General features: G+C 56.9%; 45 protein-coding genes and 1 other RNA gene (1 of these 46 only partly in view). 17 read left to right on the top strand and 29 right to left on the bottom strand.

Going from position 1 to position 49710, the window contains the following annotated elements; translation table 11 throughout:
• Positions 1-21 precede the first annotated feature (21 nt).
• Together V1603_RS23830 and V1603_RS23825 are read right to left on the bottom strand one after the other, a co-directional pair.
• The gene (locus V1603_RS23830; protein WP_028014533.1) at positions 22-417 is read right to left on the bottom strand and encodes a YraN family protein; all 396 of its coding nucleotides are present in this window, start codon (positions 415-417) and stop codon (positions 22-24) included.
• Positions 375-2522 (bottom strand): penicillin-binding protein activator, encoded by a 2148-nt coding sequence (locus V1603_RS23825; RefSeq protein ID WP_163329741.1) that lies wholly within the window; start codon positions 2520-2522, stop codon positions 375-377. Before V1603_RS23825 ends, V1603_RS23830 begins: the two co-directional genes overlap by 43 nt.
• Positions 2523-2584: 62 nt before the next feature.
• Here V1603_RS23825 and rsmI point away from each other — a divergent pair, with 62 nt between their 5' ends.
• Positions 2585-3448 (top strand): 16S rRNA (cytidine(1402)-2'-O)-methyltransferase, encoded by an 864-nt coding sequence (gene rsmI / locus V1603_RS23820; RefSeq protein WP_395313360.1) that lies wholly within the window; start codon positions 2585-2587, stop codon positions 3446-3448.
• 132 nt (positions 3449-3580) lie between these two features.
• Here rsmI and V1603_RS23815 read toward each other — a convergent pair whose 3' ends face one another.
• The 8 genes from V1603_RS23815 to garD form a co-directional block, all read right to left on the bottom strand.
• Complete coding sequence (locus V1603_RS23815) at positions 3581-4354, bottom strand: DeoR/GlpR family DNA-binding transcription regulator (RefSeq protein ID WP_395313359.1); 774 nt, start codon at positions 4352-4354, stop codon at positions 3581-3583.
• A gap of 110 nt (positions 4355-4464) precedes the next feature.
• Positions 4465-5508 carry a galactitol-1-phosphate 5-dehydrogenase gene (gene gatD / locus V1603_RS23810; protein WP_163329739.1) on the bottom strand — a complete coding sequence of 348 codons (1044 nt, stop codon included), beginning with the start codon at positions 5506-5508 and terminating at the stop codon, positions 4465-4467.
• Positions 5509-5549: 41 nt separating this feature from the next.
• Entirely contained in the window at positions 5550-6923 is a 1374-nt protein-coding gene (locus tag V1603_RS23805; RefSeq protein ID WP_395313358.1) for a galactitol-specific PTS transporter subunit IIC, read from the bottom strand.
• Positions 6924-6927: 4 nt separating this feature from the next.
• Positions 6928-7212, bottom strand: a complete 285-nt coding sequence (gatB, locus tag V1603_RS23800) for a PTS galactitol transporter subunit IIB (protein WP_163329737.1) — start codon at positions 7210-7212, stop codon at positions 6928-6930.
• Between the two features lie 27 nt (positions 7213-7239).
• A complete protein-coding gene (gene gatA, locus V1603_RS23795) occupies positions 7240-7707 on the bottom strand; it encodes a PTS galactitol transporter subunit IIA (RefSeq protein ID WP_116342229.1) in 468 nt (155 codons plus the stop codon).
• Positions 7708-7720: 13 nt separating this feature from the next.
• Positions 7721-8992 carry a tagatose-bisphosphate aldolase subunit GatZ gene (gatZ, locus tag V1603_RS23790; RefSeq protein ID WP_116342226.1) on the bottom strand — a complete coding sequence of 424 codons (1272 nt, stop codon included), beginning with the start codon at positions 8990-8992 and terminating at the stop codon, positions 7721-7723.
• Positions 8993-9012: 20 nt separating this feature from the next.
• Entirely contained in the window at positions 9013-9867 is an 855-nt protein-coding gene (locus V1603_RS23785; RefSeq protein WP_395313357.1) for a tagatose bisphosphate family class II aldolase, read from the bottom strand.
• A gap of 176 nt (positions 9868-10043) precedes the next feature.
• Complete coding sequence (garD, locus tag V1603_RS23780) at positions 10044-11615, bottom strand: galactarate dehydratase (protein ID WP_116342220.1); 1572 nt, start codon at positions 11613-11615, stop codon at positions 10044-10046.
• A gap of 358 nt (positions 11616-11973) precedes the next feature.
• On the opposite strand from garD, the gene garL reads away from it, so the two are divergent.
• The 10 genes from garL (at position 11974) to V1603_RS23730 (ending at position 24602) form a co-directional block, all read left to right on the top strand.
• Positions 11974-12744, top strand: a complete 771-nt coding sequence (gene garL / locus V1603_RS23775) for a 2-dehydro-3-deoxyglucarate aldolase (protein ID WP_116342217.1) — start codon at positions 11974-11976, stop codon at positions 12742-12744.
• A gap of 21 nt (positions 12745-12765) precedes the next feature.
• Entirely contained in the window at positions 12766-13656 is an 891-nt protein-coding gene (gene garR, locus V1603_RS23770) for a 2-hydroxy-3-oxopropionate reductase (protein ID WP_116342215.1), read from the top strand.
• Positions 13657-13715: 59 nt separating this feature from the next.
• Positions 13716-14092, top strand: an RNA gene (rnpB, locus tag V1603_RS23765) — RNase P RNA component class A.
• A gap of 686 nt (positions 14093-14778) precedes the next feature.
• The gene (gene tdcA / locus V1603_RS23760; protein ID WP_163329732.1) at positions 14779-15699 is read left to right on the top strand and encodes a transcriptional regulator TdcA; all 921 of its coding nucleotides are present in this window, start codon (positions 14779-14781) and stop codon (positions 15697-15699) included.
• Positions 15700-15795: 96 nt separating this feature from the next.
• Positions 15796-16785, top strand: a complete 990-nt coding sequence (gene tdcB / locus V1603_RS23755) for a bifunctional threonine ammonia-lyase/L-serine ammonia-lyase TdcB (RefSeq protein WP_096217841.1) — start codon at positions 15796-15798, stop codon at positions 16783-16785.
• A 9-nt stretch (positions 16786-16794) separates the two neighbouring features.
• Positions 16795-18126, top strand: coding sequence for a threonine/serine transporter TdcC (gene tdcC, locus V1603_RS23750; RefSeq protein ID WP_395313356.1), 1332 nt, complete (start codon positions 16795-16797; stop codon positions 18124-18126).
• Positions 18127-18156: 30 nt separating this feature from the next.
• Entirely contained in the window at positions 18157-19365 is a 1209-nt protein-coding gene (gene tdcD / locus V1603_RS23745; protein WP_395314011.1) for a propionate kinase, read from the top strand.
• 15 nt (positions 19366-19380) lie between these two features.
• Positions 19381-21675 (top strand): formate C-acetyltransferase, encoded by a 2295-nt coding sequence (pflB, locus tag V1603_RS23740; protein WP_395313355.1) that lies wholly within the window; start codon positions 19381-19383, stop codon positions 21673-21675.
• A 273-nt stretch (positions 21676-21948) separates the two neighbouring features.
• Positions 21949-23280, top strand: coding sequence for a hypothetical protein (locus V1603_RS23735; protein ID WP_395313354.1), 1332 nt, complete (start codon positions 21949-21951; stop codon positions 23278-23280).
• 20 nt (positions 23281-23300) lie between these two features.
• On the top strand, positions 23301-24602 hold the full coding sequence (locus V1603_RS23730; protein WP_192983887.1) for a serine dehydratase subunit alpha family protein: 1302 nt from the start codon (positions 23301-23303) through the stop codon (positions 24600-24602).
• A gap of 61 nt (positions 24603-24663) precedes the next feature.
• Here V1603_RS23730 and V1603_RS23725 read toward each other — a convergent pair whose 3' ends face one another.
• Positions 24664-25365, bottom strand: coding sequence for a pirin family protein (locus tag V1603_RS23725; protein ID WP_006812078.1), 702 nt, complete (start codon positions 25363-25365; stop codon positions 24664-24666).
• 104 nt (positions 25366-25469) lie between these two features.
• Between V1603_RS23725 and yhaJ the strand changes: the two genes are divergently transcribed.
• The gene (gene yhaJ / locus V1603_RS23720; protein ID WP_003862655.1) at positions 25470-26372 is read left to right on the top strand and encodes a DNA-binding transcriptional regulator YhaJ; all 903 of its coding nucleotides are present in this window, start codon (positions 25470-25472) and stop codon (positions 26370-26372) included.
• 41 nt (positions 26373-26413) lie between these two features.
• Here the strand turns inward: yhaJ and V1603_RS23715 are convergent, their stop codons facing one another.
• The 11 genes from V1603_RS23715 to V1603_RS23665 form a co-directional block, all read right to left on the bottom strand.
• The gene (locus V1603_RS23715; protein ID WP_061096989.1) at positions 26414-26779 is read right to left on the bottom strand and encodes a DUF805 domain-containing protein; all 366 of its coding nucleotides are present in this window, start codon (positions 26777-26779) and stop codon (positions 26414-26416) included.
• A gap of 108 nt (positions 26780-26887) precedes the next feature.
• Complete coding sequence (locus V1603_RS23710; protein ID WP_395313353.1) at positions 26888-27874, bottom strand: glutathione S-transferase family protein; 987 nt, start codon at positions 27872-27874, stop codon at positions 26888-26890.
• A gap of 71 nt (positions 27875-27945) precedes the next feature.
• A complete protein-coding gene (locus V1603_RS23705) occupies positions 27946-28338 on the bottom strand; it encodes a DoxX family protein (protein WP_116342196.1) in 393 nt (130 codons plus the stop codon).
• Positions 28339-28585: 247 nt separating this feature from the next.
• Positions 28586-28882 (bottom strand): YqjK-like family protein, encoded by a 297-nt coding sequence (locus tag V1603_RS23700; RefSeq protein WP_014885330.1) that lies wholly within the window; start codon positions 28880-28882, stop codon positions 28586-28588.
• The gene (locus V1603_RS23695; protein WP_014885329.1) at positions 28879-29277 is read right to left on the bottom strand and encodes a phage holin family protein; all 399 of its coding nucleotides are present in this window, start codon (positions 29275-29277) and stop codon (positions 28879-28881) included. Before V1603_RS23695 ends, V1603_RS23700 begins: the two co-directional genes overlap by 4 nt.
• A gap of 1 nt (position 29278) precedes the next feature.
• Positions 29279-29584, bottom strand: a complete 306-nt coding sequence (locus V1603_RS23690) for a YqjD family protein (protein ID WP_008503141.1) — start codon at positions 29582-29584, stop codon at positions 29279-29281.
• Positions 29585-29613: 29 nt separating this feature from the next.
• Positions 29614-29982: a DUF1090 domain-containing protein gene (locus tag V1603_RS23685; protein WP_116342194.1), complete on the bottom strand. Its 369-nt coding sequence runs from the start codon at positions 29980-29982 to the stop codon at positions 29614-29616.
• 143 nt (positions 29983-30125) lie between these two features.
• Positions 30126-30509, bottom strand: coding sequence for an EnvZ/OmpR regulon moderator MzrA (gene mzrA / locus V1603_RS23680; protein ID WP_116342191.1), 384 nt, complete (start codon positions 30507-30509; stop codon positions 30126-30128).
• A 2-nt stretch (positions 30510-30511) separates the two neighbouring features.
• Positions 30512-31174, bottom strand: a complete 663-nt coding sequence (gene yqjA / locus V1603_RS23675) for a DedA family general envelope maintenance protein YqjA (RefSeq protein ID WP_008503144.1) — start codon at positions 31172-31174, stop codon at positions 30512-30514.
• 343 nt (positions 31175-31517) lie between these two features.
• Positions 31518-32294 carry a transcriptional regulator ExuR gene (gene exuR, locus V1603_RS23670; RefSeq protein ID WP_028014506.1) on the bottom strand — a complete coding sequence of 259 codons (777 nt, stop codon included), beginning with the start codon at positions 32292-32294 and terminating at the stop codon, positions 31518-31520.
• Positions 32295-32409: 115 nt separating this feature from the next.
• Positions 32410-33708 (bottom strand): MFS transporter, encoded by a 1299-nt coding sequence (locus V1603_RS23665; RefSeq protein WP_116342188.1) that lies wholly within the window; start codon positions 33706-33708, stop codon positions 32410-32412.
• A 476-nt stretch (positions 33709-34184) separates the two neighbouring features.
• On the opposite strand from V1603_RS23665, the gene uxaC reads away from it, so the two are divergent.
• The gene (gene uxaC / locus V1603_RS23660; RefSeq protein WP_233002744.1) at positions 34185-35597 is read left to right on the top strand and encodes a glucuronate isomerase; all 1413 of its coding nucleotides are present in this window, start codon (positions 34185-34187) and stop codon (positions 35595-35597) included.
• A 17-nt stretch (positions 35598-35614) separates the two neighbouring features.
• Positions 35615-37102 carry an altronate dehydratase family protein gene (locus V1603_RS23655; RefSeq protein WP_233002745.1) on the top strand — a complete coding sequence of 496 codons (1488 nt, stop codon included), beginning with the start codon at positions 35615-35617 and terminating at the stop codon, positions 37100-37102.
• A gap of 80 nt (positions 37103-37182) precedes the next feature.
• Here the strand turns inward: V1603_RS23655 and sstT are convergent, their stop codons facing one another.
• The 4 genes from sstT to V1603_RS23635 form a co-directional block, all read right to left on the bottom strand.
• The gene (sstT, locus tag V1603_RS23650) at positions 37183-38424 is read right to left on the bottom strand and encodes a serine/threonine transporter SstT (protein ID WP_116342182.1); all 1242 of its coding nucleotides are present in this window, start codon (positions 38422-38424) and stop codon (positions 37183-37185) included.
• A 238-nt stretch (positions 38425-38662) separates the two neighbouring features.
• Complete coding sequence (locus V1603_RS23645; protein WP_116342180.1) at positions 38663-39631, bottom strand: TerC family protein; 969 nt, start codon at positions 39629-39631, stop codon at positions 38663-38665.
• 251 nt (positions 39632-39882) lie between these two features.
• Positions 39883-40881: a Gfo/Idh/MocA family protein gene (locus tag V1603_RS23640; protein ID WP_395313352.1), complete on the bottom strand. Its 999-nt coding sequence runs from the start codon at positions 40879-40881 to the stop codon at positions 39883-39885.
• 70 nt (positions 40882-40951) lie between these two features.
• The gene (locus tag V1603_RS23635; protein WP_302220140.1) at positions 40952-41455 is read right to left on the bottom strand and encodes a YgjP-like metallopeptidase domain-containing protein; all 504 of its coding nucleotides are present in this window, start codon (positions 41453-41455) and stop codon (positions 40952-40954) included.
• A gap of 83 nt (positions 41456-41538) precedes the next feature.
• On the opposite strand from V1603_RS23635, the gene rlmG reads away from it, so the two are divergent.
• Positions 41539-42675, top strand: a complete 1137-nt coding sequence (gene rlmG, locus V1603_RS23630) for a 23S rRNA (guanine(1835)-N(2))-methyltransferase RlmG (RefSeq protein WP_163329724.1) — start codon at positions 41539-41541, stop codon at positions 42673-42675.
• A 120-nt stretch (positions 42676-42795) separates the two neighbouring features.
• On the opposite strand, the gene V1603_RS23625 is transcribed toward rlmG, so the two are convergent.
• The 3 genes from V1603_RS23625 to lsrR form a co-directional block, all read right to left on the bottom strand.
• Positions 42796-44817: an FAD-dependent oxidoreductase gene (locus V1603_RS23625; protein ID WP_395313351.1), complete on the bottom strand. Its 2022-nt coding sequence runs from the start codon at positions 44815-44817 to the stop codon at positions 42796-42798.
• A gap of 178 nt (positions 44818-44995) precedes the next feature.
• Positions 44996-46591: an autoinducer-2 kinase gene (gene lsrK / locus V1603_RS23620; protein ID WP_395313350.1), complete on the bottom strand. Its 1596-nt coding sequence runs from the start codon at positions 46589-46591 to the stop codon at positions 44996-44998.
• 34 nt (positions 46592-46625) lie between these two features.
• Positions 46626-47594, bottom strand: coding sequence for a transcriptional regulator LsrR (lsrR, locus tag V1603_RS23615; RefSeq protein WP_395313349.1), 969 nt, complete (start codon positions 47592-47594; stop codon positions 46626-46628).
• A 215-nt stretch (positions 47595-47809) separates the two neighbouring features.
• Here lsrR and lsrA point away from each other — a divergent pair, with 215 nt between their 5' ends.
• Both lsrA and lsrC read left to right on the top strand, forming a co-directional pair.
• A complete protein-coding gene (lsrA, locus tag V1603_RS23610; protein WP_395314010.1) occupies positions 47810-49297 on the top strand; it encodes an autoinducer 2 ABC transporter ATP-binding protein LsrA in 1488 nt (495 codons plus the stop codon).
• Positions 49294-49710, top strand: the 5' end (the start) of a protein-coding gene (gene lsrC, locus V1603_RS23605) for an autoinducer 2 ABC transporter permease LsrC (RefSeq protein ID WP_395313348.1). Its footprint extends 615 nt past the window's final position; the window shows 417 of its 1032 coding nt (coding positions 1-417); its start codon is at positions 49294-49296; its stop codon lies beyond the right edge, outside the window. The genes lsrA and lsrC overlap by 4 nt, the downstream gene beginning before the upstream one ends.

Raw genomic sequence — 49710 nt, 5'->3', positions numbered from 1 at the left:
GTTATCCCTTTTAAATCTTAATTATGCGTCTTCGCCAAAAGCGTTTTTAAGCCATTCGATCTCATTTCCGGTGAAGGCTATCACATCGAAACGGCAATCCACAGTATCAAAGCTCCCATTATGGCGGGCAAGCCACAAGTGGGCAGTCTGTAATAATTTATGTTGTTTGGCGAGCGTCACGCTGGCGGCAGCACCGCCAAAACGGGAAGACTGTCGAAAGCGGACTTCTACAAACACAATCACCTGACCGTCTTTCATGATCAGATCAATTTCGCCGCCGCGCCCGCGGACGTTAGCGGCGATAAAGCGCAGTCCTTTGCCTTCAAGCCAGCGACGCGCTTTTAACTCCCACGCATCGCCGGTCTCTTTACGGCTTAACTGGCCGGGACGATTTGCCCCTGCTGGTATTTGAGCCATGATAACTTCCTGTTAATCACGCAGTCCTGCGTCGCGGTCAGATCGCCGGTGTTGCCGTTAAGCTCAAAGCCCGGCACCTGACGCATCTGGGTGAAGTGGTTCGCCAGCGCCCACGCATCGACGCCCATCGCATACAGACGCGCCAGAGAGTAGTCGTTACGTACGGAGCTTAGCGCTTGCTGCATCAGCGCCGGGTTGCTGCCCGCCAGCATTGGAATTTCACTGTACTGCAGGCCGTCCATTTCCAGACGGAAATCCGGGCCCGCAGTACCTTGCGCGCTGCGGGAGCTGGCGTAGAGCGTTGCGCCGCTCTGGCTGCCGTTACGCATCGCAATCATCGGTTTGATAAAGGCGATCTCCTGCGGCGTGGCAACGATATAGGCCGCATCCACTTTACCGCCACCGCTAATCTGCGCGTCAGTAGGTGGGGCAGGGATGGTCAGCCCGCCAATGGTCACGCTCTGCTGCTGAGGCAGGCTGGCGGAAACCGGGCTGCCGTTAAGCGCAATACCCGCCCCGCCGTTGACGCCCGCACGCAGTTCAGAGACGGAACCGAATTTCTGCTGCAGCACGATGCCGCCGCCCAGCTTCTGCCACTCGTCGGCAAAGGCATTAGCCACGCGATCGCCAAGCGTACTGCGCGGGATCAGCAGCAGCGGAGCTTGTTTACCCTGCTCGTGGATATGACGCGCCGCATCGCGGGCTTCATCTTCCGGAGAAAGCGCGAAGTAGCAAATATTGGCCCGGTTCTGAACCTGTTCCGGCTGGTTGAGCGCCAGCACGTTCAGCGTGGTGTTGCTCTTCATCAGCTCTTCCACGTTATTTTTCAGCAGCGGGCCGACAACGATGCTCGCCCCGTCCTGCTGAACCTGCGCCAGCACCTGATCGAGCGGTTTCGAACTGGTGTCGTAGATTTTCAGCTCAGCGCCAGGGTTCGCGCTGGTGGTCGCCACGGCCTGCGGCTGAGCGGCAGGTTGGGATGCAGGTTGTACAGGCTGCTGTTGAGGCTGTTCTGCTGTTGCCTCAGGTGCAGGCGTCGCTTGTGTCTCAGCCGGAGGCTGTGCCGCAGGTGCTGCTGTAGCTGGTGGGGTAGTCGGTGCGGTAACCGGGTTTTGCATTGTGCCCTGCGCCGGCGTTTGCGCCGTGGTCAGGTCACTGGTCTCTGCGGCGGAGGGGCTGACAACGTCGTTTACGTTGGCCGCCTGGGCCGCTTGTACCGGTACCGCACTGCCCGTCACCGGCGAGGTGCCGTTTTTCGCCGCTTCAAAGCCCTGTTGAATCGTACGGCCAAACACGGCCGCCTGGCCATTTAGCGGCAGAAGCAGCGCGATTTTGCTGGTCGATGCTGGCTTAAAGTTCTGCACGTTTACCAGCTGGGTTGGCAGCATTTTCGCCCCCGGGTTCTGCGGGTAACGGGTCTGCCAGTCGGTAATACCGGCTTTCAGCATTTTTGGATCGCTGCGGTTGTTAAACCACATCTGCTGCAGATCCAGCCAGCCCTGCAGCACGTTTTCGTCCGCGTTGATGACCAGCGCCTTTGCCTGATCCTGGGTCATCGAGGCAAGTGCCTGCCAGGTGGCATCAATGTTTTTCTGCTTGTCGGCCCCGGCGAGCAGCGGCTCCTGGGCAATCAAGGCGCGCAGCAGGGTCAGGGAAGGACGCCCCTGTTCTGCGGTGATGCCCGCCTGCCAGAAGCGCGCCTGCTGGTTTTTATCCAGCGCGCTCAGGTCGATGCTCCCCAGGATCTTTTTCGCGCTCTCATAGTCTTTCTGCGCGACCTTCAGCTCGGCAGAGAGCAGGCTCTGCTCAAGACGCTGGGTATCGTTAAGCTCTTTCGGCAGTTGGCCGAACAGCTCGGCAGCCTGCTGGGTTTTGCCCTCTTTCAGCAGTGCACGAATGGCGAGTAATTGCCAGTTGATCCTGGTATCATTTGTACTCTGCGACATTTGTTGCAGATAAAAGCCAGAATCAGCCTGAGCGGAGCCCTGAAGATGGGCGGTGCTCTGGTCAGGTGCCTGGGTGCCACAGCCTGCAAATATCAGTGCTGCGAGCAGAAGCGGCACGCTGCGCGTGGCTTTTTTTCGAAGAAACGTTAACGGTACCATACTGTATCCAGTGATTTTTTTTACGCAATGCTCAATATTAAATCGGCAATACGGACGAAACAATGAAACAACACGAAACGGCAGATAATTCTCAAGGCCAGCTTTATATTGTACCTACTCCTATCGGGAATTTGTCTGATATTACCCAACGTGCCCTCACTGTATTGCAAGCTGTTGATTTAATTGCGGCTGAAGACACCCGACACACCGGTTTACTGCTGCAACATTTCGCGATTAACGCCCGATTGTTTGCCCTTCACGATCACAATGAGCAACAAAAAGCCGAAACGCTGGTGGCGAAGCTGAAAGAGGGCCAGAACATTGCGCTGGTCTCCGATGCCGGTACGCCGCTGATTAACGACCCTGGCTATCACCTGGTGCGTACCTGCCGTGAAGCCGGTATTCGCGTTGTGCCACTGCCGGGGCCGTGCGCCGCCATTGCTGCTTTGAGCGCGGCGGGTCTGCCGTCCGATCGCTTCTGCTATGAAGGTTTCCTGCCCGCCAAATCCAAAGGCCGCCGCGATGTGTTAAAGGAACTGGAGGCCGAGCCGCGTACCCTGATTTTCTACGAATCCACTCACCGTCTGCTGGAAAGCCTGGAAGATATGGTCACCGTCTGGGGCGAGAGTCGCTACGTGGTGCTGGCGCGCGAGCTGACCAAAACCTGGGAAACCATTCACGGTGCGCCGGTGGGTGAACTGCTGGCGTGGGTGAAGGAAGACGAAAACCGCCGCAAGGGTGAAATGGTGCTGATTGTCGAAGGGCATAAGGCGCAGGAAGACGCGCTGCCAGCCGACGCGCTGCGCACGCTGGCGCTGCTGCAGGCGGAACTGCCGCTGAAGAAAGCGGCGGCATTAGCGGCGGAGATCCACGGCGTGAAGAAAAATGCGCTGTATAAGCATGCGCTGGAGCAGCAGGGGGAGTGATCCATACTCCGCCTTTTTTGCCGGGCGGCGCTGCGCTTGCCCGGCCTACAAAATCTAGAGTGTCGGAATAAATGTCGTAATAAATGTCGGAAAAGAAAATTGCGCAGGTCATCCGCCGATCTGCGTCTTTCGCTAAACCGTAATGATCTCGGTGCCCGTTTTACCCAACAGTTCTTTTTCGTGCTTTCCGATCCCATCATCCGTTATCACACAGTCGATTTTTTCCATCGGCAACACCTGGTTGAACCCGCGGCGGTTGAACTTGCTGGCGTCCAGCACGGCAATCACCTTATGCGCTGCGGCAGCCATCACGCTGCTAATCGAATAGCCTTCATTGAACGTTGTAATGCCGTTGGTGGCATCAATACCGTCCGCGCCGACAAACATCAGATCCGCGCTTATCCCGGTCAGAGAGCGCTCGGCGATGGTGCCATGCATAGAGTGGGTTTTATGGCGCACGGTACCGCCACAGACCACGAGCGTAATATCTTTATTTTCCGAGAGGGCAAACGCGGCAGGCAGGCTGTTGGTGATGACGGTGATGTTGGCTTTTTTGGTGAGTGCTTCGGCGATGAGCATGGTGGTGCTACCGCTATCGAGAATGATCGTCATCCCTTCTTCAATCATGGATGCTGCAGTCTGTGCGATCCGCTTTTTCGGGTCGCTCGCCAGCTGATAACGATCCTCCAGTACCACTTCCTGATTTTCGCTTTCCGCCAGGCTGCTGCCGGGTCTTGCTGCGCCACCGTGAAAACGCGTGACCAATCCTTTTTCTTCCAGCAGGCGGAGATCTGTTCGAATCGTTACTTCTGAAATGCCAAACATATTTGACAGATCCAGCACCATGACACTGCCCTGAGCGTTGACGAGGTCAACGATTTTATTGCGTCGCTCAAATGAGTTCATATTGAATTGCCTGATAATTAACTGCCTCTATTCTAATCGAAGGGATGCGAAAGGTGTATGACAATATTCGAAAGCAAATGTGAGCCAGCTCAGGTTGCTGGCTCGAAGCACTACGCGAAGCGCAGCATGATTTTGCCCTGCATAGGCGCACCGTTTAGTCCTTGCACGGCCTGAGCAAAGCTGTCGCTATCGCCGGTATGAGCAATAAGGGGCTTTAGCTGCAGTTTTTTCTCTGTGAGCAGGCGGGCTGCGGTTTCCCATTCTTCACCCGGCCACGGGGCCGAATAATTCATCCAACTTCCCAGAAGCGTCAACTCCTTACGCAGTATCTTCCCAAATGTCGCCGCAGGTAAGTTCAGGTCGTGATGCAGCGTACCCACCAGAGCGACCTGGGCGCGCGGCCCGGCGATATCAATGGCGAGCGTGACGGTTTGCGGTGTGCCAGCAGTCTCCAGAACCAACTGATCAAACGGGTTGTCGCTCAAGGCGTTGAGGATGTCGTCTGCGCCCAGAGCTCGGCTATTAAACACCTGAGTTGCCCCCAGCGCTGTTGCCTGCGCGAGCTTATCGTCGTTGATATCGATCGCGCTTACGCTGTTGGCGCCCAATGCCAGCGCACACTGCATCGCCAGCAGGCCAATCGTCCCTGCGCCGACAATTATGACGTTCTTACCCTCGCAGCCGGAAGCGAGATGAAACGCGTGTAGCCCTACGGTTATGGGTTCAATAAAAGCGCCATCCTCAATTGCCATCTCTGCTGGTAGGCGGAACAGGTTTGCGCGCTTCACCACGATATATTCCGCGTTGCCGCCTTCGCTACGAGATCCGACAAACTGATACTGCTTGCAGAGCGAGTAATAGCCTTTTTCACATGCCGGACAGGAAAAGCAGGGCAGTAATGGCACGCAGGCAACCGGATCGCCTGCTTTGAGATCGTGCACTTCGGTACCACAGGCTTCGACATAACCGCTAAATTCATGTCCCAGGGTGATGGGATAATAATGCGCCCCTCCGGCAAAAATTCGCGGGATATCGGAGCCACATAATCCTGAGCAGGCAATGCGCACCTGCACATCATCCGCAGCCTGAATCTGAGGGATTGGACGTTCTTCAACACGCACGTTGCCCTCAGCGTGAATTACCACTGATTTCATATTCACTCCAGAAAAAGAGGGGGAGCTTGGCTCCCCGGATATCAAGACATCGTCTGGCTTTGCGGGTTAGCGACGTTCTTTTCTGCCGCGTTAAATACGCGGGCGCGTCGCCAGGTGAGCAGGACGCCGGTGAAGTAAATCGCGCCAATCACGATGAACCCCACCACGTTTTGCCAGGTGAACAATTGGATGAGCAGCCAGGTGACGGGTGAACCGCCTTGGTCCATGGAGGCCACCAGTCCGCCTGCTTTCAACGCGCCAGCATTTTGCGCAAGCTGGGTATGCAGGCCGATGGTCTGGGTCGCAATCCACAGCGTAATGCCCATGATGATGACGCCAGAGATAAGCGTGCGGAACAAGTTGCCCTGATGCACCGCGACCGCCATCGCCACAAAGAAGCCGATGGTGGCAAGGTCACCGAACGGCAGCACCTGGTTGCCCGGCACCAGAACCGCAATCAAAATGGTTAGTGGGATGAAAATCAGGCTGGCGGAGACGACGGACGTATGGCCCAGCAGCAGCGCCGGATCGAGACCGATCAAGAACTCCTGCCCACCAAACTTCGCCTGCAGACGTTTACGGGCATGTTTAGCAATCGGCGTCAGGCCATCCATGATGGGTTTGATGACGCGCGGCATCAGCAGCATCACGGCGGCGGTTTTAACGGCCAGCTGGAGAACCGATTTAGCGTCGTAGCCAGCCAGCATGCCAATAGCCAGTCCCATCACAAACCCAACCGTGACCGGTTCGCCAAACGGGCCAAAACGTTTTTGCACGTCGTCTGCGCTAAAATGAATACGCTTCACGCCTGGGATTTTGTCGATAATCGTATCGACCAGAACGGCGATCGGGCCAAGGTAAGCTGACGAGCCGTGAGGGATGGCGATCCCTTCCAGACCGAAAAAGTCCCGGGTGTCCTTAGCAAACCAGTCTCCAAGCTTGTAAACAAAGGCTGCGTGCACCACAACGCCCAGGATCCCCAGCCAGTAAGAGCCGGTTGCCAGGTGCAGCATCGCACCGGTGAAGGTCATGTGCCAGATGTTCCAGATATCGACGTTTACTACCCGGGTCATCCGCGTCACCAGCATGACAACGTTAACGCCAATGGCAACAGGGATAGCAATAAGTGCAATCTGTGATGCCCAGGTCATTGGGGATGAACCCGGCCAGCCGACGTCCACCACGTGCAGGTTAATCTGGAACTGCTCAGCCATCGCTTTGGCCGCCGGGCCGATGGAGTCAAGCATCAGGCCGATAACCAGCCCGATCCCGACGAAGCCGATGCCAATATGCAGGCCGGATTTAAAGCAATCGCCCAGCTTCATCCCCAGAAGCTTCGAGAAGATGATGATGACTATGGGCAGCATGACGGTGGGACCGAGGTCGAGAATATACCGCATGATTTCGGTAAACATGATCTTACCCCTCGAGGATGGTCAGAATTTTTTGCTGCAGGGCTTCGACGCCGACGCCGGATACAAACGGCATGCCGTGCACCACCGGGATGTCGCCAAAGGCTCTGTCAACTTTCGCCGTGGTACAAATTAGATCTGCGCCGTCCATATAGGTTTCGATTTCAGTCACCCGGCACTGGACCAGATCCAGTTCAATGTGGTGGGCTTCACACAGCTCTTTGATCTCTTCTGCTGCCATGGTTGAGGTGGCGACAGCACCGCCGCAAGCAACAATAACTTTGCGTTTCATAGGGTACTCCTTTTTATTATCAGTATGTTATGAAGCCTGGGCACAGGCGACAGGCTCAAGGATCGTCTCCCGGAAACGATCGGCCAGGCGCTCTGCGGGCACCGCCAGCAGCATGTCCAGCGTGTCCGGGTTTTGTAGCTCACTGAAAAGGCGGCGCAGCAATTTCATTTGCGCCGCAGGGTTTTCAACGATTAACGCGATGATGAGTGAGACGGCGACCTCGCCATCATCGTCAGCCTGCTGAAAATGCACCGGTTTGTCCGGGCGAATCAGGTAAATCGCGGGGCGTTTCGCATGTATGGCTTCGCAGTGCGGAATAGCGACCGCATGGCGTTCAAGAGCAATGCCGGTGGGGTAGTTCATCTCCCTTTCCATAAGGGCGGCAGGGTAGGTGGCGTGTACAACACCGTTAGCCAGCATCTCCTCGCCAATATGCGCCAGCGCCTGCTGGCAGGTTTCAAACTCAATTCCGGTACGGACAAAAACGTGACTCATACATTCTCCGGCATCAGACGGGTTCAGGGGTGCAGCCAAATCGATAGGCGCGTAATACATCCTGTATTTTGTCGATGATGAGATTTTGCGGTGTTGCGGCGATCTCATTCATCGACAATCGTTCGAACTGGACGGGCATAAACTGGCTGATCAGCCCCAGAGGCAAGGAGGTTGCGTTCAGATTAGCAATTAACTTCTCAACGCTCTGGCGAATGCGCGGGTGCGGCCAGTAGTAGCGAATGCGATCGGACAGGCTAAAGTGAATATCCACCATTGCCTGGCTCCAGGTGGGGCGGTAATACTTCTTCCAGTAATCCGGCTCGTTCAGCATGACTTCGTCGATCACGTCAAGCACATGGCTGCGTTGCTCAGGGGCGATGAGGGCCTTCTCCATTTGCGCGAGGGCAAAAATGGCTTCTCGCAGGGCAAAGGTAAGCGCCGGACCGACTTTCAGGATCGCGAAGTGATCGCGAACCAAAGCGCGATAGGCCTGACGAGTCTGGTAGTCGGTGGAGTGCGCCTCATAGACCATGGGGGTCTGGCGGATCCAGCCGGAAAGCGCCTCTGCCGCGTGCGGCTGGTAGTGAATAATTTGCGTATGGTCGAACTCCACGCCGGGTTGCACGACTATCGCAATCACGCGCGTCATCGCCTCGTCCAGACCGAGCGCGGCAAAGGCCTCACGATGCGTTTCCAGCGTCTGCGCGGCATCTTCCACACGGGTAACATGCACGCTGCTAATACTGCTGGCCTCACCGCCTGGAACGGGAACCTCAGTACCAATCACGTAGGTCAGCGCCGCTTTTTGTTCTTCAGTGGCCGTCTCTTCTGCCGCTTTACACAGTCGGGCAGCACGCTGTGCCACCACCCCTGGCGGGAGTGGAACAGGATCGTCGGCGCAGGACATGGAGGCGTCCAGGTGGATCTTGCTAAACCCTGCCGCGACATAGGCTTTGATCAATGCGATGGATTTCTCCATCGCCGCGTCTGCCGGTTCGTTTTGCCAACAGTTTGGCCCCAGATGATCGCCACCCAGGATCAAACGTTCATGCGGAAAGCCCACCTCTTTAGCAATCTTCAGAACGAAATTACGGAAATCAGCGGGTTTCATACCGGTGTACCCGCCGAACTGGTTCACCTGATTTGAGGTGGCCTCAATCAGTACCTTGTTGTCGGTATGCAGATCGAACCGCAGTGCGGCTTCGATAACCAGCGGGTGCGCTGAACAGACAGAACAAATACCGAGATGCTCTCCCGCCTTATGGCGGGCAATAATATCTTTCACATTTCCTCCGGGTCAGGACTTTAGAGTTTTCCTTCACAACCACAATCGTTAATGACTTTGCGCACCACCTCTTTCATGGCACGTTTGGCGGGCACCATGTAATGTCGCGGGTCACTGGTTTCGGGATGTGAAGCGAGATAGGTTTTCAGCGCATTCGAGAAGGCGATTTTGAGTTCTGTGGCAACGTTGACCTTGCAGATACCGAGGCGAATGGCCTGACGGATACCGGCCGTAGATAAACCTGAAGCGCCGTGCAGCACCAGCGGGATATCGACCTGATTGCGGATCTCTGCCAGACGTTCAAAATCAAGTTTCGGCGTGGCAGTGTAGAGGCCGTGCGCGGTACCGATGGCGACGGCCAATGAGTCGATACCCGTTAATTCAACAAATTCGCGTGCCTGTTGCGGGTTGGTGTAAAGCGCGTCTTTGCTGTCGACGACCAGGTCATCCTCCTGACCGCCAAGACGGCCAAGTTCAGCCTCCACGCTAACGTCGTAGCGGTGGCAGTAGTCTGTCACTCTCTTCACCAGCGCCACGTTTTCAGTGAACGGATGATGAGAGCCGTCGATCATTGCAGAGCGGACCCCTCTCTGTACTTTCTGCGCGATATCGTCGAAATCTTCGTGATGATCGAGGTGGATCGCCAGTGGCTGGTTATACGTTTTGGCCAGATCGCTGGCGATGGCGACCACGTTCCCGGTTCCGGCATAGCTAAACGTACCTGGCGTACCCGCGACGATCAGAGGGGAGCGCATCTCAGAGGCCGTTTCAACGACCACCTGCAGCGTTTCGAGATTATGAATATTGAATGCCGGTACGGCGTACCCTTCGCGCTGTGCTTTTAACAGCATCGCTTTCGACGAGATGATGAACATCTTTCCTCCGAAACCTTTCGTTTTGTTTATGCGAAAGAGAGTATAGGGTTTCGGAATGTTATTTTGTGATTGGTATCTTAAAAATGAAAGAATCGAAACGAAAGATAAGAATGCGAAAGAAATGAAAGAAAAAAAAAGCATGGCCGAAGCCATGCTAAGCGAGGTTTACAGCAAACTCACGTCACCGGCGCCGGGTTAAACACCGCCAGCTGATTATGCAGCCCCCACTGGTCCGAGAACGTTTTCTTCCGCCCGCTTGCCACGTCCAGAATAAAGTGGAACAGTTTCCAGCCCACGTCTTCAATACTCTCTTCCCCGGTGGCAATGGTGCCCGCGTTGATGTCCATTAAGTCATACCAGCGGTTTGCCAGCTCGGTGCGGGTCGCCATCTTGATCACCGGGACCGCCATCAGGCCGTACGGCGTACCGCGCCCGGTGGTAAAGACCTGTACCGTAATGCCGGACGCCACCTGCTGGGTGCCGCAAACAAAATCGCTGGCAGGCGTAGCCGCATAGATCAGACCGCGCCTGGTTGGCCGCTGGCCCGGAGAGAGCACTTCCACAATCGCGCTCTGGCCGGATTTAGCTATCGAACCGAGGGCTTTTTCCACCACGTTTGCCAGGCCGCCTTTCTTGTTGCCCGGAGAGGGGTTGGCGCTGCGGTCCGTTTTGCCCATATCGAGATAGCTATCGTACCAGGCCATCTCCTCGAGCAGGCGTTTCCCCACCTCTTCATTAACGGCGCGCGGCGTAAGGAGATGGATGGCGTCACGCACTTCGGTGACTTCGGAGAACATCACCGTGGCGCCGCAGCGCACCAGCAGATCGGACGCATAGCCCACCGCCGGGTTAGCCGTCACGCCAGAGAAGGCATCGCTGCCGCCGCACTGAGTGCCCACCACCAGTTCCGACGCCGGGCACGTTTCGCGCTGGCGACGGTTGAGTTTGTCCAGATGACGCTCCGCCACCTGCAGAATATCGTCGACCATCGAACGGAAACCAACGTGGCGTTCGTCCTGCAGGCGCACGATGCTGGCCTCGTCAGCCGGGATGGCTTTGACATCTTCGGTGCCCTGCAGCAGGCGCTCTGGCTGCAATTTTTCACACCCGAGACCAATCACCATCACCTCGCCGCCAAAGTTCGGGTTAAGGGCGATATTGTGAATGGTACGGATCGGCACGACCGCCGCTGGCGCGTTGATCGCCACACCGCAGCCGTACAGGTGGTTAAGACCCACCACGCCGTCGACGTTCGGATACTTCGGCAGCAGATCGCGCTCAATGATTTTCACTACGTAATCCACCACGCCCGCCACGCAGTGCACGCTGGTGGTAATGCCGAGCAGGTTTTTGGTTCCCACGCTGCCGTCCGCGTTGCGGTAGCCTTCGAAGGTATACCCCTCCAGCGGAGGAAGCGGTTCAGGAACGCGGGTAGCCAGCGGCAAGGTATTCAGCGGCGGTGCTTTGGGCAGTTCAACCAGCGATTCCTCAATCCAGCTACCCTGCGGGATAGCGCGTACCGCATAGCCTATGACTTCACCGTAACGGACGATTGCACCGTGGGCAGGAATATCGACCAGCGCGACCTTGTGTCCCTGCGGAATGTGCTCAATCAGCTCAAGCCCGTCCGGGAAGCGGGTGCCTGCTTTTAAGCCACTGTCGTTGACAATAATCGCCACGTTATCCGTATCGTGAACCTTAATATAAAACGCCGTCGGCGATGCCTCTCTAATTGCAATATCGGCCATTATTCACTTTTCTCCGGCAAAGTTTCAGCTATGAAATATAGCTCCTGGATAATCGTTTTCTTATCGAAGGAATAAAGCATGTCAGGACGGGAAAAGTGAAAATGTGATCGCGATCGTTTCAGGCGGACTAATCCTTGATTCTGTGCATTAGCGCCCACTGCTTTGTGCGTATGCTCAAAATAGCGTTGAGATGCAGCGTGATACTTGAGCATTAAGACAATGTGATGTCACACAGAGCCGATTATACTGAATGACGATTTTATTGCGCCAACATTCAGTCAGAGAAATAAATATAAAAAGAATCTGTTTCGAAATGAATAATACGGGCTAAAACTGCGGAATTAAAAAGGTATATGAGATGAATAACGATATCTTCCCGAATACGTTTAAAGCGGCTCTTGCGGCGCACCAGATTCAGATTGGCTGCTGGTCCGCGCTGGCAAACCCTATCAGCACCGAAGTGCTGGGCCTGGCCGGGTTCGACTGGCTGGTGCTGGACGGCGAACATGCGCCGAACGATATCAGCACCTTTATTCCGCAGCTGATGGCGCTGAAAGGCAGCCCCAGCGCCCCGGTAGTGCGTGTGCCCACTAACGATCCGGTGATTATCAAGCGCCTGCTGGATATCGGTTTCTACAATTTCCTGATCCCGTTTGTGGAAACGGAAGAACAGGCGGCGCTGGCCGTGGCCTCAACGCGCTATCCGCCGGAAGGGATCCGCGGCGTTTCCGTTTCGCACCGCGCCAACATGTTTGGCACCGTTAAGGACTACTTCGCTCAGTCCAATAACAACATCACCATTCTGGTTCAGATCGAGAGCCAGCAGGGCGTTGATAACCTCGACGCGATTGCAGCCACAAACGGCGTGGACGGTATCTTTGTCGGCCCAAGCGATCTGGCTGCCGCCTTTGGTCATCTGGGTAACGCCAGCCATCCTGACGTGCAGCGCGCAATCCAGCACATCTTTGCCCGCGCCAAAGCGCACGGTAAACCGTGCGGCATTCTGGCGCCGGTTGAGGCAGATGCCCGTCGCTACCTGGAGTGGGGGGCCACCTTTGTTGCCGTCGGCAGCGACCTCGGCGTGTTCCGCTCAGCGACGCAGAAATTAGCGGACGCTTTTAAAAAATAACCATCATTGAGGAAACAGATTATGACGCTGAAAGTGGGTTTTATTGGTCTTGGGATCATGGGTAAACCAATGAGTAAGAACCTCATCAAAGCGGGTTACTCACTGGTGGTATCCGATCATAATTCGCAGTCTGTGGCGGAGGTGATGGCGGCGGGTGCGGAAACGGCCACCACCGCTAAAGCCATTGCCGAGCAGTGCGATGTCATCATCACCATGCTGCCAAACTCCCCGCACGTCAAAGAGGTTGCGCTGGGGGAGAACGGCATCATCGAGGGGGCGAAGCCCGGCCTGGTGCTGATTGATATGAGCTCTATCGCCCCGCTTGCCAGCCGTGAAATCAGCGAGGCGTTAAAAGCGAAGGGCGTCGACATGCTGGATGCGCCCGTCAGCGGCGGCGAGCCGAAAGCCATCGACGGCACCCTTTCGGTGATGGTGGGCGGCGATAAAGCCGTGTTCGACAAATACTATGACCTGATGAAAGCGATGGCGGGATCCGTGGTGCATACCGGAGATATTGGTGCGGGCAACGTCACCAAGCTGGCGAATCAGGTGATTGTGGCGCTGAACATTGCCGCCATGTCTGAAGCGCTGACGCTGGCAACCAAAGCGGGCGTCAATCCGGATCTGGTCTATCAGGCTATTCGCGGCGGCCTGGCGGGCAGTACCGTGCTGGATGCCAAAGCGCCGATGGTGATGGACCGTAACTTCAAGCCGGGATTCCGCATCGACCTGCACATTAAAGATCTGGCGAACGCCCTGGACACCTCTCACGGCGTGGGTGCGCAGCTGCCGCTGACCGCTGCGGTCATGGAGATGATGCAGGCGCTGCGTGCCGATGGCCTGGGCACGGCCGATCACAGCGCGATTGCGTGCTACTACGAAAAACTGGCGAAGGTGGAAGTGGCGCGTTAATAGCATCTTACCCGCACCTGAGGGTGACAGCGGCGCGCAAACCCTCTATACTGCGCGCCGAAGCTGACCAGACAGTCGCCGCTTCGTCGTCGTCCCTTTCGGGGGAGACGGGCGGAGGGGAGGAAAGTCCGGGCTCCACAGGGCAGGGTGCCAGGTAACGCCTGGGGGGGAAACCCACGACCAGTGCAACAGAGAGCAAACCGCCGATGGCCCGCGCAAGCGGGATCAGGTAAGGGTGAAAGGGTGCGGTAAGAGCGCACCGCGCGGCTGGTAACAGTCCGTGGCACGGTAAACTCCACCCGGAGCAAGGCCAAATAGGGGTTCACATGGTACGGCCCGTACTGAACCCGGGTAGGCTGCTTGAGCCAGTGAGCGATTGCTGGCCTAGATGAATGACTGTCCACGACAGAACCCGGCTTATCGGTCAGCTTCAACTTCTCAGGAAACCCCGCTTCGGCGGGGTTTTTGCTTTCTGTGGTTGTAGGTCAGGGTAAGCGAAGCGGCAACCGGCACCGGGCAAACGACATCAATTCTCATATTTGCGACATTAAGCACATTTCACTGTTTTTATCCCTTCAATGTTTATCCTGAATCTGCAGGCGATCGCCATCACAAAATTTCACGCTGAAAAACAGTGAATTTACAGTATTGTCAATTTGTTATGATTGTTATCTGTATGATCCTGAATGTTTTCCTGGTTGATATGGATATATTGAAATCAAAAACATTCAGGCTGTGAATGTGTGACCTGTTCCACTCTTTATCAAAAGCTGGCCAAAAAGCCTCTGCAGAATTTGATAATTTGAAAGAATGTTTCAACTGAATAACGGTTATTTATTGGCCTTTAATTGCCTGAAAGATCGTCTTTATTGATTTTTTTAATGCAGGAAAATTTATCAAGGTTATTGCCATAAAATAAATTTATTACTCCTGTTTTTGTTGATCAATATCAGCGTAATGGTCTGCCTTAATGCGTTCATCTCATTGTTAGTAAAGTCTTTTTAGGGTTTTGATTATTCATGTGAATAGTGTGAAAAAGCAAATTGTGAGTAACAGCACATACCCCTTGAAACATTATTGAGTAGAATCCACCCCGTCATAGGGAAATAAGCGCAGAATATTATGAACACTATTATTCTACCGAAAACACAGCACCTCGTGGTATTTCAGGAAGTCATTAAAAGTGGCTCCATAGGTTCTGCAGCAAGACAGCTGGGCCTGACGCAGCCCGCCGTCAGCAAAATCATCAGCGATATTGAGTCCTACTTCGGCGTGGAAGTGATGGTACGTAAAAACACCGGCGTAAAACTCACTGCCGCGGGCCAGGTTCTGCTCTCGTACTCTGAGTCGATCACCCGCGAGATGAAAAACATGGTGAGCGAGATTAACAGCCTCAGTTTTAGCACCGTCATGGACGTCTCCTTTGGCTATCCGTCGCTGATTGGTTTCACCTTCCTGTCCGGGATGATCAAAAAATTCAGGGAAGTGTTCCCGAAAGCACGCGTATCCATGTATGAAGCCCAGCTCTCCTCTTTTCTTCCGGCCATTCGCGACGGTCGGCTGGATTTTGCCATCGGCACGCTGAGTGATGAAATGCTGCTGCAGGATCTGCACGTCGAGCCGCTGTTCGAGTCCGAGTTTGTGCTGGTCGCCAGTAAATCACGAACGTGCACCGGCCCGACGACATTGGCATCGCTCACGCACGAGCAGTGGGTGATGCCGCAAACCGATATGGGCTACTACAAAGAACTCCTGACCACCCTGCAAGACAACCACATCAGCATTGAAAACATCGTCCAGACCGATTCCGTCGTCACCATTTATAACCTTGTCCTGAATGCCGATTATCTGACGGTGATTCCGCGCGACATGATTGCGCCGTTCGGCTCGGACCAGTTTATTGTCCTGCCGGTGGAGGACGAATTACCCGTGGCGCGCTATGCCGCCGTGTGGTCGAAAAATTACAGAATTAAAAAATCGGCATCAGTTTTAGTCGAACTGGCAAAACAATATTCTTCGATGAATATCGAAAGACGACGATAAAAATAATCACGCTTTAAAACACCCGGGGCGCCGCTTTTTAACGCTCTGATACCCTGACTTTGCCTGAAAACAATGAATTATTATAACGAGGACATTATGCACATTACTTACGATCTCCCGGTAACCATTGAAGATATACAGGATGCCAGAAAGCGACTGGCAGGAAAAATCTATAAAACCGGCATGCCGCGCTCAAATTATCTCAGCGAACGGTGTAAAGGTGAGATATTCCTCAAGTTTGAAAACATGCAGCGTACCGGCTCGTTTAAAATTCGCGGTGCGTTTAATAAATTAAGCTCGCTGACCGATGCTGAAAAACGCAAAGGCGTCGTCGCCTGTTCCGCAGGAAACCACGCGCAGGGAGTGTCGCTCTCCTGTGCGATGCTCGGTATCGACGGCAAAGTGGTGATGCCAATGGGCGCACCGAAATCCAAAGTCGCCGCGACGCGCGACTACTCGGCAGAGGTGGTGCTGCACGGCGAAAACTTCAACGACACCATCGCCAAAGTGAGCGAAATCGTCGAGATGGAAGGGCGCATTTTTATCCCGCCTTATGACGATCCGAAAGTGATCGCCGGCCAGGGCACCATCGGCCTGGAAATCCTCGAAGATTTGTACGACGTGGATAACGTGATTGTCCCTATCGGCGGCGGCGGATTAATTGCCGGGATTGCCACGGCGATTAAATCCATCAACCCGACCATTAATATTATCGGCGTACAGTCTGAAAACGTTCACGGAATGGCCGCATCGTATCAGGCCGGAGAAATAACCAACCATCGCGTTACCGGCACGTTAGCTGACGGCTGCGACGTGTCTCGTCCGGGTAAATTAACCTTCGAAATTGTTCGTGAACTGGTCGACGACATTGTACTGGTGAGCGAAGACGATATTCGCAACAGCATGATTGCTCTTATTCAGCGAAATAAAGTGGTGACGGAAGGCGCCGGTGCGCTGGCCTGCGCGGCATTATTAAGCGGTAAGCTTGACCACTATATTCAGGGCCGTAAAACCGTCTGCATTATTTCCGGCGGCAATATCGATCTCTCCCGCGTTTCCCAAATTACCGGCTTCGTTGACGCATAAAGGTGACCTATGAGCAACACAGAAAGCATTATCGTTGGCCAGTCCAAAACGTCCTCCTGGCGTAAGTCTGATACTACCTGGACGCTTGGCCTGTTTGGTACCGCCATTGGCGCGGGCGTGCTGTTCTTCCCCATTCGCGCAGGCTTTGGTGGATTGATCCCCATTTTGCTGATGCTGGTTCTCGCGTTCCCGATTGCGTTTTACTGCCACCGCGCGCTGGCGCGTTTGTGTCTGTCCGGCAGCAACGTTTCCGGCAACATCACCGAAACGGTGGAAGAGCACTTTGGGAAGACCGGCGGGGTGGTGATCACTTTCCTTTACTTCTTCGCCATTTGCCCGCTGCTGTGGATTTACGGCGTCACCATTACCAACACCTTTATGACCTTCTGGGAAAACCAGCTCCAGCTGCCCGCGCTGAACCGTGGCTTTGTCGCGCTGTTCCTGCTGCTGCTGATGGCCTTTGTTATCTGGTTTGGTAAAGACCTGATGGTGAAGGTCATGAGCTTCCTGGTGTTCCCGTTTATCGCCAGCCTGGTGCTGATTTCCCTGTCGCTGATCCCGTACTGGAACTCGGCGGTGATCGACCAGGTCAACCTGAACGATATCGCCTTCACCGGTCATGACGGCATTCTGGTCACGGTGTGGCTGGGTATCTCCATCATGGTCTTCTCCTTTAACTTCTCGCCTATCGTCTCCTCGTTCGTGGTCTCCAAGCGCGAAGAGTACGAACCTGAGTTCGGGAAAGAGTTCACCGAGCAGAAATGTTCCAGAATCATCGGTCGCGCCAGCCTGCTGATGGTGGCCGTGGTGATGTTCTTCGCCTTTAGCTGTCTGTTTACGCTCTCTCCGCAGAATATGGCGGACGCCAAGGCGCAGAACATTCCGGTGCTCTCCTACCTGGCGAACCATTTTGCCTCGATGTCCGGAACCAAATCGACGTTCGCGACGGTACTGGAATACGGTGCCTCCATCATCGCGCTGGTCGCGATCTTCAAATCTTTCTTCGGCCACTACCTGGGCACGCTGGAAGGGCTGAACGGCCTGATCCTTAAGTTCGGCTACAAGGGCGACAAGAAGAAAGTCTCTGTTGGCAAACTGAATACCATCAGCATGGTGTTCATCATGGGCTCCACCTGGGTTGTGGCCTACGCCAACCCGAACATTCTGGACCTTATTGAAGCCATGGGTGCGCCAATCATCGCCTCTCTGCTGTGCCTGCTGCCGATGTACGCCATCCGCAAGGCACCGGCGCTGGCGAAATACAAAGGGCGTACCGAGAACATCTTCGTTACCGCGGTCGGCCTGCTGACCATTCTGAATATCGTTTACAAACTGTTCTAACCCATTGCTCAGGAAGAGCGGAGTCACATGATGATTGAGTTTCCGGTTGTACTGGTTATTAACTGCGGATCGTCCTCTGTTAAGTTTTCGGTGCTCGACGCCAGCAGCTGCGATGCCCTGATGACGGGCATTGCAGATGGGATCAACACCGGGAAGGCCTTTATTTCCGTGAACGGGGGGGAGCCGGCCAGACTGGCTCACCAGGACTACGAAGGGGCGCTGGCTGCCATCGCCCTGGAGCTGGAGAAACGCGACCTGATGAGCAGCGTGGCCTTGATTGGCCACCGCATTGCCCACGGCGGTGACCTCTTCAGCGAGTCGACCCTGATCACGGAAGAGGTGGTCGCGCAGATCCGCCAGGTCTCCCCGCTGGCGCCACTGCATAACTACGCCAACCTGAGCGGCGTGGAAGCCGCAGAGCGCCTGTTCCCCGGCGTGCAGCAGGTGGCAGTGTTTGACACCAGCTTCCACCAGACGCTGCCGCCGCAGGCGTATCTGTACGGATTGCCGTACCGCTATTTTGAAGAGCTGGGCGTGCGCCGTTACGGCTTTCACGGCACCTCTCACCGCTACGTGGCCGCGCAGGCGCATACGCTTCTCGGGCTGTCCCCCGATGACAGCGGCCTGGTGATCGCCCATCTCGGCAACGGGGCGTCTATCTGCGCGGTGCGCAACGGCGAAAGCGTCGATACCTCAATGGGTATGACGCCGCTGGAAGGGCTGGTGATGGGTACGCGCTGCGGCGACGTTGACTTCGGCGCGATGGCGTGGATTGCCCAGCAGACCGGCCAGTCCTTAGAGGACCTGGAGCGCGTGGTCAACAAAGAGTCCGGATTGCTGGGGATATCCGGCATCTCCTCTGATCTACGCGCGTTGGAGAAAGCCTGGCACGAAGGCAATGAGCGGGCGCAGCTGGCAATAAACACCTTTGTTCACCGCATTGCGCGGCATATTGCCGGTCACGCCGCGTCGCTGCACCGTCTGGATGGGGTGATCTTTACCGGCGGCATTGGCGAAAACTCGACGCTCGTCCGTGAGCTGGTGGCGGAACATTTGAAAGTGTTCGGCATCCACCTCGACGACGCCAAAAACGCCCTGCCGGGCAGCGCGGGTGAGCGCATCATCAGCACCGATACCTCCCGCGTAGTCTGCGCGGTTGTCCCTACCAACGAAGAAAAAATGATCGCGCTGGACGCTCTCCGTCTTGGGAAGGTTACTCCGGCCGCGGCTTACGCCTGATAAAGCGAGAATCACATGAAAGTAACTATCGATACGGGCGTCGCGCCCTACAGCGACGCATGGGCCGGGTTTCGCGGTGAAGAATGGAAAAACGCCGTTAACGTCCGCGATTTTATTCAGCATAACTACACCCCTTATGAAGGCGATGAAGCTTTCCTCGCGCAGGCGACGCCAGCAACGACGGCGTTGTGGCAGAAGGTAATGGTCGGCATTCGCCAGGAGAATGCCACCCATGCCCCGGTGGATTTTGACACCAACATTGCCACCACCATTACGGCCCACGGGCCTGGCTATATCGACCAGGATCTGGAGACGATCGTCGGTCTGCAAACCGATAAGCCGCTTAAGCGTGCGCTGCACCCTTACGGTGGGATCAATATGATCCGCAGCTCGTTCGAAGCCTACGGTCGGGAGATGGATCCACAGTTCGAATACCTGTTTACTGACCTGCGCAAAACCCACAACCAGGGCGTGTTTGACGTCTACTCCCCGGAGATGATGCGCTGCCGTAAATCCGGCGTGCTGACCGGTCTGCCGGACGGCTACGGGCGCGGACGCATCATCGGCGACTATCGCCGCGTGGCGCTGTACGGGATCGCTTATCTGGTGCGCGAGCGTGAGCTGCAGTTTACGGATCTGCAGGGCAGGCTGGAGCGCGGTGAAGATCTGGAGGCGACGATCCGCCTGCGTGAAGAGCTGGCGGAGCACAAGCGCGCGCTGCTGCAGATCGAGCAGATGGCGGCGAACTACGGCTTTGATATCTCACGCCCGGCGATGAACGCCCAGGAAGCGGTGCAGTGGGTCTATTTTGCCTACCTTGCCGCAGTAAAATCCCAGAACGGTGGGGCGATGTCGCTGGGGCGCACGGCCTCGTTCCTCGATATCTACATCGAACGCGATATGCAGGCAGGGCGGCTGAATGAAGTCCAGGCCCAGGAGCTTATCGACCACTTCATCATGAAGATCCGCATGGTGCGCTTCCTGCGCACGCCGGAGTTCGACACGCTCTTCTCCGGCGATCCGATCTGGGCGACGGAAGTGATAGGCGGCATGGGGTTGGACGGACGCACGCTGGTGACCAAAAACAGCTTCCGCTACCTGCACACGCTCCACACCATGGGGCCTGCGCCGGAGCCGAACCTGACGATCCTCTGGTCAGAACAGCTGCCGATCGCGTTCAAGAAATACGCCGCGCAGGTGTCGATCGTCACCTCTTCGCTGCAGTACGAGAACGACGATCTGATGCGTGCGGACTTCAACAGCGACGACTACGCCATTGCCTGCTGCGTCAGCCCGATGGTGATCGGCAAGCAGATGCAGTTCTTTGGCGCGCGCGCCAACCTCGCCAAAACGCTGCTGTACGCGATCAACGGCGGGGTGGACGAGAAGCTGAAGATCCAGGTCGGTCCGAAAACCGAGCCGCTGCTGGACGACGTGCTGGATTACGACACCGTGATGGCGAGCCTCGATCACTTTATGGACTGGCTGGCGGTGCAGTACATCAGCGCCCTGAATCTCATTCACTACATGCACGACAAGTACAGTTACGAAGCCTCGCTGATGGCGCTGCACGACCGGGACGTCTATCGCACCATGGCCTGCGGCATTGCCGGGCTGTCGGTGGCGGCGGATTCTCTCTCGGCCATTAAATACGCCACGGTGAAGCCGGTGCGCGACCACACCGGTCTGGCGGTCGATTTCGTGATAGAAGGGGACTACCCGCAGTACGGCAACAACGACGATCGCGTGGACAGCATCGCCTGCGATCTGGTGGAGCGCTTTATGAAGAAAATTCAGGCGCTGCCCACCTACCGCAACGCGGTGCCAACCCAGTCTATCCTGACCATCACCTCCAACGTGGTTTATGGCCAGAAGACCGGGAACACGCCGGACGGACGCCGCGGCGGCACGCCGTTTGCGCCAGGCGCAAACCCGATGCACGGCCGCGACAGAAAAGGGGCGGTGGCCTCGCTAACGTCGGTGGCCAAACTGCCGTTCATCTATGCAAAAGATGGGATCTCCTACACCTTCTCCATCGTGCCGCAGGCGCTGGGCAAGGATGAGCTGGTGCGTAAAACCAACCTGGTAGGGCTGCTGGACGGGTATTTCCATCACGAAGCGTCCATTGAGGGCGGGCAGCACCTGAACGTCAACGTCATGAACCGGGAAATGCTCCTCGATGCCATTGCGCATCCTGAGAATTACCCGAACCTGACGATCCGCGTTTCAGGGTATGCGGTGCGGTTTAACGCCCTGACGCGGGAGCAGCAGCAGGATGTGATTTCGCGAACGTTTACGCAGGCTATGTAATTCAGATTGCCATTGTGCCTCCTCCTTTGGGGAGGCTTTTAATTTCGTGAATGTCGTCACATTTAGAAAATACCCTTCTCTTTTAATCCTCAGGTAGCAACTTTTCCTCCAGCGTCAGAAAATCCATATTAAAGTTGTGACTTTTTTCTCCCTCGCTCCGGCTATGATTTTCTCACACCAAATATAAACACCTGCTGCTCTCTGAATCGCAATCGCTGGCGATCGGAAACCTATAAAAACAACTGTTTACCCTACAAAATAAGCGAGTGCCCCATGAATATGGCAACAAACAGCAGTGTGGTTGTGAGTGATTCCCCTGCGGCAAGGCGGGCGGGAATGAGCGAAAGCGAGTGGCGAGAGGCGATTAAATTCGACAGCACCGACACGGGCTGGGTCATCATGAGTATCGGGATGGCTATCGGCGCGGGGATTGTTTTTCTCCCGGTTCAGGTGGGATTAATGGGGCTGTGGGTCTTTTTGCTCTCGTCGATTATTGGCTATCCGGCCATGTACCTCTTCCAGCGATTATTTATTAATACGCTGGCGGAATCCCCGGAATGTAAAGACTACCCGAGCGTGATTAGCGGTTATTTAGGTAAAAACTGGGGCATCTTATTAGGCGCGCTCTATTTCGTGATGCTGGTGATCTGGATGTTCGTCTATTCCACGGCTATCACCAACGACAGCGCCTCGTATTTGCATACCTTCGGCGTGACCGACGGTTTGCTCTCGGAAAACCCGTTTTACGGCTTATTCCTGATCTGCATTCTGGTCGCTATTTCGTCGCGCGGTGAAAGGCTGCTGTTTAAAGTTTCCAGCCTGATGGTGCTGACCAAATTATTCGTGGTTGCCGCGCTGGGTCTTTCGATGATTGGACTCTGGCATTTAGCCAACGTGGGCATGCTGCCGCCGATGGGGCTGCTGATTAAGAACGCCATCATCACGCTGCCGTTTACCTTAACTTCCATTCTGTTTATTCAGACCTTAAGCCCGATGGTGATTTCGTATCGTTCACGGGAAAAGTCCGTTGAGGTGGCGCGCCATAAAGCGCTGCGGGCGATGAATATTGCCTTTGGCGTGCTGTTTGTGACGGTCTTTTTCTACGCCGTCTCCTTTACGCTAGCGATGGGGCATGACGAGGCGGTCAAAGCCTACGAGCAGAACATTTCGGCTCTGGCGATTGCGGCGCAGTTTATCAGCGGCGACGGCGCGGGCTGGGTCAAAATCGTCAGCGTGATCCTCAATATTTTTGCTGTGATGACCGCATTTTTCGGCGTCTACCTCGGCTTCCGCGAGGCCACGCAGGGGATCGTCATGAACATCCTGCGCCGCAAAATGCCGGCAGAGAAAATCAATGAAAATGCCGTCCAGCGCGGGATTATGCTGTTCGCTATCCTGCTGGCCTGGAGCGCGATCGTGTTAAACGCGCCGGTGCTGAGCTTCACCTCCATCTGTAGCCCTATCTTTGGCATGGTGGGCTGCCTGATCCCTGCATGGCTGGTCTACAAGGTCCCGGCCCTGCATAAGTATAAAGGCGTATCGCTGGTGATAATCGTCATCACCGGACTGCTGCTTTGTGTTTCTCCTTTCCTCGCATTCTCCTGAGGGTAATTAAGGTCGTAACGATGTCTAAGCAAACTCATCCTTTATGGAATCAATTTATTCGCGTAGTGCAGGAAGAAGTTAAGCCTGCGCTGGGGTGCACCGAGCCCGTTTCTCTGGCGCTGGCCTGTGCGATTGCCGCAGAGCAACTGCCTGGCGACGTCACGAAGATTGAGGCGTGGGTATCGCCGAATCTGATGAAGAACGGGCTTGGCGTAACGGTGCCGGGCACCGGCATGGTCGGGTTGCCCATTGCAGCTGCGCTGGGCGCGATGGGGGGCAATGCGCAGGCGGGGCTGGAGGTGCTGAAAGATGTCACCGCCGATGCGCTGGCGCGCGCCAAAGCAATGCTTAACGCTGGTCTGGTGCAGGTGAAATTGCAGGAGCCGTGCGAGGAGATCCTCTACTCGCGTGCCTGCGTTTACGCCGGAGAGGCTTCGGCCATGGTGACCATCGCGGGTGGGCATACCCGCGTGGTGGAGGTGGTCTGTCAGGGCGAAACGCGCTTCAGGCTTGACGATCGGCAGGCCGAGGTAAGTAACGATCCGCTGGCGGTTCTGTCAAATACCACGCTCTCGCAGATCCTTGAGTTTGTGGAGCAGGTGCCATTCGAGGCGATCCGCTTCATTCTCGATGCGGGGCGTCTGAACGATGCGCTCTCCCGTGAAGGTTTAAGCGGCAGCTGGGGTCTGCACATTGGCGCGACGCTCAGTAAACAGCGCTCACGCGGATGGATGGGGCAGGATCTGGGTTCAGACATTGTTATCCGCACCAGCGCGGCCTCGGACGCCCGTATGGGGGGCGCGACGCTGCCAGCGATGAGCAATTCTGGCTCAGGGAATCAGGGGATCGCCGCCACCATGCCGGTTGTGGTAGTCGCTGAGCACGTTCAGGCTGGTGATGAACGGCTGGCGCGGGCGCTGATGCTCTCGCATCTGTCGGCGATCTATATTCATTATCAGCTTCCGCGCCTGTCCGCACTCTGTGCGGCGACAACGGCAGCGATGGGCGCTGCGGCGGGGATGGCGTGGCTGATGGGCGGTTCTTACCAGACCATTTCTATGGCGATCGGCAGTATGATCGGTGACGTCAGCGGGACGATCTGCGATGGGGCGTCTAACAGCTGCGCCATGAAGGTTTCAACCAGCGTCAGCAGCGCCTGGAAAGCCGTGATGATGGCACTGGATGATACTGCCGTGACGGGCAACGAGGGCATTGTGGCGCACGACGTGGAGCAGTCGATCGCCAACCTGTGCGCGCTGGCGTGCCGCGCAATGCAGGCCACGGACCGGCAGATTATTGAGATTATGGCGAGTAAGGTGTAACGAGTTCAGGGCTCTATCGGTTCCCTCTCCCTGTGGGAGAGGGTTAGGGTGAGGGCGTTCTTTAAACCGGCAAATCAATCAGCAGCGCGCGCAGCGGCGTATCCGCCACCAGGGTAATATTCGCTTCATCACGAATAAACGCCCCGTCGCCGCAGGTCAGCGCTTCTTTCTCTTCCGTGTGCGTCACCGCGTGCACCGTACCGTGAATGGACTGCAAATAGGCGCGCGGACCGTGCAGCTGGAAGCTCGCCTGTTCACCTTTTTTCAGCTCGATATGGTGCAGCCACACCTGCTGACGTAGCTGTAAACTGCCTTTGCTGCCGTCAGGTGACGCAATCAGCTGCTGTTTATCGCCCTTCAGATCTATTTTCTGCACAAGCGGGTTTTCCCGCTCAGGGCAGGCGTCCAGCCACAGCTGCATGCGGGTCAGCGTTTTGTCTTTGCTGAGGTTATGCTCGCTGTAGCTGATGCCCGGCTGCGTGGAAATCAACAATGCTTCGCCAGCCTTTGCCTGGACATGATTGCCCTCGCTGTCGCGGTATTCTGCCTCGCCTTCCAGGATTAGGTTCAGGATATCGACTTTCGGGTACGTACGCGGCTGGAAGGACGCGCCCGGGGCGAGCACTTCCTGATTCAATACGCGCAGTGAAGCGTAACCGAGGAGTTTCGGGTCAAAATAGTGTCCAAAGGAAAAGGTGTAGCGGGCCTGCAGCCAGCCAAAATCGGCTTGTCCGCACTGTTTAGCTGTTCTTGTCGTAATCATAAACTTGACCTCTCTTTACACTAAAACAATGGTAAAGGTATGGACGCTGCATTGTTAGCCAGATATTCTGCCCGGTATGTTCAAATTTCCTGAATGAGAACGAGATGGCTAAAGAGAGAGCATTGACGCTTGAGGCGCTGCGCGTCATGGACGCGATTGACCGACGGGGCAGTTTTGCCGCGGCGGCAGATGAACTGGGGCGCGTTCCGTCTGCGCTGAGCTACACCATGCAAAAACTGGAGGAAGAGCTGGACGTCGTGCTCTTTGATCGCTCCGGTCATCGAACAAAATTCACCAACGTGGGCCGAATGCTGCTGGAGCGCGGCCGCGTGCTGCTGGAAGCAGCAGACAAGCTCACCACGGACGCCGAAGCGCTGGCGCGCGGCTGGGAAACCCATCTGACGTTAGTCACCGAAGCGCTGGTGCCCACTGAAGCGCTGTTCCCGCTGGTGGACCGCCTGGCGGCGAAGGCCAACACGCAGCTGTCGATCATCACCGAGGTGCTGGCCGGGGCGTGGGAGCGTCTGGAGACGGGCAGGGCGGATATCGTCATTGCGCCAGATATGCACTTCCGCTCATCCTCGGAAATCAACTCCCGCAAGCTTTACAGCGTCATGAACGTCTACGTTGCCGCGCCGGATCACCCGATTCATCAGGAGCCGGAACCGCTTTCTGAGGTCACGCGCGTGAAGTATCGCGGCGTGGCGGTGGCGGATACCGCGCGTGAGCGTCCGGTGCTGACGGTTCAGCTGCTGGATAAACAGCCTCGTCTGACGGTCACGTCACTGGAAGACAAAAGGCAGGCGCTGCTGGCCGGTTTGGGCGTGGCGACGATGCCGTATCCGTTTGTGGAGAAAGATATTGCGGAAGGGCGACTGCGGGTTGTGAGCCCGGAGTATACCAGCGAAGTGGACATTATTATGGCGTGGCGCCGCGACAGCATGGGCGAAGCCAAATCGTGGTGTTTGCGAGAAATACCTAAGCTCTTTGCGCATCACAACAAATAAGCGTACAGGCCCGGTAAGCGTAAGCGCCACCGGGCAGGAATTTACGCGCCGATCTTAGGATCCGGACCAAAGCGGTTTTCGCCCGGCGTCCCGCTCTGACAGTTGAAAATCAAAATCACGATCCAGCCGACAAGCGGGATCAACAGCAACAGCAGCCACCATGCCGAACGGTCGGTGTCGTGGAGACGACGAAACAGCACGGCCCATGAAGGCAGCAGAACCAATAAACCATAGATCGTGGTGAGTACGCCTTCACCGCCGGCGCGCTCCCATCCGAGAATTTTATCCACGATGCCCAGCACCATAATCAGGACGAAGTTCACCAGAACAAACATCCAGTACTCTTTGCGGCGGGCGCGGCCACCAAATCCAATGTAGTTGCGCAGTACTTTTAAATACCAGTCCATTTTTTCCTTGCCTCAATAATCGGTCAATCACTTGTTTTTTAAGCGATCGAGATAAGGATAGATGGAGATTGTGAATTAAAAAAGGGCATCTGTTGATGCCCTCCGTATTTATCCAAAACGAACGTCGCGCCCGTGCGGTTCATCCAGGTCCTGCCACGGGCCAACGGAAATAATGCCCGTTGGGTTGATGGTTTTGTGGCTGCGGAAGTAGTGGGTGCGAATATGGTCAAAATCGACCGTCTCCGCGATCCCTGGCATCTGGTAGATGTCGCGCAGGAAACCGTGCAGGTTCATGTAATCGCTGATGCGGTGTTTATCGCACTTGAAGTGGGTGACGTAAACCGGGTCGAAGCGGATAAGCGTGGTCCACAGGCGGATATCCGCTTCCGTCAGGCGATCGCCCGTTAAATGGCGGTGCTGGCCGAGGATCTGCTCCAGCCGTTCCAGGGATTCAAAGACTTTCCCGACCGCTTCGTCGTAGGCTTCCTGGCTGGTGGCGAAACCGGCCTTGTAGACGCCGTTGTTAACGTTGTCGTAAATCCAGCCGTTCAGCTCGTCAATTTTATCCCGAAGCTCGACCGGGTAATAATCTCCGGCGCGGGCACCGTGCGCGTCAAACGCGGTGTTAAACATGCGGATGATTTCCGCGGACTCATTGCTGACGATCGTCTGGTTTTTCTTGTCCCAGAGCACCGGCACCGTAACGCGTCCGGTGTAGTGCGGATCGGCGCGCAGGTAGAGCTGGTAAAGGAAATCGTGGTGATACAGGTCATCACCGGTCGCGGCGGGGAAATCGCTGTCGAACGTCCAGCCATTTTCCAGCATCAGTGGGTTGACCACCGAAACCGGAATCAAAGATTCGAGCCCTTTAAGCTTGCGCACAATCAGCGTGCGGTGTGCCCACGGGCAGGCGAGAGAAACGTACAGATGATAACGATCTTTCTCCGCCGCGAAGCCGCCTTCGCCGCTTGGGCCAGGCGCGCCGTCGGCGGTCAGCCAGTTACGGAAGGCCGAAACAGAGCGCTTGAAGCGTCCTCCGGTGGATTTAGTGTCATACCAGACATCCTGCCAGACGCCGTCTACGAGTTGTCCCATTTTTTCTCCTCCGTCAGATAGCAAAAGCGAGGAGATATCTCCTCGCTTTGGATTCAATCAGTATAGCGTGCTTACCACTTCTTATTCAGAAGGCGGTCGATGCTGTATGCGCCTGGACCTGTGATAGCCAGCAGCAGGAAGCCACCCGCGATGGTCAGGTTTTTCATGAACATCAGTGAGTTCACGCCTTCCGCAAAGTTGCTGTGGAACAGGAACGCGGTCAGCAGGGTAAAGCCTGCGGTAAACAGCGCAGTGGTGCGAGTCAGGAAGCCGAACAGAACCGCCAGGCCGCCGCCGAACTCAAGCAGAATAGTCAGTGGCAACAGGAACCCCGGAACGCCCATGGATTCCATATATTGCTGAGTACCCGCATATCCGGTGATTTTGCCCCAGCCTGCCACGATGAACAGAATTGGCATCAGAATACGTGCGACCAGTACACCAACATCTTCTAATTTTTTCATTTTACTCTCCAGGAAACCACATCAGCGGCTGAACATTATTTGTCTGCAATTCCGGGTAGATACCGCGGCTCTGCTGTCGATGGAGAGGATAATAAACGGGGCGGGTGGCAATTGTTAGCAAGGAAAACTGTCAATCTTCTTCAAAGATATTGAGTAAGGCCAGGTGCGCGCTGGTGCCCTCACCCCAACCCTCTCCCACGGGGAGAGGGCGAAAAAAACGGTAACCAGGGTTACCGTTTTGCGTTTATCACCGCAGCTGCTGTTGTCGCAACGTCGCTTTCACCAGACGCCAGGCGCTCCAGGCACCAAAACCGCGTCGGGCCCAGCGGATGAGCATATTCGGATGACGAACCGTCCAGATAGCCATCACGCTGCTGCCGACCAGCGCCCATGAACGCAGGCTCAGGAAGGTGTTCCAGCCACGGTCAAACCGTCGCGTCGCGTCGATCCAGTCACGGCGGCTGGCAGACAGATCCAGCCGTTGCTGCTGGATCTGACTTAACAGGTACGCTTTTCGCTTCTGACGTTCCGCTTTATCGCTCACGGCTTGTCATCCTCCAGCAGGGCGCGATCGTTAGCCAACTCCTGGCGCGTGTGGCGCAGGAAAGTGGACTTGCGTGCTTTACGCAGTGTCCATATGCCGCCAATCAACGCCGCGACCAGCAGAACGACGGTCGTGGCAATCATCGCGTTGAGTCGATACTGCGGGTCAATGGCCCAGATGATTAACACCATCAGGCTCATCAGACCAAACGCGGCGAAGAGCATGGTCAGTCCGAGCATCAGCAGCATCTGGAAGAGGTTCGCTTTCTCCTCTTCCAGTTCGACCACTGCCAGCCGGACGCGCGTTTCGGCAATCCCGACCAGCGTCGTTAAAATACGCTGGCCGATGCCGAGGACGTTATTAGCAGGCCCTTGTGCGTGACGAGGATCTTCCATATCAACGACGCGTCAGCAGGACACCCAGTACCACACCTACTGCGGCACCAATTCCAACACCCGTCCATGGATTATCACGTACATATTCGTCCGCACGCGCAGCCGCTTCACGGGTCTGTTTCGCCAGCGCATCCCCGGTTTCACCCAGGCGGTAGCGGCTCTCTTTCAGCGCCTGCTCCGCTTTGCTGCGCAGTTTGCTCACTTCTTCTTTCGACTTATCGGCAGAGGAGTTCAGCACCTCTTCAAGGGTATCGGCCAGGGATTTCAGTTCAGCGCGCAGATGTTCAGACGTCGTATCTTTTGACATGATTCTCTCCTGTTGAGATTTCCGTTAACTCAATAATCGCGAGCTTCCAGCGCTTTCAGGTCGTCCTGCGCCTCTTTCAACTTCTTCTCGCGCTTAGCAATTTTTTCCGCATCCCCTTTCTCTTTCGCTTCCTGCAGGTCTTGACGGCGCTCGGCTATCTCGTCCTTTTGTTCAGCGATTTTCTTCTGGTGATCGGCACGCAGCTTGCTGTCTGAACAGTTCGCTTTCACTTCGCTCAGCGCTTTTTTAAGACCATCAACACGGTGCTGATTGTTATGCTTTTCGGCATAACCGATCTCACGCTGAATATCCTGTTCTTTCTCCTGACAGAGAGAGTTTGCGAAGGTCGCTGTGCTTAAAGATAAAAGGGCCAGAGCCAGGGTAATGCGGAATTTCATTATCGAAACCTTCCATTGTGTTGCGGGGTTAGCCGCTATCCAAAATTATGCGGAGTACATTCGAGGGGTGCTCCGCGTACTTAAGCATAGTAAGTAAACGGGGGATTCACCAAAGTGAGTGAAAAGATTCGGAATCCTGGAAGTTATCCGAACCGATGCGACGTATCGCGAATCAACGACAGCCATGCGGCCGGCGAGTTGTCGTCTTCCTGCTGGGCAATGATATATCCGTGCGGCAGCGTACGGTCAAGAACGGCTTTCGCGGCGGCGCTCTGCGCACGGGAATCAAACTTAATCAGTAAAACATCGTCCTGCGGGGTGATGCTTTTAAAGCGGATGCCGTTTGCATCCAGATGATGCCAGACAGAAAAACCGTCAGGCACACCGCCCCCCTGGTTTACCGGACGAATGGCCAGCGTAGCGTCCTGATGTGAAAGCGTGTTCCAGGCCAGCAGTATGGCGCTGAGCATCACCAGTGCAATAAAGGCACAGGCAAAGCGGCGCATGGCGAGCGGTGAGATAACCATCGTTAACCTCGCGCTCCGTATTTTTTCTTCCACAGGACAACCAGCGAGCCAATCAGGCCGAAGACCAGCAGAACAACAGGCAGCAGCATCAGGCAGGACATCAGCTGATCTTCATATTTCATGAAGACCGGCGTTTTACCCAGCGCATAGCCCAGCGTCGTCAGGATCAGAACCCATAACAGGCCGCTCATCCAGTTGAAGAACTGGAAGCGTGCGCTGCTCAACCCGGACAGCCCGGCAATGGTGGGCAGCAGGGTGCGTACAAAGGCGATAAAGCGGCCAATCAGCAGCGCGGAAAGCCCATGCTTATGAAACAGGTGGTGTGCCCGCTGGTGATAGTGCGCAGGCAGATGGGAAAGCCAGTTCTGTACTATTCGGGTATTGCCCAGCCATCTTCCCTGGATATAACTCACCCAGCAGCCAAGGCTGGCCGCGACGGTCAGTAATAAGATGGTCTGCGGGAACGCCATTGCGCCTTTGGCACACAGCACGCCGACAAGCACCAGCAAACTGTCACCCGGTAAGAAGGCCGCAGGCAGCAAACCATTCTCAAGGAACAGGATCATAAACAAGACAAAATAGAGCATGCCAATCATGGAAGGGTTGGCCAGCGTTTCAAAATCCTGCGCCCAAAGGGCATGCAGCAGTTGGGTCAAAAGTTCCATTCAGTGTTCCTGGAAATCGGTTAACGTCTCGCCTGTTATCCGGGACAAACAGCACGGCGACATTGTTGTGATTTCATTATGGTCGCTCGCGGACACATTGAGTTGTGGCCAACACTGTTCCCTGTTAATTGGCTGGTTAGCAAGCACTAACTTTCAAAATAACGAAGTGAATCCAATTGTAACAAAGCCCGACGTTCTGCGTCACAGAATTTGCAGGGTGAGGTGATTTTGGCGTAAGCCCTGAAAGTGAGCGAGGGATTTTACAAAGGCTGACACTATATATGTTTTGCTTACCCACTCAGGCGGGAAGGCGCAGCGAAGCGCCTGCCGGCAGAAAGGTCACCTATTTTGCGCCGCTCGGGGCCGTATCGAGGTGAACGACAGGATTATCAGCAAAAAGATAGCGGTCGGCGTTAAATTCGAAGTCGTCGCTGGTTTCATTGAACAGCATCTGCTTGGTGTTTTCCAGGTGCTGCCACATGGCCAGTTTCGCCGCGTGGGGATCTTTACGAATCAGCGCCTTAAGGATCTGGTCGTGATCGTCACACCAGTTGTCGACCGTGCGGGAATCGATGTGATCGTGCAGTTTTTTCCAGTAGGGGTTGTGAACGCGCTGAGTCCACATTTTCTCAACGATTGCCGCCAGCGCCGTATTCTGGGTGGCCAGGGCAACCTGAACGTGAAACTGCAGGTCCCACTCGGAATCACGGAAACATTTTTCCTTGCGGGCGTTTTCCTGAATCTCCATCAGCTTCATGATGTCCTGCTTGGTCACCTGCGTGGCGGCAAATTCGGCAATATTGCTTTCGATCAGCTGGCGAGCCTGGAGCAGCTCAAACGGACCGTAGCTGGCGAATTCCAGACTTTCATCCGCCACCGGAGAGTGCTTAGGCTGATTAGAAATAACGTGAATGCCGGAACCTTTGCGTACCTCGACGTAGCCTTCCACTTCCAGCATGATAATCGCTTCGCGCACTACGGTGCGGCTCACACTTTTTTCATCCGCGATAAAGCGCTCGGCGGGAAGTTTATCACCGACAAGATAGACCCCTTGCTCGATGCGATCTTTTAGCTCAGCAGCAAGTTGTTGATATAAACGACGTGGTTCGGTGATTTCCATATGCGCTCCAGGCAGGGTACGGCAGATGATTTGTTATACCACTTTCATGGAATACTCTCCAGATTTTGCCATTAAAAAAGCCGCCCGCGGGCGGCTTCGGTGAAACGTATTTTCGCTAACTCTGCGTAGCCGGTTTCCCGAGGGACTCTTTCGCCAGCTCCTCTGCAGATTTACTTTTCAGCACCGTCCAGATAACCACCGCACCCATCAGGTCAAAGATTGCCAGCACCGCGAACAGCGGGCTGAAGCCGATGGTATCCGCCAGCGCGCCGACGACCAGTGCGAACATGGTACTTGCGGTCCACGCGGCCATCCCGGTCAGGCCGTTGGCGGTTGCCACTTCGTTACGGCCGAAGACGTCAGAGGAGAGCGTAATCAGCGCGCCGGACAGCGACTGGTGCGCAAAACCACCGATGCACAGCAGCGCGATAGCGACGTAGGGGCTGGTGAACAGACCGATCATGCCCGGGCCAATCATCAGCAGCGCGCCCATGGTCACCACCATCTTACGGGAAACAATCAGGTTCACCCCAAACCAGCGCTGGAACAGCGGCGGCAGGTAGCCGCCCACGATACAGCCCAGGTCAGCGAACAGCATCGGCATCCAGGCGAACATCGCGATCTCTTTCAGGTTAAAGCCATAGACCTTGAACATGAACAGCGGGATCCAGGCGTTGAAGGTCCCCCAGGCCGGTTCAGCCAGGAAGCGCGGCAGGGCGATACCCCAGAACTGGCGGGTGCCCAGGATCTGCCAGACGGACATCTTCTTACCGTTGTTGGTCTGATGTTGCGCTTCCTGACCACCAATAATGTATTCGCGTTCTTCCTCGGAAAGTTTCTTCTGATCGCGCGGGTGTTTATAGAAAACCAGCCACGCCATTGCCCACGCAAAGCTCAGCACGCCAGAGATGATGAACGCCATCTGCCAGCTGTGCATCACGATAGCCCACACCACCAGCGGCGGCGCAATCATCGCGCCGATGGACGAGCCTACGTTGAAGTAGCCGACCGCAATGGAACGCTCTTTTGCCGGGAACCACTCGGAGCTGGCTTTCAGCCCCGCCGGGATCATCGCCGCTTCCGCTGCCCCTACCGCGCCACGGGCCAGCGCCAGACCGCCCCAGCTGCCTGCCAGCGCGGTTGCGCCGCAGAACACCGCCCAGGCGATGGCGAAGAAGGCATATCCGATTTTGGTACCGAGAATATCCAGAACATAGCCAGCGACTGGCTGCATGATGGTGTATGCCGCGGAATAGGCGGCAATGATGTAAGAGTATTGCTGCGTGGAGATATGCAGCTCTTCCATCAACGTCGGCGCCGCGGCTGCCACGGTGTTACGCGTCAGGTAGCCCAGCACGGTGCCCAGTGTCACCAGCGCGATCATATACCAACGTAACCCTTTAATTTTACGCATCTAAAACCTCATCGTTATGTTATTTCCGCGCCAGAGCACGGCAACCTCTCAACCGTTTCCGGGAGCAGCTGTGTAACGGGAGGGGCATAACCGGGAGAATGTCCCGGAACGGCCCGAACCTTGCCATAAGTAAGCGTGCATAAGTTGGTATCCGTACCGTTAAACCCGATGTTTCTCACACCGGTAATGCATTCCGTCGGCTGAATGTTTGCGACGGCGAAAAGATAACTTGTCATACAACTTTAAAAGGTGAGTGACATCACAAATGTATGATCCTTTGTAGGGTCATTATTCGTTGCGGGTGAAGCCAGTATCGACGCGGCCTGTAGAGTGATTTACCCCAATTTGGGTAATTTTTTTGTCGACGTTTATTGATCTCACTCACGAAAAAAACGTCGGCGGGTGGAAATTGGTGTGATAACTTTGCAGCATATGAACATACGCTTTCTGACGCTCCCGTAATGAGGAAGACGATAATGACGCCGTTTATGACCGAAGATTTTCTCTTAGATACCGAATTTGCTCGCCGCCTGTACCACGACTACGCAAAAGACCAGCCGATTTTCGACTACCACTGCCACTTACCGCCGCAGCAGGTTGCCGAAAATTACCGTTTCAAAAACCTGTATGACATCTGGCTGAAGGGTGACCACTATAAATGGCGTGCGATGCGTACCAACGGTGTGGCTGAGCGCCTGTGTACCGGCGATGCGACCGATCGCGAGAAGTTTGATGCCTGGGCGGCGACCGTTCCGCACACCATCGGTAACCCGCTTTACCACTGGACGCACCTTGAACTGCGCCGTCCGTTTGGCATCACCGGCAAGTTGCTTTCACCCGCCACGGCGGATGAGATCTGGGACCAGTGCAATGCGCTGCTGGCGCAGGATAACTTCTCCGCGCGCGGCATCATGAAGCAGATGAACGTGAAGATGGTGGGCACCACCGACGATCCGATTGACTCCCTGGAACATCATGCCTTTGTCGCCAAAGACACCTCTTTTGACATCAAAGTGCTGCCAAGCTGGCGCCCGGACAAAGCCTTCAACATCGAACAGGCCACCTTCAACGACTACATGGCGAAGCTGGCGGAAGTGTCCGATACCGATATTCGTCGTTTCGCTGACCTGCAAACTGCGCTGACTAAACGCCTGGATCACTTCGCGGCGCACGGCTGTAAAGTGTCTGACCACGCGCTGGACGTGGTGCTCTTTGCGGAATCAAACGAAGCCGAACTGGACAGTATCCTGGCGCGTCGTCTGTCCGGTGAATCGCTTAGCCAGCATGAAGTGGCGCAGTTCAAAACCGCGGTGCTGGTGTTCCTCGGTGCGGAATACGCCCGTCGCGGCTGGGTACAGCAGTACCACATCGGCGCGCTGCGCAATAACAACCAGCGCCAGTTCAAACTGCTGGGCGCGGACGTGGGCTTCGACTCCATCAACGACCGTCCGTTGGCGGAAGAGCTGTCCAGACTGCTGAGCAAACAGAACGAACAGAACCTGCTGCCGAAAACCATTCTGTACTGCCTGAACCCGCGCGATAACGAAGTGCTGGGCACCATGGTCGGCAACTTCCAGGGCGAAGGGATGCCGGGCAAGATGCAGTTCGGCTCCGGCTGGTGGTTCAACGATCAGAAAGACGGCATGGAGCGGCAGATGACGCAACTGGCGCAGCTGGGCCTGCTGAGCCGCTTTGTCGGCATGCTGACCGACAGCCGCAGCTTCCTCTCTTACACGCGCCACGAATACTTCCGCCGCATTCTGTGCCAGATGATTGGCCGCTGGGTGCATGCGGGTGAAGCGCCAGCGGATCTCCAGCTGCTGGGCGACATGGTGAGAAACATCTGCTTTAACAATGCGCGTGACTACTTCGCCATTGAACTGAACTAAGACCTTCTGAGGTTGATATGCAATACATCAAAATCCATTCGCTGGATAACGTCGCCGTCGCGCTGGCAGATTTAACCGAAGGCACGGAAGTGACCTTTGACAACCAGTTGGTCACGTTACGCCAGGCCATTGGACGTGGACACAAGTTTGCCTTGTTCCCCATTGCAAAGGGGGAGAACGTGGTGAAGTACGGTTTGCCCATCGGACATGCGCTGGCGGATATTGCGCCGGGTGAATATATTCATTCCCACAACGCGCGCACGAATCTGAGCGATCTGGACGAGTACAGCTATCAACCTGATTTACCCGAAGAAAATGTGCAGGCGGCGGATCGTGAAGTGCAGATCTACCGCCGCGCTAATGGTGAGGTTGGGATCCGCAACGAGCTGTGGATCCTGCCGACCGTCGGCTGCGTCAACGGCATTGCGCGTCAAATTCAGACGCGTTTCCTGAAAGAGACCAACAATGCCGAAGGCACCGACGGCGTGCATCTGTTCAGCCACACCTACGGCTGCTCGCAGCTGGGCGATGACCACATCAATACCCGCACCATGCTGCAAAACATGGTGCGCCACCCGAACGCGGGCGCGGTGCTGGTGATCGGCCTCGGCTGCGAAAACAACCAGGTGGATGCCTTCCGCGACACGCTGGGTGAATTCGATCCTGAGCGCGTGCACTTCATGGTGTGCCAGCATCAGGACGACGAAGTAGAGGCGGGCGTTGAGCTGCTGCACCAGCTTTATGAGGTGATGCGCCACGACAGGCGCGAGCCGGGCAGGCTGAGCGAGCTGAAGTTTGGGCTGGAGTGCGGTGGGTCTGACGGCCTTTCCGGGATCACCGCCAACCCGATGCTGGGCCGCTTCTCGGATTACGTGATCGCCAACGGCGGTACGACGGTGCTGACCGAAGTGCCGGAAATGTTCGGCGCGGAGCGCATTCTGATGAGCCACTGCCGCGACGAAGAGACGTTTGAGAAGACCGTTACCATGGTGAATGACTTCAAACAGTACTTCATCGCCCACAATCAGCCGATTTATGAAAACCCGTCGCCGGGTAATAAGGCGGGTGGGATCACCACGCTGGAGGAGAAATCCCTCGGCTGCACCCAGAAAGCGGGCGCCAGCCAGGTGGTGGATGTTCTGCGCTACGGCGAACGCCTGAAAACCCACGGTCTGAACCTGCTGAGCGCACCGGGTAACGATGCGGTCGCCACCAGCGCGCTGGCAGGGGCGGGCTGTCATATGGTGCTGTTCAGCACCGGTCGCGGTACGCCATACGGCGGTTTTGTGCCGACGGTCAAAATCGCCACCAACAGCGAGCTGGCGGCGAAGAAAAAACACTGGATCGACTTTGATGCGGGCCAGCTGATCCACGGCAAAGCGATGCCGCAGCTGCTGACGGAGTTCGTGGACACTATCGTGGAGTTTGCTAACGGCAGGCAGACCTGCAATGAGAAGAACGACTTCCGCGAGCTGGCGATCTTTAAGAGTGGTGTGACGCTTTAATCGGTGCGGCCTGATGCCCTCTCCCACGGGGAGAGGGTACAAACACTAAAAACGGCAACCTCAGGGTTGCCGTTTTGCTGTTAACCTCGCAGGGCATTCTTCGCTAAACGCGCGTCTTCCGCCTGACAGGCCGCTGCGGTGAACAGCACGTCGGTAGAGGAGTTCAGCGCGGTTTCACAGGAGTCCTGCAGCACGCCGATGATGAAGCCGACGGCCACAACCTGCATCGCAATCTCGTTCGGGATGCCAAACATATTGCACGCCAGCGGGATCAGCAGCAGCGAACCGCCCGCCACGCCGGATGCGCCGCAGGCACACAGCGACGCCACCACGCTCAACAGCAGCGCCGTTGGCAGATCCACAGGAATACCCAGCGTATGCACTGCCGCCAGGGTCAGCACGGTGATGGTGATCGCCGCGCCCGCCATGTTCACGGTTGCGCCCAGCGGGATCGACACGGAGTAGGTATCGCGGTCCAGGTTCAGCTTCTCCGCCAGCGCCATGTTCACGGGAATGTTCGCCGCAGAGCTGCGGGTGAAGAAGGCATACACGCCGCTCTCGCGCAGGCAGGTCAGCACCAGCGGATACGGGTTACGGCGGATCTGCCAGAACACCAGCAGCGGGTTGATCACCAGCGCCACCAGCAGCATACAGCCGACCAGAACAACCAGCAGCTGCGCGTAGCCCCACAGCGCGTCGAAACCGGTGGTCGCCAGCGTGGAAGAGACCAGCCCGAAAATACCGACTGGCGCAAAGCGAATCACCAGTTTCACCATAAAGGTGACGGCGTTCGACATATCATTCACCAGGTTTTTCGTGGTCTCGTTGCCGTGACGCAGCGCGAAGCCCAGTCCAATCGCCCAGACCAGAATACCAATGTAGTTTCCGCTCATCAGCGCGGTGATGGGGTTAGAAACCATGCTCATCAGCAGGCCGCGAAGGACTTCGACAATACCGGACGGCGGCGTGATATCACCGGCCGCGCTGGTCAGGTGCAGCGTGGACGGGAACAGGAAGCTGAACACAACGGCCGTTAAGGCCGCAGAGAAGGTTCCCAGCAGATACAGGAACAGAATAGGGCGAATGTTGGTTTTTTGTCCGTGCTGATGGTTGGCAATTGACGCCATCACCAGCATCAGAACCAGTACCGGTGCGACGGCCTTCAGTGCGCCAACGAAAAGGGTACCGAGCAGCCCCGTGGCTTCCGCGGCAGGTTTTGACACCATCGCCAGCAGAATACCCAGTACCAACCCGACCAGAATTTGTTTTACAAGACTGCCCTGCGCCAGGCGCGCGAACAGACCGCGTGATTGTGTGCTCATACGTTATTCCTGAGTGAAATTGCGTTCCATCCTGGATGTGCTCTAAGTCACATTTGTGTCCGGATGTAAGTATTTGTTTGCCTGGTTGAGTATCAGGGAAAGGAGCGAAAGGCGGAAGCGTAAAATGCTGGATTTTACGTGTTGCGTCATATTTTTTAACTGTTGAGTTACAAAAGTGTGTTCACCCTCTCCCTGTGGGAGAGGGTCGGGATGAGGGCATCAGCCCGCACCGAACGTTTTACTCCACCTGCTGCTTCTTATCGTGCTGGCGGTTAACCCAGGTATTGATAAGCAGCGTCACCAGCAGAATGCCGAACACCACGCCAAGCGAGATAGCGATCGGGATGTGGTAGAAATCGACGATCAGCATCTTGATACCGATAAACACCAGGATCACCGACAGGCCGTACTTCAGCATTGAGAAGCGCTCCGCCGCGCCTGCCAGCAGGAAGTACATGGCACGCAGACCGAGGATCGCAAACAGGTTAGAGGTCAGCACGATGAACGGGTCGGTGGTCACCGCGAAGATTGCCGGGATGCTGTCTACGGCGAAAATCACGTCGCTCAGCTCGACCAGAATCAGCACCAGCAGCAGCGGGGTAGCAAACAGCAGGCCGTTCTTACGCACGAAGAAGTGCTCGCTCTCGATCTTGTCGGTCATGCGCAGATGGCCGCGGATCCACTTCACCAGCGGCTTATCGCCGATACCGGTATCGTCTTCTTTCGCCAGCGCCATTTTGACCCCGGTGAACAGCAGGAACGCGCCGAACACGTACAGCAGCCATTCGAACTGGGTAATCAGCCAGCTGCCGGCGAAGATCATGATGGTACGCAGGACAATGGCACCCAGCACGCCGTATACCAGCACGCGGCGCTGCAGGGCCGCAGGCACGGCAAAGTAGCTGAACAGCATCAGCCAGACGAAGACGTTATCAACCGCCAGGGCTTTTTCAATCAGATAGCCGGTGAGGAAGGCGAGCGCCTGAGGATCGGCCACCGCACGGCCTTCGGTCGAGGCCAGATACCACCAGAAGGCGGCGCAGAAAAGGAGTGAGAGGCTAACCCACACCAGCGACCAGACGGCGGCCTGCTTGACGCTCATGCCGTGCTCGCCGCGACGACCCTGCAAAAAGAGGTCGATCGCCAGCATGATGAGCACGACAACCGCGAATCCGCCCCACAGCATTGGAGTGCCGACAGAATGCATACTATTTTCCTTACACATAAAAAACAAAAACGGCTATGGTCAGAAGACGATAGCCGTTAGCTTTTTATGCATAGACCTCGCCTCCCGGCAAGGTCTCACTTACAACCACGAAGGTTGCCCGGCGACCGGATGCGGTTTTGCACGCATCGTAATGACGATCCACCGGCGAAGAAGTTACTCCCCTTTGCAGGTAACAAAATATGTCAGACCATTGGTTTCGTCAATGGTCTGCGCCGTTTCATTACACACCTTTACGCGATAGCTTCCGCGCTCACGCCGTCTGCCGGAAACACTACGCCGGTCTGGCGGCGGATCTCCGTTTGCAGCTTCGCCGTGGCGCGGCTAACCGCGAGGCCAGGGTGATTCACTTCGTTGTCTTCCACCAGACGGGCGAAGACCTCTGCCTCATAGAGCATAGTGTTAATATGCTGAGGCTGCGTCAGCTCCTGCGCTTTCCCGCCGCGCGGCACAAAGCTCACCTTCTGGCATTCGGAGATTTTCTCGATGACCAGCGACCCGGCTTCGCCCTGAATTTCGCTCGGCAACACGGAATCGCTCACCTTGGAGTGCTGCAGGGTGACGCTAAAATCACCGTAATCCAGCACCACCAAACCGTGCGCATCCACGCCGCTCTCAAGCAGGCTGGCGGTGGCCGTGACGCCGTGCGGCTCGCCCCACAGCGCGACCGCAGAGGCCAGGCAGTAAAAACCAATGTCCATGATGGAGCCGTTTGAGAAGGCCGGATTAAAGGTATTCGGGTTTTCGCCGTCGAGATAGCGCTGATAGCGCGACGAATACTGGCAGTAGTTGATAAAGGCTTTACGCACTTTGCCAATTTTCGGCAGGGACTGCTGCAGCAGCAGGAAATTCGGCAGGCTTGCGGTTTTGAACGCTTCGAACAGCACCACCTGATTTTCGCGGGCAAGCGCAATGGCCGCTTCCACTTCCTCAATATTCGAGGCCAGCGGCTTCTCGCAGATCACATGCTTTTTATGGCTGAGAAACAGCGCCGTTTGCGGGAAGTGCAGGGAGTTCGGGCTGGCGATATAGACCGCGTCAATGGCGTCGCTTTGCGCCATCTCATCAAGGGAGGTAAAGAGATGTTCGACGAGGTAGTCGTTAGCAAAACTCTGCGCCTGCTCAAGGCTGCGGGAGTAAACTGCGGTGAGTTTAAGTTTGCCGGTTTCGTGGGCGGCGTCGACGAACTGGCGCGTGATCCAGTTCGTACCAATGACTGCGAAACGTATCATAAACGTTTACGTACTCCGTAGCGGGGAACCTTAAGCCACTTTAGCACGGGATTATTGCAAAACCAGTGCGCTATTCCGCATTACCATTTAACGATAAATGCGTAAGCCACAAACGGGTGTCAAACTCCAGCTGATGGTACTGCGGCTCCATGTGGCAGCACAGGGAATAGAACGCTTTGTCGTGCTCTTTCTCTTTCAGATGCGCCAGCTCATGGACCACGATCATCCGCAGAAAGGCTTCCGGCGCGTTACGGAAAACCGTCGCGACGCGGATTTCGGCCTTCGCCTTCAGCTTGCCGCCCTGCACGCGGGAAATCGCAGTGTGCAGGCCGAGCGCGTTTTTTAGCACGTGGATCTTGTTGTCGTACATCACCTTGTTGATCGGCGGCGCGCTCTTCAGATACCGGTTTTTCAGATCCTGCGTATACTGCCAGAGGGCCTTATCGGTCGCGAAATCGTGCGTGCCGGGATAGCGTTTTTCCAGTACCGCGCCGAGCTTTTGCTCGGCAATCAGGGTGCGAACCTGAGAAAGTAAATGCTCCGGGTAGCCCTGGAGATAAGTTAGTTGGTTCATCAACGCCCCAAATCGACAATAAAACGGGTATACTCACGCACCCTTTTCAGGGATACGCCAAATTTTACCATTCAGGAGGGCCGATGAGCCACTTAGACAACGGTTTCCGTTCACTCAACCTTAAACGTTTCCCGGAAACGGACGACGTTAACCCGCTTCAGGCGTGGGAAGCGGCGGATGAATATCTGCTGCAGCAGTTGGATGAGACTGAAATCCGCGGCCCGGTTTTGATCCTGAATGACGCGTTTGGCGCGCTCGGCTGCGCCCTGGCGGAGCACACGCCTTACAGCATCGGCGATTCCTACTTAAGCGAGCTGGCAACGCGTGAAAACCTGCGCCATAACGACCTCGACGAGTCCAGCGTGAAGTTCCTCGACAGCACCGCGGACTACCCGCAGGCACCGGGTGTGGTACTGATTAAAGTGCCAAAAACCATGGCGCTGCTGGAGCAGCAGCTGCGCGCGCTGCGTAAGGTCGTGACGCCGGAAACCCGCATCATCGCGGGTGCCAAAGCGCGCGATATTCACACCTCGACGCTGGAGCTGTTCGAGAAGGTCCTTGGCCCGACCACCACGACGCTGGCCTGGAAAAAAGCGCGCCTGATCAACTGCACGTTCAGCGCGCCGGAGCTGGCCGACGCGCCGGAGACCCTGAGCTGGAAGCTGGAAGGGACCGACTGGACCATCCACAACCTTGCGAACGTTTTCTCCCGCACCGGTCTGGATATCGGGGCGCGTTTCTTTATGGAGCACCTGCCAGAAAACCTGGAAGGGGAGATCGTCGATCTGGGCTGCGGCAACGGCGTAATTGGCCTGACGCTGCTGGCGAAAAACCCGGAAGCCAGCGTGGTGTTCAGCGACGAGTCGCCGATGGCGGTGGCCTCCAGCCGTCTGAACGTGGAAACCAACATGCCGGAAGCGGTGGATCGCTGCGAGTTTATGATCAACAACGCGCTCTCCGGCGTAGAGCCTTTCCGCTTTAACGCGGTGTTCTGCAACCCGCCGTTCCACCAGAAGCACGCCCTGACGGATAACGTCGCCTGGGAGATGTTCCACCACGCGCGACGCTGCCTGAAAATCAACGGCGAGCTGTACATCGTGGCGAACCGCCACCTGGACTACTTCCACAAGCTGAAGAAGATTTTCGGCAACTGCGTCACCATTGCCACCAATAACAAATTCGTGGTGCTGAAGTCGGTGAAGCTGGGACGTCGTCGGTAAGATTGGGTATGGGCGGCCTGATGCCCTCACCCCAACCCTCTCCCACAGGGAGAGGGAGCAAACACTAAAAACGGCAACGGGGTTGCCGTTTTGCTTTTACCCTGGCCGCCCGACAATGCTCTAGATCTCCAGAGCTAATTTCGTCCCCTGCGCAATGGCTCGCCGCGCATCCAGCTCCATCGCCACGTCGCACCCGCCGATCAAATGCACCGTTTTACCCGCCTCGCGCAGCGGATCGGCCAGATCCCGCTTTGGCTCCTGCCCGGCGCACAAAATTACATGATCCACGCGCAGCAGTTGCGGCTCGCCGCCGATCGTGACGTGCAGACCCTCGTCGTCGATCTTCTGGTAGCTCACCGCCGGGATCATTTTCACCCCGCGCGAGAGCAGGGTGGCGCGGTGGATCCAGCCCGTGGTTTTGCCCAGCCCTTCGCCCGGCTTGCTGGCCTTACGCTGGAGCATTACGATCTGGCGCGGGCTTTTCGGCAGCTGCGGCCCTTCAGGGCGTAATCCGCCGGACTGGCTCAGGCTGGTATCAATGCCCCATTCTACGCAAAACTCGGCAATGTTCTGGCTGGTGGCCTCGCCCGGCTGGCTTAAGTACATGGCGGTATCAAAGCCGATACCGCCGCAGCCGATAATCGCCACCTTCTCGCCAACCGGCGTTTTGTCTCGCAATACATCCAGATAGCTCAATACTTTCGGATGATTGATACCTTCGATCGCAGGCGTTCGCGGCACGATCCCGCTCGCCAGGATCACCTCGTCGAAACCGATCAGATCCGCCGCATTTACAAACTGGTTAAGCCGCAGCTCGACGCCCGTCAGCTCGATCATCCGGCGGTAGTAGCGCAGCGTTTCATAGAACTCTTCTTTGCCGGGGATCTGTTTGGCGATATTAAACTGACCGCCAATCTCCGCCAGCGCATCAAACAGCGTCACGCTGTGCCCGCGCGAGGCGGCGTTCACCGCAAACGCCAGCCCTGCGGGGCCAGCGCCCACAACGGCCAGGCGTTTTTTATTGACCGCCGGAACCACCGGCATTTTGGTTTCATGACAGGCGCGCGGGTTAACCAGACAGGAGGTGACCTTCCCGACGAAGATCTGATCCAGACAGGCCTGGTTACAGCCGATGCAGGTGTTGATCTCATCCGCCCGGCCGCTTTGCGCTTTAGACAGCAGTTCGGCATCCGCGAGGAACGGCCGCGCCATCGACACCATATCGGCGTCGCCGCGTGAAATCACATCGTCCGCCACCTGCGGGTCGTTAATGCGGTTAGTGGTGACCAGCGGAACGGACACTTTGCCTTTCAGCTTCCGCGTCACCCAGCTGAACGCCGCACGCGGCACCGGCGTGGCGATGGTCGGGATGCGCGCCTCATGCCAGCCGATGCCTGTGTTGATAATCGTGGCACCTGCTGCTTCAATCGCCTGCGCCAGCTGCACGGTTTCGTCGAACGTGCCGCCGCCCTCTACCAGGTCGAGCATCGACAGGCGGAAGATGATAATAAAGTCCGCGCCCGCGCGTTCGCGCACCGTGCGCACCACCTCCACGGCAAAGCGCATCCGGCGGGCATAGTCGCCGCCCCATTCGTCGTCGCGCTGGTTGGTGCGTGCGGCGAGGAATTCGTTGATCAGGTAGCCTTCTGAACCCATCACCTCAACGCCGTCGTAGCCCGCCTCGCGCGCCAGCGCCGCGCAGCGGGCGAAGTCGTCAATCAATGCCAGGATCTCATCGTGGGTCAGGGCGTGAGGTTTAAAACGGTTAATCGGAGCCTGAAGAGCCGACGGCGCGACCAGGTTCGGCTGATAGCTGTAGCGGCCGGTGTGCAGGATTTGCAGGGCGATTTTACCGCCCTCGCGGTGTACCGCGTCGGTCACAATGCGGTGGTGCGGCAGCTGTGACGCATCGTTCAGGACCGCGCCGCCCTCCATACCCACGCCGGAAGGCGCAGGGGCCACGCCGCCGGTGACAATCAGCGCCACCCCGTGGCGGGCGCGCTCGGCATAGAAGGCTGCCAGACGCTCGGCCCCGTCCGGATGCTCCTCCAGCCCGGTGTGCATCGACCCCATCAACACGCGGTTTTTGAGTGTGGTGAACCCCAGATCGAGAGGGGCGAATAACGACGGGTAGCGGCTCATAGTCTCTTCCAGTGTAAAATTATTGTTATGTGGTCGGATGAGTTACTAATTTAGCCAGCGGGGAGTAAAAGGGAAAAGGGGAATGCGGTGATTGTGATGGGATTCAAATATTGGTGTGGCCTGATGCCCTCACCCTAACCCTCTCCCTGAGGGAGAGGGGACGTAATCTCCCTCTCCCTCAGGGAGAGGGGCGGGGTGAGGGGGATGTCCGCACCAGCCCCGGAGCCTGCCACATCGACGTCGTCAGCCCGCTGTCCACCAGCCCAAGCTGGTCCGCGTACACCGCCTGCCATTTCTGCATCATGCCGTCGTACAGCTCGCGGTGCTGCGGGTTTGGCGTGAACTCGCGGCTCCACTTCACCAGCCGTTCGCCCGTCGAGGCCATATCCGCAAACAGCCCCGCGCCAGCCCCTGCCGCTATCGCGCAGCCGAGCGCCGTCGCCTCTTTCACTTCCGGCACGCGCACCGGCAGCCCGGTGACGTCGCTTAAGATCTGGCTCCACAGGGCGCCTTTGGAACCGCCGCCTGCAAACACCAGGCTCTCAAATGTCACGCCGGAGAAGCGAGAGATCTGCGCCAGGTTGCAGGCCGAGACGATCGCCGCGTTCTCTTCAAGGGCACGGAACAGCGTCGCTTTGTTGCACTTTTCCGGGTCGATGGAGAGGTTGATAAACGACGGCGCGGCGTGGTACCACTGCTTGAAATGCATCGCGTCGGAGAAGATCGGCATCACCCCGTGGGAGCCTGCCGGTACGCGGCTCGCCATCTCTTCCAGCAGGGAATAGGTGTCCATCCCCATCCGCTCGGCAATCAGCTTCTCCTCCGCGCAGAAGGCGTCGCGGAACCAGCGCATGGTCAGCCCGGTAAAGAAGCTGATCGACTCCGCCTGCGCCATGCCGGGAATCACGTGCGGGTTCACGCGGATGTTCATCTCGGGGTCGGTGCGCACCTGCGGCAGGTTCACCACCTGCTGCCAGAAGGTGCCGCCCAGCACCGCGGTTTGCCCGGCGCGAACTACGCCCAGCCCCAGACAGCCCAGCTGCACGTCGCCGCCGCCCATCACCACCGGGGTGCCCTCGCGCAGGCCGCTCTGCAGCGCGGCCTCTCTGGTGACAGCGCCCAGCACGGTGCCGGTCTCTTTCACCGGGGAGAGGATATCGGCGCGCAGCCCGGCCATGTCGAGCAGCGCCGGACGCCAGTCGCGGGAGAAGAGATCCAGCATGCCCGTCGTGCCCGCGTTAGACGGGTCGACCGCCAGCTCGCCGGAGAGCTTCGCCGCCAGCCAGTCGCTGATCATGGTGATGGTCGCGGCCTTGCGGTAAATATCCGGACGGTGGTGCGCCAGCCACAGCAGGCGCGGCATGGCGCTCAGCGCCAGCGTTTGCCCTGAGACGTCATACACTTCGGATTCAAAACGGTAATCGTGGATCTCTTTGAGTTCGGCCACCTCGCGGCTGGCGCGGGCGTCGACGTTGGCGCAGGCCCAGATGGCCTCGCCGTTGCGGTCGTACAGTACGATCCCTTCGCGCATCGAGCAGCAGGCGACGGACTGAATGTCCGCCGCGCGCAGATGCGCACGCTCCAGCGCCTGATGAATGCACCGGCAGGCCAGCTGCCAGTTGGTTTCGAGGTCGAACTCCATCGACCCCGGCACGTTCTCCACGCTCAGGTGCTTCCACTCGGCCTGGCCGACGGCAATCTGGTTGCCCTGTAAATCGAAAATCACGGCGCGAACGCTGCCTGTCCCTGCATCTAACGATAAAAGGTAACTCATGAGCTTGCCTCGTTGTTAGCGCAGGGCAACCCCGTTACGTCAGGGCCAGCACCGCGCGGGCTGTCGTCTCCTCCGTCACCAGGCCATTGATACGGCGACCCTTCAGTGCGGCATAAATCGCATCGGCTTTCTCTTCCCCTCCGGCCACGCCAACGATGGTGGGCAGCTGCGCCAGTTCATCGAGCGTGACGCCCAGTAATTCTTTATGGATCTCCAGCTCCTCGACGCATTCTCCCTCGGCATTGAGGAAATAGCCGAGAATGTCGCCGACCGCGCCTTTGCGGGCATACATCAGCTGTTCACCTTCGCTGATATAGCCGGATCGCAGTATGGTGGCGTCACGGCGCTGGTTCACCGAACCAATGCCGACCACCGCCACGTCGGCGGCGGTGGCGGCGAGGATCACGTCCCGCACGCTGGTCTCGCGTTTTAAGATCCCGGCCACCTCGGCGGATGACACGCGAAGCGGGGCGGGGATCATGCTGACGCTGCAGGCCGCGTCCAGCTGGCCGATGCCGGTCATATACGGCCCGACGCCGCCGGAGAGCGTCACCAGGCGGATCTGCTGCGAGCTGATAAAGCCGCTCAGGTGCTGCAGGCTGCTCATGGTGGTTTCACCAAACCCCACCGCCAGCAGTTGGCCGGGCTCCAGCACGCCCATCAAGGACTGCGCCGCGCCTATGCCCAGCCGCACGTTCATCGGCGGCGTATTTAACGCGGGCATCACGCGCACCAGCTTCAGGCCAAAGCGCTGCTGTAGCTCGGTCTCCAGCGACAGGCAGCCCTCGTAGCGGGAGTTGATCTGCACGCGGATCACCCCGGACTGCCGACCCTTCTCCAGCAGGCGGGAGATCTTCAAACGCGGCAGCCCGAGCCGCTCGCCGATGTCGTGCTGGGTTAATCCGTCGTGGTAGTAGCACCAGGCCACGCGCGCAACCAGCTCCTCTTCCGCCAGCGCCAGCCCGGCAAACCGTCCTTCTTCCGCAGTGCGTTTATCGCTCATAGTTGAACTCTTATAAAAATTTAGATCATATGTTCGTGATGGCGCGGAGGGAAAGTGTGAGCCACGCGACAAAACGGATCATTTCGATCGTTTCTGGTTTATCTGTATCTCAATCGATAAAACTGTGATCCCTGCACGGTTGTAAATATAGTTCACCGTCTACGCTTTTGAACATTATTAAATCTAAAAATCATTTGTTCAATAGCGGAGCGATGATGACCTCACTTCTCGACGCGCGGAATATCAGCAAACAGTTCTCAGGCGTGCCGGTTCTTAAAGGCATTGATTTCACGCTGTTTGCGGGCCAGGTGCACGCGCTGATGGGCGGAAACGGCGCGGGAAAATCGACACTGATGAAGATCATCGCCGGGGTCGAGACGCCGGACAGCGGTGAACTTTCTGTCGAGGGGCAGTCATATGCGCGGCTCACGCCCGTGCAGGCGCACAGGTTAGGCATTTACCTGGTGCCGCAGGAGCCGCTGCTGTTCCCCAACCTGACGGTGCGGGAAAACATCCTGTTCCGCCTGCCGCGTGAGCGCGATCTGGAAAAGCGGCTGGCGGAGAAACTCCAGCAGCTGCAGTGCCAGCTTAACCTTGATGCCGCCGCCAGCACCCTGGAGGTGGCGGATCAGCAGATGGTGGAGATCCTGCGCGGGCTAATGCGCAACGCGAGGATCCTGATCCTCGACGAACCTACGGCCTCCCTCACACCCGGCGAAACCGAACGGCTCTTTCGCCAGATCCGCGCCCTGCAGGCGCTCGGCGTCGGGATCGTCTTTATCTCGCACAAGCTGCCGGAAATTCGCATGCTTTCGAGCCACGTCTCGGTGATGCGCGACGGTGCGGTGGTGCTGAGCGGCGAAACCGCGCAGTTTGACGATGGCGCCCTGATCGCCGCCATGACGCCGGTCAGCCGGGATAAATCTCTCAGCGATACGCAAAAGCTGTGGCTGGCGCTGCCGGGCAACCGTCGCACCCAGCCGCAGGATTTCCCGGTGCTGCGGGTGGACGATCTCACCGGAGAAGGGTTTATCGATCTTAGCCTTGAGATCTACGCCGGGGAGATCGTCGGCCTGGCCGGGCTGGTGGGATCCGGGCGCACCGAGCTTGCGGAAACGCTTTACGGCCTGCGGCCAGTACGCGGGGGCCGCGTCTGGCTGGAGAATCAGGACATTACAGGCGATCCGGTAAGTTCACGCCTGGAAAAAGGGCTGGTCTACCTGCCGGAAGACAGGCAGGTGTCCGGCCTGTTCCTCGACGCGCCGATCCGCTGGAACACGGTGGCGCTGAACGAGCCGTCTCTCTGGCAGCAGCGCGGGCGGGAGTCTGCGGTGGTGGAGCGCTACCACCGGGCGCTGGGGATCAAGCTCAACCATGCGGATCAAACCGTGCGCACGCTCTCTGGCGGCAACCAGCAGAAGGTACTGCTGGCGCGCTGCCTGGAGGCCAACCCTTTACTGCTGATCGTCGATGAACCGACGCGCGGCGTGGACGTCTCGGCGCGCGCCGACATCTATCAGCTCATTAAAAGCGTGGCGGCGCAGAACGTGGCGGTGCTGATGATCTCAAGCGATCTCGATGAATTTCCCGGCCTCGCGGATCGCGTGCTGGTGATGCATCAGGGCGTACTCAGCGGCGAGCTGCCGCGCCACGCCGTCAGCCTCGACAAGATGATGGCGCTGGCGTTTGGAGGGCAATCATGAAGACCTTACTCAAAAACCGCGAGCTGAGCGCGTTTCTCGCCATTCTGGCGCTGTTCGCCGTGCTGGTGGCGCTGAACCCGTCCTACCTGAGTTTACAGACGCTGGGGATGATCTTCGCCAGCTCGCAGATCCTGATCCTGCTGGCCATCGGTGCCGCGCTGGTGATGCTGACCCGCAATATCGACGTGTCCGTCGGCTCCATCGTCGGGCTGTCCGCCATCGCCGTCGGCGTGGCGCTGAATAGCGGCTACAGCCTGCCGGTTTCCATTCTTTTCGCGCTGTCTATTGGTGCGCTGGCCGGGGCGTTCAACGGGTTCCTGGTAGTGGGGCTGCGCATCCCGGCGATTGTCGCCACCCTCGGCACGCTGGGGCTGTACCGCGGGGCGATGCTGCTCTGGACGGGCGGAAAGTGG

This window comes from Enterobacter sp. ECC-219, assembly GCF_043966805.1.
Classification (GTDB): Bacteria; Pseudomonadota; Gammaproteobacteria; order Enterobacterales; family Enterobacteriaceae; genus Enterobacter; species Enterobacter cloacae_N.
The sequence above is the reverse complement of the archived record's forward strand: the minus strand, read 5'-3'. Positions and strand labels throughout refer to the sequence as shown.

Excerpts from the sequence above, each read along its gene's own strand:
- sstT (WP_116342182.1), bottom strand. The coding sequence starts at position 38,424 with ATGAGCACACAATCACGCGGTCTGTTCGCGCGCCTGGCGCAGGGCAGT.
- lsrK (WP_395313350.1), bottom strand. The coding sequence starts at position 46,591 with ATGAGTTACCTTTTATCGTTAGATGCAGGGACAGGCAGCGTTCGCGCC.
- V1603_RS23785 (WP_395313357.1), bottom strand. The coding sequence starts at position 9,867 with ATGTTCATCATCTCGTCGAAAGCGATGCTGTTAAAAGCACAGCGCGAA.
- V1603_RS23715 (WP_061096989.1), bottom strand. The coding sequence starts at position 26,779 with ATGGACTGGTATTTAAAAGTACTGCGCAACTACATTGGATTTGGTGGC.
- tdcB (WP_096217841.1), top strand. The coding sequence starts at position 15,796 with ATGCACATTACTTACGATCTCCCGGTAACCATTGAAGATATACAGGAT.
- lsrA (WP_395314010.1), top strand. The coding sequence starts at position 47,810 with ATGACCTCACTTCTCGACGCGCGGAATATCAGCAAACAGTTCTCAGGC.
- gatA (WP_116342229.1), bottom strand. The coding sequence starts at position 7,707 with ATGAGTCACGTTTTTGTCCGTACCGGAATTGAGTTTGAAACCTGCCAG.
- exuR (WP_028014506.1), bottom strand. The coding sequence starts at position 32,294 with ATGGAAATCACCGAACCACGTCGTTTATATCAACAACTTGCTGCTGAG.
- V1603_RS23695 (WP_014885329.1), bottom strand. The coding sequence starts at position 29,277 with ATGGAAGATCCTCGTCACGCACAAGGGCCTGCTAATAACGTCCTCGGC.
- gatD (WP_163329739.1), bottom strand. The coding sequence starts at position 5,508 with ATGAAATCAGTGGTAATTCACGCTGAGGGCAACGTGCGTGTTGAAGAA.
- rlmG (WP_163329724.1), top strand. The coding sequence starts at position 41,539 with ATGAGCCACTTAGACAACGGTTTCCGTTCACTCAACCTTAAACGTTTC.
- V1603_RS23730 (WP_192983887.1), top strand. The coding sequence starts at position 23,301 with ATGTCTAAGCAAACTCATCCTTTATGGAATCAATTTATTCGCGTAGTG.
- V1603_RS23655 (WP_233002745.1), top strand. The coding sequence starts at position 35,615 with ATGCAATACATCAAAATCCATTCGCTGGATAACGTCGCCGTCGCGCTG.
- V1603_RS23805 (WP_395313358.1), bottom strand. The coding sequence starts at position 6,923 with ATGTTTACCGAAATCATGCGGTATATTCTCGACCTCGGTCCCACCGTC.
- V1603_RS23825 (WP_163329741.1), bottom strand. The coding sequence starts at position 2,522 with ATGGTACCGTTAACGTTTCTTCGAAAAAAAGCCACGCGCAGCGTGCCG.
- yqjA (WP_008503144.1), bottom strand. The coding sequence starts at position 31,174 with ATGGAACTTTTGACCCAACTGCTGCATGCCCTTTGGGCGCAGGATTTT.
- V1603_RS23725 (WP_006812078.1), bottom strand. The coding sequence starts at position 25,365 with ATGATTACGACAAGAACAGCTAAACAGTGCGGACAAGCCGATTTTGGC.
- V1603_RS23735 (WP_395313354.1), top strand. The coding sequence starts at position 21,949 with ATGAATATGGCAACAAACAGCAGTGTGGTTGTGAGTGATTCCCCTGCG.
- uxaC (WP_233002744.1), top strand. The coding sequence starts at position 34,185 with ATGACGCCGTTTATGACCGAAGATTTTCTCTTAGATACCGAATTTGCT.
- pflB (WP_395313355.1), top strand. The coding sequence starts at position 19,381 with ATGAAAGTAACTATCGATACGGGCGTCGCGCCCTACAGCGACGCATGG.
- yhaJ (WP_003862655.1), top strand. The coding sequence starts at position 25,470 with ATGGCTAAAGAGAGAGCATTGACGCTTGAGGCGCTGCGCGTCATGGAC.
- V1603_RS23830 (WP_028014533.1), bottom strand. The coding sequence starts at position 417 with ATGGCTCAAATACCAGCAGGGGCAAATCGTCCCGGCCAGTTAAGCCGT.
- V1603_RS23645 (WP_116342180.1), bottom strand. The coding sequence starts at position 39,631 with ATGCATTCTGTCGGCACTCCAATGCTGTGGGGCGGATTCGCGGTTGTC.
- V1603_RS23705 (WP_116342196.1), bottom strand. The coding sequence starts at position 28,338 with ATGAAAAAATTAGAAGATGTTGGTGTACTGGTCGCACGTATTCTGATG.
- garR (WP_116342215.1), top strand. The coding sequence starts at position 12,766 with ATGACGCTGAAAGTGGGTTTTATTGGTCTTGGGATCATGGGTAAACCA.
- mzrA (WP_116342191.1), bottom strand. The coding sequence starts at position 30,509 with ATGGTTATCTCACCGCTCGCCATGCGCCGCTTTGCCTGTGCCTTTATT.
- V1603_RS23665 (WP_116342188.1), bottom strand. The coding sequence starts at position 33,708 with ATGCGTAAAATTAAAGGGTTACGTTGGTATATGATCGCGCTGGTGACA.
- V1603_RS23685 (WP_116342194.1), bottom strand. The coding sequence starts at position 29,982 with ATGAAATTCCGCATTACCCTGGCTCTGGCCCTTTTATCTTTAAGCACA.
- tdcA (WP_163329732.1), top strand. The coding sequence starts at position 14,779 with ATGAACACTATTATTCTACCGAAAACACAGCACCTCGTGGTATTTCAG.
- V1603_RS23690 (WP_008503141.1), bottom strand. The coding sequence starts at position 29,584 with ATGTCAAAAGATACGACGTCTGAACATCTGCGCGCTGAACTGAAATCC.
- V1603_RS23625 (WP_395313351.1), bottom strand. The coding sequence starts at position 44,817 with ATGAGCCGCTACCCGTCGTTATTCGCCCCTCTCGATCTGGGGTTCACC.
- V1603_RS23635 (WP_302220140.1), bottom strand. The coding sequence starts at position 41,455 with ATGAACCAACTAACTTATCTCCAGGGCTACCCGGAGCATTTACTTTCT.
- V1603_RS23815 (WP_395313359.1), bottom strand. The coding sequence starts at position 4,354 with ATGAACTCATTTGAGCGACGCAATAAAATCGTTGACCTCGTCAACGCT.
- lsrR (WP_395313349.1), bottom strand. The coding sequence starts at position 47,594 with ATGAGCGATAAACGCACTGCGGAAGAAGGACGGTTTGCCGGGCTGGCG.
- garD (WP_116342220.1), bottom strand. The coding sequence starts at position 11,615 with ATGGCCGATATTGCAATTAGAGAGGCATCGCCGACGGCGTTTTATATT.
- garL (WP_116342217.1), top strand. The coding sequence starts at position 11,974 with ATGAATAACGATATCTTCCCGAATACGTTTAAAGCGGCTCTTGCGGCG.
- gatB (WP_163329737.1), bottom strand. The coding sequence starts at position 7,212 with ATGAAACGCAAAGTTATTGTTGCTTGCGGCGGTGCTGTCGCCACCTCA.
- tdcC (WP_395313356.1), top strand. The coding sequence starts at position 16,795 with ATGAGCAACACAGAAAGCATTATCGTTGGCCAGTCCAAAACGTCCTCC.
- tdcD (WP_395314011.1), top strand. The coding sequence starts at position 18,157 with ATGATTGAGTTTCCGGTTGTACTGGTTATTAACTGCGGATCGTCCTCT.
- rsmI (WP_395313360.1), top strand. The coding sequence starts at position 2,585 with ATGAAACAACACGAAACGGCAGATAATTCTCAAGGCCAGCTTTATATT.
- V1603_RS23710 (WP_395313353.1), bottom strand. The coding sequence starts at position 27,874 with ATGGGACAACTCGTAGACGGCGTCTGGCAGGATGTCTGGTATGACACT.
- V1603_RS23640 (WP_395313352.1), bottom strand. The coding sequence starts at position 40,881 with ATGATACGTTTCGCAGTCATTGGTACGAACTGGATCACGCGCCAGTTC.